Below are 44222 nucleotides of genomic sequence, written 5' to 3'. Positions count from 1 at the left end.
GGCGGCGCGGCGGCGAATGTCGCGCCGCGCCGGCAGGGTCTAGAGGTCGAGGATCAGGCGCTGCGGATCCTCGATGGATTCCTTGACCCGCACCAGGAAGGTGACGGCTTCCTTGCCGTCGACGATGCGGTGGTCGTAGGAGAGCGCCAGGTACATCATCGGCCGCACCACGACCTGGCCGCCGACGACCATCGGCCGCTCCTGGATCTTGTGCATGCCGAGGATGCCGGACTGCGGCGCGTTGAGGATCGGGGTGGACATCAGCGAGCCGTAGACGCCGCCATTGGAGATGGTGAAGGTGCCGCCCTGCATGTCCTCGATGCCGAGCTTGCCGTCTCTGGCGCGGCGGCCGAAATCGCCGATGGACTGCTCGATGCCGGCGATCGACAGCCGGTCGGCGTCGCGCACCACCGGGACCACCAGGCCCTTGTCCGTGCCGACGGCAACGCCGACGTGGTAGTAGTTCTTGTAGACCAGATCCGTGCCGTCGATCTCGCCGTTGACGGCCGGGATCTCCTTCAGGGCATGGCAGACGGCCTTCACGAAGAAACCCATGAAGCCGAGCTTGACGCCGTGCTTCTTCTCAAAGAGGTCCTTGTATTCCTTGCGGAGCGCCATCACCGGGGCCATGTCGACCTCGTTGAAGGTGGTCAGCATGGCGGCCGTGTTCTGGGCGTCCTTGAGGCGCCGGGCGATGGTCTGGCGCAGCTTGGTCATGCGCACCCGCTCCTCGCGGGCCTCGTCGTCCTCCGGCGGGGTGACGCGAAGGGAAACCGGCTGCGGCGCAGGGGCGCTGGTCTGCGGCGCCGACGATGGCGCGGACTTGGCCGGCTTGTCGGCGGCGGCAAGCACGTCTTCCTTCAGGATCTGGCCGCGCTTGCCGGAGCCTTCCACGTCGGACGCGGACAGGCCCTTTTCCTCCATCAGCTTCTTGGCGGCCGGCGACGGCGGCATGGTGCCGTCCTTGCCGCCATCCTCGCCGTCGTCCTTGGCAGGCTCGGCCTTCTTTTCCGGTTCCTTGGCCTTCGAGGCCTCGGCCTTCTTGTCGGCCGGCTTTTCCTTGGCCGCAGCGCCGTCGCCCTCGCCGATGGTGCCGAGGAGCGCGCCGACCTCGACGGTCTCGCCGTCAGTGACGAGGATCTCGCCGAGGACGCCGGCGGACGGCGCCGGCACCTCGATCGTCACCTTGTCGGTCTCAAGCTCGACCAGCGGCTCGTCGACGGAAATCGCGTCGCCGGGTTTCTTGAACCACTGGGCAATGGTCGCTTCGGTGACCGATTCGCCGAGGGTCGGTACGCGGATTTCGGTGGCCATTTTCGTCTCGTCTCTTTTCTTCGGTGAGGGTCGCGTCGGCAGAATTCAGCGGCTGCCGCGCTATTCCGCAAAAGCCTCGTCAAGGAATGCCTGGAGCTGGGCCAGATGCTTGGACATCAGGCCGGTGGCGGTCGCAGCGGATGCCGCACGGCCGACATAGCGCGGCCGCGGATGCTTGGCATCGATCTGGCTCAAAACCCATTCCACATAGGGCTGGATGAAATACCAGGAGCCCATGTTCTTGGGCTCTTCCTGGCACCAGATCACCTCGGCCTGCGGGAAGCGGGACAGCTCCTGCAACAGCGCCTTGGTCGGGAACGGATAGAGCTGCTCGATGCGCAACAGGTAGACGTCGTCGATGTCGCGGCGCTCGCGCTCCTCAAAGAGGTCGTAATAGACCTTGCCGGAGGAGAGCACGACGCGGCGGATCTTGTCGTCGGCGGCGAGCTTGACCGTCTCGCCCGGACGCAGCTCGGCGTCGTCCCAAAGCAAGCGATGGAAGGTGGAATCGTCGGCCATCTCGTCGAGCCGCGACACGCAGCGCTTGTGGCGCAGCAGCGACTTCGGCGTCATCAGCACCAGCGGCTTGCGGAAGTCGCGATTGAGCTGGCGGCGCAGGATGTGGAAGTAGTTGGCCGGCGTGGTGCAGGCGGCGACCTGCATGTTGTCTTCCGCGCAAAGCTGCAGATAGCGCTCCAGGCGGGCCGACGAATGCTCCGGACCCTGGCCCTCGTAGCCGTGCGGCAACAGCAGGGTGAGGCCCGACATGCGCAGCCATTTGCGCTCGCCCGACGACAGGAACTGGTCGATGACGACCTGGGCGCCGTTGGCGAAGTCGCCGAACTGGGCCTCCCACAGGGCGAGCGCATTCGGCTCGGCCAGCGAGTAGCCGTATTCGAAGCCGAGCACCGCCTCCTCAGAAAGCATCGAGTTGATGACCTCGTAGCGGGCGCCGCCCTCGTCGAAGGCGGACAGCGGGCTGTAGCGCTCCTCGGTCTCCTGGTCGTAGATCACCGAATGGCGTTGGGAGAAGGTGCCGCGCTCCACATCCTGGCCGGAGAGGCGCACCGGGTGGCCTTCCTTGACGAGCGAGGCAAAGGCCAGGGCCTCGGCCGTCGCCCAGTCGATGTTCTCGCCGGATTCCAGAGCCTTGCGGCGGTTGCCCAGGAACCGCTGGATGGTGCGATGGGCCTTGAAGCCCTCGGGGATGGTGGTGATCGCCTCGCCGATCTCGCGCAGCTCATCCTTGACGACGCCGGTCTTGCCGCGGCGCGGATCGTCGATCGCCTGGGCCTGCTTGATGCCGGTCCAGCGGCCGTCGAGCCAGTCGGCCTTGTTGGGCCTGTAGGAGCTGCCGGCCTCGAACTCGGCGTCAAGGTGCTCGCGCCAATGGGTGCGCATGCCCTCGACCTCTTCGGGGGTGACGAGGCCTTCGGAGACCAGCTTTTCGGCATAGATGTCCGTGGTCCGCGGATGCTCGCGGATCTTCTGGTACATGATCGGCTGGGTGAAGGACGGCTCGTCGCCCTCGTTGTGACCGTGCCGGCGATAGCAGAACACGTCGATGACGACCGGCTTCTTGAAGAGCTGGCGGAATTCCGTCGCCACCTTGGCGGCGTAGACGACCGCCTCCGGATCGTCGCCGTTGACGTGGAAGATCGGCGCCTCGACCATCTTCGCCACGTCCGAGGGATAGGGCGAGGAGCGCGAGAAGCGCGGGTTGGTGGTGAAGCCGATCTGGTTGTTGATGATGACGTGGATCGAGCCGGCGGTGCGGTGGCCCTTGAGGGCCGAGAGGCCGAGGGATTCCGGCACCACGCCCTGACCGGCGAAGGCCGCATCGCCATGGATGAGGAGCGGCATGACGCGGGCGCGCTGCTCCAGCGGCACGGTCTCGCCGCGCGGCTGGTCGGCGTACTGGTCCTGCTTGGCGCGGACCTTGCCGAGCACCACCGGATCGACGATCTCAAGGTGCGAGGGGTTGGCGGTCAGCGACAGGTGGACCCGGTTGCCGTCGAACTCGCGGTCCGAGGAGGCGCCGAGGTGGTACTTGACGTCGCCGGACCCCTCGACGTCGTCGGGATGGATCGAGCCGCCCTTGAACTCGTGGAAGATCGCCCGGTGCGGCTTGCCCATGACCTGGGCCAGCACATTGAGGCGGCCGCGGTGGGCCATGCCGAGGACGATCTCGCGCACGCCGAGATGGCCGCCGCGCTTAATGATCTGCTCCAGCGCCGGGACGACGGATTCGCCGCCGTCGAGGCCGAAGCGCTTGGTGCCGGTGTATTTGACGTCGATGAAGCGCTCGAAGCCTTCGGCCTCGATCAGCTTGTTGAGGATCGCCACCTTGCCCATGTCGGTGAAGGCGACGCCCTTGTCCGGGCCCTCGATGCGCTCCTGGATCCAGCCCTTCTGCTCCGGCACGGAGATGTGCATGAATTCGACGGCGAAGGTCGAGCAGTAGGTGCGCTTCAGGATCGCCATCATCTCGCGGACGTTGGCGAACTCCAGGCCGAGCACGTAGTCGAGGAAGATCTTACGGTCCCAGTCCTCCTCCATCAGCCCGTAGGAGCGCGGGTCGAGCTCCTCGTGGTCGGGCCGGACCTGGAGGCCGAGGGGATCGAGGTCGGCGTGGAGATGGCCGCGGATGCGGTAGGCGCGGATCATCATCAGGGCGCGGATGGAATCGCGCGTCGTCTGGTAGACGTCGGCGTCGCTCAGCTCCACGCCGCGTTTCTGCGCCGCTTCCTTGACCTTGGTCTCGATGCGTTGCTGGGCCGGCGCCCAGTCGCCATCGAGGGCCGAGACCAGCTCGCCGTTCAGCGGCACCGGCCAGTCGCCCCGTTTCCAGGAAGCGCCCTTGGCCTCCTTCAGGACGTTCTGGCGCTCGTCCTTGAGGTCTTCGAAGAAATCCTGCCAGGCATCGTCGAGCGTTGCGGGCTCTTCCTGATAGCGGGCGTAAAGATCTTCCAGATAGGCGGCGTTGCCGCCATAGAGAAACGACGTCTGTGCGAAGGCCTTGTTCGCGTCCTGGCGTGCCATGGCTGATGCGGGGAGTGCCCGCTCCGTATGCTAGATGACGCGGCCCCATGCCGCGTCTCCCTCCTTGAGTTGCCTCCTGCCCCGGACGTCCGCTCCGGACCAGATGGCGGTCCGGCAGTTTCCTGGAACAATCCTAGACATTTGGTATATGGCCGGGCTTTTCTTTTGAAAAAGCCCGGCGCGTTGTTTTTTTTAGCCTTTCAAGAGCTCGACCAGCGTCGTGCCGAGCTGGGCGGGCGACGGGGAGACGCGGATGCCGGCCGCCTCCATTGCCGCGATCTTGTCTTCCGCACCGCCCTTGCCGCCGGAAATGACGGCGCCGGCATGGCCCATGGTGCGGCCCGGGGGCGCCGTGCGGCCGGCGATGAAGCCGACCATCGGCTTCTTGCGGCCCTTCTTGGCCTCGTCGGCGATGAACTGGGCGGCGTCCTCTTCGGCCGAGCCGCCGATCTCGCCGATCATGACGATGGATTCGGTCGCCTCGTCGGCGAGGAACATCTCCAGCATGTCGATGAACTCGGTGCCCTTGACCGGGTCGCCGCCGATGCCGACGGCCGTGGTCTGGCCGAGGCCCTCATTGGTGGTCTGGAACACCGCCTCGTAGGTCAGCGTGCCGGAGCGCGAGACGATGCCGACATTGCCCTTCTTGAAGATCGAGCCCGGCATGATGCCGATCTTGCACTCTTCCGGCGTCAGGACGCCCGGGCAGTTCGGGCCGAGGAGCCGCGAGCTGGACTTGTCGAGCCGCGCCTTGACCTTGACCATGTCCATCACCGGGATGCCCTCGGTGATGCAGACGATGAGCGGGATTTCCGCCTCGATGGCCTCGATGATCGCGGCGCCGGCGCCTGCCGGCGGGACGTAGACGACCGAGGCGTTGGCGCCGGTCGCCTCCTTGCCCTCGGCAACGGAGGCGAAGATCGGCAGCTCGGCGCCGCCCTCTACGCCGCCCCAGGTCTGGCCACCCTTCTTGGGGTGGATGCCGCCGACCATCTGGGTGCCGTAATAGGCAAGCGCCTGCTCGGTGTGGAAGGTGCCGGTCTTGCCGGTCAGGCCCTGGACCAGGACCTTGGTGTTCTTGTCGACGAGAATGGACATTACGCAGTCCCCTCCACGGCTTTGACGATTTTCTTTGCCGCGTCGTCGAGGTCGTCGGCGGCGATGACGTCGAGGCCGGAGCCGTTGAGGATCTCCTTGCCCTTTTCCACGTTGGTGCCTTCCAGGCGCACAACCAGCGGCACCTTGAGGCCGACTTCCTTGACCGCCTTGATGACGCCCTCGGCGATCACGTCGCAGCGCATGATGCCGCCGAAGATGTTGACGAGGATGCCCTTCACGTTGGGATCGGCGGTGATGATCTTGAAGGCCGCGGTGACCTTTTCGGCCGAGGCGCCGCCGCCGACATCGAGGAAGTTCGCCGGCTCGGCGCCGTAGAGCTTGATGATGTCCATGGTCGCCATGGCAAGGCCGGCGCCGTTGACCATGCAGCCGATATTGCCCTCAAGGGCGACATAGGCGAGATCGTGCTTGGAGGCCTCGATCTCCTTGTCGTCCTCCTCGGTGAGGTCGCGCAGCTCCATGACGTCGTCATGGCGGAACAGCGCGTTGCCGTCGAAGGAGACCTTGGCGTCGAGCACCCGCACATGGCCGTCCTTCATGACGATCAGCGGGTTGATCTCCAGAAGGCTCATGTCCTTCTCGGTGAAGGCCTTGTAGAGGATGCCGGCAAGCTCCTTGCCCTCATCCTTGGCGACGCCCTCGAGGCCGAGTGCGTCGGCGACCTTTTCGGCATCGGCGTCGGTGACGCCGGCTTGCGGGTCGATCGGGATGGTGTGGATCTTGTCCGGGGTTTCTTCCGCGACGGTCTCGATGTCCATGCCGCCTTCCGTCGAGGCGACGAAGGCAACGCGGCCGACGGTGCGGTCGACGAGCAGCGACAGGTAGAGCTCGGTGGCGATGTCGGCGCCGTCCTCGATATAGAGGCGGTTGACGACCTTGCCGGCCGGGCCGGTCTGCTTGGTCACCAGCGTCGCGCCGAGCATCTGGCCGGCGAATTCCCTGACCTCCTCGACCGACTTGGCGAGGCGCACACCGCCCTTGTCGCCGGCGGTGGCTTCCTTGAACTTGCCCTTGCCGCGGCCGCCGGCGTGGATCTGGCTCTTCACCACCCAGAGCGGGCCGCCCAGCGTCTTGGCGGCGGCCTCCGCCTCACCGGGCGTAAAGATCGGCACGCCGCTTGCCACCGGCGCCCCAAACCCCTTCAACAGGGCCTTGGCCTGGTATTCGTGGATATTCATCCGTTCGCTCCCTCTTGCGGAAGTGTGTTCTCTTTATTTACGAAAAACCCGTCAGGCGAGCGACGGCTCGATCTGCTGGCAGGCCTCGATCAGGCCCTTCACCGCGTTGACCGACTTGTCGAAGCCTTCCTGCTCGGCGCCCTGAAGCTCGATCTCGACGATCTTTTCGACGCCGCCGGCGCCGATGACGATCGGCACGCCGACATAGACGCCGTCGACGCCGTACTGGCCGCTGCAATAGGCGGCGCAGGGCAGGACGCGCTTCTTGTCCTTAAGGTAAGCTTCGGCCATGGCGATGCCCGACGCGGCCGGGGCATAGAAGGCCGAGCCGGTCTTCAGAAGGCCGACGATCTCAGCGCCGCCGTCGCGGGTGCGCTGGACGATCTCTTCCAGCTTCTCCTCGGTGGTCCAGCCCATCTTGATGAGGTCCGGCAGCGGGATGCCGGCAACGGTGGAGTAGCGCGGCAGCGGCACCATGGTGTCGCCGTGGCCGCCGAGCACGAAGGCGGTGACGTCTTCCACCGAGACGCCGAACTCCTCGGCGAGGAAGTAGCGGAAGCGGGCAGAGTCCAGCACGCCGGCCATGCCGACGACCATGTTCTTGGGCAGGCCGGAGAACTTCTGCAGCGCCCAGACCATGGCGTCGAGCGGGTTGGTGATGCAGACGACGAAGGCGTCCGGAGCGTGCTCCTTGATGCCGGCGCCGACCGAGGCCATGACCTTGAGGTTAATTCCGAGGAGATCGTCGCGGCTCATGCCGGGCTTGCGCGGCACGCCGGCGGTGACGATGACGACGTCGGCGCCGGCGATCCCGGAATAATCCTGGGTGCCCGAAAGCGCGGCGTCGAAGCCTTCGACGGGGGAGGATTCGGCGAGGTCGAGGGCCTTGCCCTGGGGCATTCCCTCGGCGATGTCGAACAGGACGACGTCGCCCAGATCCTTGAGCCCGGCGAGGTGGGCCAGCGTTCCGCCGATCATGCCCGAACCGATGAGAGCAATCTTGTTGCGCGCCATTGTCGTTTGCTTCCCTTTACGTAAAGTAGATATAGCGAGAACTTTCACTCTTCAGGTGTCCCTACTCCGAATGGGCAGTCGGTTCAAGTGAAGACGCGGCAAAATAACGAAAGAATCATGGGCCGGCGGCGGTTCCATGTCCATTCGATGAATATTCCGTTTTTCTTATTTTTAGAACGGGCGCGGCGGCGGGCGGGCGCAGGGTCGGGAGCGCGGCCTTCCGTATCAGGAAGCGGCGTCGGCCGGCTCTTCGACGGTGCTGTGCGGCAGCGCGATATAGTCGGCCGAGCGCATCTCGATGAGGCGCGAGACGGTGCGGTCGAACTCGAAGGCTTCCGTGCCGGTGGCCGCGCGGTAGAGCTCGGTCGGCTCCGCCGCGGCGGAGACCACAAGCTTGACGCGCGCGTCGTAGAGCGCGTCGATCAGCATGATGAAGCGCTTGGCCTCGTTGCGCTTAGCCGCCGGCAGCACCGGAACGTTCTCAAGGAACAGCGTGTGGTAGGCGTGGGCGAGCCGCAGGTAGTCGGCGGCGCCGAGCGGCCGTTCGCAGAGATCGGCGAAGGGGATGCGGGCGATGCCGTGGGAGACCCGCGGCACGTCGATCCAGCGGCCCTTGATCTCCAGCCGCTCGGCCCGTTCGTGGCCGCCGCCGGACAGGCGCTGCCACATATGGTCCATGGCGGCATCCGCCTCCTCGCCGAGCGGCGTGAAGTAGATCGGCTCGCCGGACATCATCTCCAGCCGGTAGTCGGTGCGGGAATCGAGCCGGACAACGTCCACATGCTCCTTCAGGAGCGGGATGAAGGGCTCGAAGAACTGCCGGTTGAGGCCGTCCTTGTAGAGGTCGTCGGGATCGACGTTGGAGGTGGCGACGACGATGACGCCGCGCTCGAACAGCTCGGTGAAGAGCCGGCGCAGGATCATCGCGTCGGCGATGTCGGTGACGGAGAACTCGTCGAAACACAGCAGCCGCGTGTCTTCGGCAAGGGCGTCGGCGATCGGCGGGATCGGGTCGGCGTCCTTGACCGTGCCGTCCTTGACCTTCTTGCGGAAGGCATGGACGCGCTCGTGGATGTCGGCCATGAATTCGTGGAAATGGCTGCGCCGCTTGCGCTTGACCGGAGCCAGATCGAACAGCAGGTCCATGAGCATGGTCTTGCCGCGCCCGACCTTTCCCCATACGTAAACCCCGTGCACCGTGGACGCCTTCGGCGCGGTGCGGCCGAACAGCCAGCCGAGCGCGCTCTTCTTGGTGGCAAGGCGGCTCTCGGCGAGGTCCTCGCAGAGTTTGTCGAAACGGGCGACGAGGGCGGCCTGGGCCGCGTCGCGCTCGATTTCACCGGCCCGCACGAGCGCATCGTAGCGCTCGGCCACGGTCGGCATAAGCGGCAGGCCTTCACTCACCGTAACAGGCTCCGGGTATCGGCGTCATGGCGGGCACGGCGCGGCCGGGAGAGGCCGCGACGCTGCCTGCACCGATAGACCCTTTGCCGGCGCCATGCAAGACGCGCACCCGCATGGCCGCTATTCGTCGCGGCCCGACCGGCATCGAGCTTACCGCTTTTGCGACCGGCGGCGTGACGTCGCGGCCCTTTCGCTTAGGCGGCCGGATCGAGGCTGATGCGCTTCAGGTCTTCCCAGTTCTCGCCGACGGCGATCATGCAGGTGCGACCTGACGTATTGGTCATCAGCACCGTCCAGGACCCGGTCTTGGAGACGTAGATCTCCATGACGCCGGAGCGCGAGGCAAGGCCCATGGCGCGCGGCGTTTCCTGGTAGCGCTTGGCCAGCATTCCAACGACCGTTTCGCGGTCGCCGCAGGGAACGACACCTTGAGCGATGGCCGCCGAAGACAGAGATACAAACGCGGCAGCGAGCGCGCAGATGCCGAACCGGTTCGCCAGTTTGAAAAGCATGGCGGTCTCCTCGGTTCGCATGTCGCCTCGCCGTCAACCCTGGGTCGGCGATCCATCCTTGCCTGGGAGGAGGCGGGATTTTGCCGGACCCTGTGCGAGGCCGATGGACCATGTTGGCGGGCGTTCGGTTAACGAGACCTTAAAAGCGGCAAAAGAAATTCCGTGGACGTAAGGATAATGTTTATACGGACGGGGATTGCCACGCCGTCGGAAATGGCCGGAAGGCCAGCCGGCCGCACCTCTCCGGCTTACCGGGAGGAGGCGCCGGCCCGCTCGGGCGCACGGGCATAGTCGATGGTCTCGAAGCGCATGGAGCGGGCATCGAACAGGAGCAGCTTGCCGATCAGCGGCTCGCCGACGCCGGCAATCAGCTTGATGACTTCCAGCGCCTGCATCGATCCGATGACGCCGGTGAGCGCGCCGAGGACGCCGGCCTCGGCGCAGGTCGGCAGCAGGCCGTCCGGCGGCGGCGCGGGGAAGAGGTCGCGGTAACGCGGGTTCTTGCGGCCGTCAGGGCCTTCCCTGAATGGCACGAGCGTGGTGATGGAGCCGTCGAAGGTGCCGACGGCGGCCGTCACCAAGGGCTTTTCCAGCGCTTCGCAGCGGTCGGCGAGGCGGTAGCGGGTGGCGAAGTTGTCGGTGCCGTCGACGACGATGTCGTAGGCGCCGATGATCTCGTCGGCGTTGCCGTCCTCAAGGCGCACCGGATGGGCTTCGACCGCCACATTGGGATTGATGCGTCGGAGCGAGCGCTCGGCGCTTTCCACCTTTTTCATGCCGACGGCGTCGGTGTCGTGGATCACCTGGCGCTGCAGGTTGGAGAGCGAGACCACGTCGTCGTCGACCGTTCCGAGCGTGCCGATCCCGGCGGCCGCCAGATAGACCAGCACCGGGGCGCCGAGGCCGCCGGCACCGACCACCAGCACCCTGGCGGCGGCGAGCTTCTGCTGGCCCGGCCCGCCGACATCGGCCAGCACGATATGGCGCGCGTAGCGCTCCAACTCTTCCTTGGAAAAGGTCATTTGCGACGCCTACTCCACATGTACGCGGCCGTCGGCCGTTTCCAGGTGGAAGGCGGCGGCCATCAGCGTCTTGGTATAGTCGGTTTGCGGCCGGTCGAAAATCTCCTCGGCCGGGCCCGATTCCACGACTTCGCCGGCGCGCATGACGATAACGTCATTGGCGAGCGCCCGGACCACCTTCAGATCGTGGGAAATGAACAGATAGGCGAGGCTGTGGCGCTCCTGGAGCGTGCGCAACAGGTCGACGACCTGGGCCTGGACGCTCATGTCGAGTGCCGAGGTCGGCTCGTCGAGCATGACGAATTTCGGCTCCAGCACCATCGCCCTTGCGATCGAGATGCGCTGGCGCTGGCCGCCGGAGAATTCGTGCGGATAGCGGTTTCGGGTCGCCGGGTCGAGGCCGACCTCTTCCAGCACCTTGGCCACCTTGGCGTCGCGTTCGCCGGCGGAGAGGTGCGGCGCGTGGATGGCAAGGCCTTCGGCAACGATGTCGCCGACGGGCAGTCGCGGGCTGAGCGAGCCGTAGGGGTCCTGGAAGACGATCTGCATGTCGCGCCTCAAGGGCCTCATCTTCTTCCAGTTCCAGCCCTGGATGTCGCGGCCGAGGAAGACGACCCGGCCTTGCGACGAAATAAGGCGCAGCAGCGCCAGGCCGAGCGTCGTCTTGCCGGAGCCGGATTCGCCGACGACGCCGAGCGTCTGGCCCTCGCGGACGGTCAGATCGATGCCGTCGACGGCCTTGATGTGGCCGACGGTCTTGCGCATCAGGCCGCGCCGGATCGGGAACCAGACCTTGACGTCGTCGGCTTCGACGACGATCGGCGCGGCCTCATTGCGGGCCGGCGGGCGGCCCTTCGGCTCGGCGGCGAGCAGGTGTTTCGTGTAGGAGTGCTGCGGGCGCTGGAAGATTTCCTCGACCGCGTTCTCCTCGACGATCTCGCCGCCGGTCATGACGCAGACCCGGTCCGAGACCTTGCGGACGATGCCGAGGTCGTGGGTGATGAACAGCATCGCCATGCCGCGGCTTTCCTGCAGCTCCTTCAGGAGCACGAGGATCTCCGCCTGCACGGTGACGTCGAGGGCCGTCGTCGGCTCATCGGCGATCAGGAGGTCCGGCTCGTTGGCGAGCGCCATGGCGATCATGACGCGCTGGCGCTGGCCGCCGGAGAGCTGGTGCGGATAGGCACCGAGGCGGGATTCCGGGTCCTTGATGCGGACCTGGTGGAGGAGTTCCAGCACCCGCTCGCGGGCGGCCCTGTCGCTCATGCCGCGATGGACCTTCAGGATCTCGCCGACCTGGCGCTCCACCGTGTGCAGCGGGTTGAGCGAGGTCATCGGCTCCTGGAAGATCATCGCGATGTCGTCGCCGCGCACGCGCCTCAGATCCCGCTCGTCGTTGTCGAGGATGTCCTCGCCGCGAAACAGGATTTTTCCGGTCGGATGCGAGGCGGAGGGATAGGGCAAGAGCTTCAGGATGGAGAGCGCCGTCACCGACTTGCCGGAGCCGGATTCGCCGACCAGCGCCACCGTCTCGCCCTTGGCGATGTCGAAGGAGACGTGCCTGACGGCCTCGGTCACCCGGCCGGACTGGGAGAAGTTGACCGAGAGGTCCTGGATGGAAAGGAGGGGGTCTTTGGTCATGCCGTCCTCCTCAAACGAACGTCTTGCGCGGATCGAAGGCGTCGCGGACGGCTTCGCCGACGAAGATGAGGAGCGACAGCATCAAGGATATCACGAAAAAGCCCATCAGCCCGAGCCAGGGGGCCTCGATGTTGCGCTTGCCCTGGGCGAGCAGTTCGCCGAGCGAGGGCGAGCCGGGCGGCAGGCCGAAGCCGAGGAAGTCGAGCGAGGTCAGCGTGGTGATCGAGCCGTTGAGGATGAACGGCATGAAGGTCAGCGTCGCGACCATGGCATTGGGCAGCAGGTGGCGCCACATTATGGTCGCGTTGGAGACGCCCAGCGCCCGGGCCGCGTTGATGTATTCGAAATTACGGCCGCGCAGGAATTCCGCCCTGACGACGCCGACCAGCGCCACCCAGGAGAACAAGAGCAGGATCCCGAGCAGCACCCAGAAGCTCGGCACCAGCACGCTGGAGATAATCAGCAGCAGGTAAAGGGACGGGATGGACGTCCATATCTCGATGAAGCGCTGGAACAAAAGGTCGGTCCAGCCGCCGAAATAGCCCTGGACGGCGCCGGCGGCGACGCCGATCACCGAGGAGCAGATGGTCAAAACCAGGCCGAACAGAACCGAAATCCGGAAACCGTAGATAAGCCGGGCGACCACATCGCGTCCCTGGTCGTCGGTGCCGGCCCAGTTGAAGTTGCCGAAGGTGCAGTTGGGGTCCTCGACGCCCTTGGGATATTTCTGGCAAAGCTCCTTGCGGTCGAGGAAGATCGCCGGCGGCGAGGGCGCGGGCACCGGGATCTCGTTGTTCACCGTGCGGTAGGAGTAACGGATCAGCGGCCAGAGCATCCAGCCATTGGTGTTGATCTCGTCCTGGATGAACGGATCGCGGTAGTCGGTGATGGCGTAAAAGCCGCCGAACTTTTCCTCCGGATAGTCGATCAGCACCGGGCTCAGGACCTCGCCCTTGTAATAGGCAAGGAGCGGGCGGTCGTTGGCGAGGAACTCCGCGAGCAGCGTCAGGACGAAGAGGACGAGAAAGATCCAGAGCGACCAGTAGCCCCGCTTGTGGGCCTTGAAGTTGGACCAGCGCCGCGCATTCAGCGGCGAGAGCTGAAAGCGGCTCTTTTTTACCTCCGCAGCGGGGGCGGTCTCCTTGAGGCTTGTCGCGTCCATCGCGCTCAGACCTCCCGGCTTTCGAAATCGATCCTCGGATCGATGACCGTGTAGATGAGGTCGGTGAGGAGGTTCACCACCAGGCCGAGCAGGGAGAAGATGTAGAGCGTGGCAAAGACGATCGGATAGTCGCGGTTGATCACGGATTCAAAGCCGAGGAGCCCGAGGCCGTCGAGCGAAAAGATGGTCTCGATGAGGAGCGAGCCGGCAAAAAACGCGCTGATGAAGGCGCCCGGGAAGCCGGCGATGACGATCAGCATGGCGTTGCGGAACACATGGCCGTAGAGCACCTGGCGTTCCGTCAGGCCCTTGGCGCGGGCCGTCATGACGTATTGCTTGCGGATCTCGTCGAGGAAGGAGTTCTTGGTCAAAAGCGTCGTCGTTGCAAAGGCCGACAGCGCCAGAGCCGTCAGCGGCAGGACGAGGTGCCAGAAATAGTCGACGATGCGCGCCGGCCAGCTCATGTCCGACCAGTTCTCCGATGTGAGCCCGCGCAAGGGGAACCAGTCGAAGAAGGAGCCGCCGGCAAACAGCACGATCAGGAGCACGGCAAAGAGAAAGCCGGGGATGGCGTAGCCGACGATGACGACGGCGCTCGTCCAGATGTCGAACTTGGTGCCGTCACGCACCGCCTTGGCGATGCCGAGCGGTATGGAAATCGAGTAGGAGAGCAGCGTCATCCACAGCCCGAGGGAGATGGAGACGGGCATCTTTTCCAGGATCAGGTCGATGACGGAGATGTCGCGGAAATAGCTCTCACCGAAATCGAAGCGGGCGTAGTTCCAGATCATCAGGCCGAAGCGCTCATAGGCCGGCTTGTCGAAGCCGAACTGCTTTTCCAGCTCCTTGATGAATTCCGGATCGAGCCCCTGGGCGCCGCGATATTTGGACGTCACCGCCTCGCCGCCCGATTGCGAGCCGGGCTGGGCCCCGCCGAAATCGCCGCCCTCGCCGCCGCCGATGCGGGCCGTGGCGGAGACGTCGGTGCCGGTGAGCTGGGCGATGACCTTTTCCACCGGGCCACCGGGGGCAAACTGGATGACGAGGAAGCTGACCAGCATGATCCCGAGGATGGTCGGGATCATCAACAGCAGTCGGCGGAGGATATAGGCGCCCATGAAGTTGCCGTTCGTCCGTGTCCAGAGCGGTGATCTTTATTGCGAATCAAGCCTTGCGGCCTTTTCCTCGTCGTACCACCAGGTGGTCTCAACGGGAAACTCGTAGCGCGGTTTGGTTTCCGGCCAGCCATATTCGTCCCACAGCGCGATGGTGTGGACGGGCTTGTACCAGTTCGGCACCCAGTAGCGGCCGGCGCGCAAGACCCGGTCGAGGGCGCGGCCCACGACGGTCATCGCCTCGCGGTTCTTGGCGTGGATCAGCTTTTCCACCAGCGCATCGATCGCCGGCTCGCGGATGCCGGCAAGGTTGTTGGAGCCGTCGATGCCGGCCGAGCGCGACGACCAGAGCTGGCGGATGCCCTCGCCGGGCGTAGCATCGAGGGCGAAGCGCCGGCCGACCGCGTCGAAATCGAAACCGTCGAGCCGGGCCTGGTACTGGGCCGCATCGACGAGGCGGATCGAGGCCGGAACGCCGATGAGGCGCAGGTTGTCCAAATAGGGCTGCAGCACGCGCTCGAAGGTCGGCGCGTTGGTCATGAACTCGATGGTGAGCGCATTGCCGCCCTTGTCGACCAGGGCGCCGTCGCGGCGGGTCCAGCCGGCCTCGGTCAGGAGCTGAACGGCGCGGCGCAGCTGCGAGCGGTCGCGACCGGAGCCGTCGGAGACCGGCGGCGTCCACGGCTCGCCGAAGACCTCTTCCGGCAGGCTGTCGCGAAACGGCTCCAGAAGTCCCAGTTCATCGGCAGACGGGGCCCCTTCCGCCTTCATCGGCGAGTTCTCGAAGAAGGACTCGGTGCGCACATAGCTGCCATAGAAGAGATTGGTGTTGGTCCATTCGAAATCGAAGGCGAGTCCGATCGCCTCACGGGTGCGCGGATCGGCGAATTTTGCGCGCCTTGTGTTGAAGAACCAGCCCTGCGCCCCGGCGGGCCTAAAGTCCGGGAACTCCTTCTTGACGACCTTTTTCTCGTGGAAGGCCGGGAAATCGAACCCGGTCGCCCAGGTCTTGGCGACGAAGGTCTCGAAGATGCGCGTGTTGCCCTTCTTGAAGGCCTCGAAGGCGACGGTGCGGTCGCGGTAGAAGTCGACGCGGATGCGGTCGAAATTGTTGCGGCCGACCGCCGAGGGGACCTCGTTGCCCCACCAGTCCCTGACCCGCTCATATTCGATATAGCGGCCGGCCTGGAAGTTGCCGACCTTGTAGGGTCCGCAGCCGAGCGGCACCTCAAGGGTGGATGCCGAAAAATCGCGGCCGTCCCACCAGGCCTTGGAGAAGATCGGCAGATCGGCGACGATCAGCGGCAGCTTGCGGGTCTGTTTGCCGGAAAAGCGGACAAGGGCCGTGCGCTCGTCCTCGGCCTCGACGCCCGCCATCTCTTCGATGGTCTGACTGACCAGCGGATGGCCCTTCTCCTTCAGGATGGTGAGGGAAAAGGCGACGTCCTCCGCCGTGATCGGCGTGCCGTCATGGTGAACGGCAGTCGGCCGGAGATGGAAGCGGTAGAGATTGCCGTCCTCCAGGATGTCGACGATCTCGGCAAGCTCGCCATAGACCGCGTCCGGCTCGTCCCAGGCGCGCGTCATCAGCCGTGTGAAGGTCATCTCCATGCGCGGCGGCGCATCGCCTTTCAGCACGAAGGAATGCAGCGTGTTGAAGGTCTGGGGGTTCTGGTTGTAGGCCCAGTCCGGCGGGCGGAAGCTCATCCGGCCGCCCTTCGGCGCATCCGGGCGGACATAGGCGAAATGGGTGAAGTCCGGCGGATAGGAAAGATCGCCGAAGACCGAGAGGCCGTGCAGGCCGGTTGCCTCGATCCCCGCGGCGGCGCGCGCGCCGGCCGGTATGAGGGCGGCGACGGCCGAGCCCGCCGTCAGCTTCATCAGCGTGCGACGGTCGATGCCGGGCATGGCGCGGGTCGTCATGTCGCCACTCACGAGGGCTTGCCCGTCTTTTCGGCCTTTTCCTCGTCGTACCACCAGATGGTCGGAAAGCCGTGGGTGAATTCGGGAAGCTTTTCCGGCCGGCCGAAGCGGTCCCAGCGGGCGGTGCGGTCGTAGTCGACATAGAATTGCGGCGTCATGAAGTTGTTCCACAGGAGCACGCGGTCCAGCGCGTGGGTGGCGGCGATGAGATCCTTGCGATCCTTGGCGAAGATGACCCGCTCGATCATGCTGTCGACGGCCTCGTCCCTGATGCCGGCGAAGTTGCGCGAGGCCGGGTTGCCGGCCGCCTCGGAGCCCCAGAAGTCGCGCTGCTCGTTGCCGGGCGACAGGCTCTCCGGCCAGGAGAAGGTGATCATCTCGAAATCGAAGGAGCGCAGCCGGTTGATGTATTGCGAGGTGTCGACGACGCGCATCTTCAGCTCGATGCCGATCTTCTTCAGGTTCTGGGCGTAGGGCAGGACGATGCGTTCGAAATCCGGATCGATGCCCAGATATTCGATGGTGAAGGGCTCGCCGGTCGCGGCGTTGACGAGCTGGCGGCCCTTGAACTCCCAGCCGGCTTCCTTCAGGAGCCTCAGGGCCTCGCGCAGGTTCTGGCGCAGCTTGGTCGGATCGCCGGCCACCGGATTGCTGTAGGGCTCGGTGAAGAGCTCGTCCGGCACCTTGCCGCGCACCTCTTCCAGGATTTCCAGCTCGCGGCCCTCCGGCACGCCGGACGAGGCCAGCTCGGTGCCGGCGAAATAGGATTGGATGCGCTTGTACTCGTTATAGAAAAGGGTCCTGTTCGCGGTCTCGAAGTCCCAGGCCAGATTGAGGGCGCGGCGCACCCGCCAGTCGGCGAATTTTTCCAGCCTCAGATTCGGGACGAAGGCCTGCATGATGCCGCTGGCCTTGTCCGGGAATTTCTCCAGCACGACGCGGCCGTCGCGCACGGCCGGGAAATCGTAGCCGGTGGCCCAGGACTTTGCCGAATTCTCGCTGCGCCAGTCGTACTGGTCGCCCTTGAAGGCTTCCAAGAGAACGGTGCGGTCGAGGAACACCTCGTAGCGGATCTCGTCGAAATTGTTCTGGCCGATGCCGAAGGGCAGGTCCTTGCCCCAGTAGTCGTCGACGCGCTCATAGGTGATCGAGCGCCCGGCGGTGAACTTGGCGATCTTGTAGGGACCCGAGCCGAGCGGCGGCTCCAGGGTGGTGCTGCCGATATCGCGCGTGTTGCCATTGGCGTCCTTGCCCGTCCACCAGTGCTTCGGCAAAACGTTGAGCTGGCCGACGATGTGCGGCAGTTCGCGGTTGCCGGTCTGGTCGAAGGTGAAGGTCACCTCGTGTTCGCCGCTGACCTCGGCCTTTTCGATGTGGCTGTAGTAGAAGCGCTGGGTCGGGTTCAGCTCGACCGTCTTTTCAAAGCTCCAGACCACGTCCTCAGGCGTGATCGGCGTGCCGTCGTGCCAGCGCGCCTCGGGGCGCAGGCGGTATTTCACCCAGGCATAATCATCCGGATATTGCAGCGCCTCGGCGATCTGGCCGTACATGGTCGAGGTGTCGGCCTCGTCGAGGGCGGTCGCGGCAAGGGATTCGTAGATCAGCAGGATGCCGGGGGCGGCATCGCCCTTGGCGAGGATCGGATTGAAGCTGTCGAAGGAGCCGGTCGAGGAGAGCCGCACGAGGCCGCCCTTCGGCGCATCGGGATTGACGTAGTCGAACTGCTTGAAGCCTTCGGGCCGCTTCGGCTCCCCGATCAGTGCCGTTGCGTGACGCCAGGGCGGGGCCCCGTCGGCATGGGCGTCGTCGGCATGGGCGATGTCGGCAGGGGCGGTCGCCGCCCCGATCGCGAGAAACCCGACGAGAGCGGCAGTGAGAGCCCGTGACAACGTCATGAATGCACCCGGTCCTTCCAATGGCTTGAACGACCCAAAGGGTCGGAATCTGAAAGCTAAGATAGAAACCGGTTCCGCCAAAGGACACCGGGAAATCGCAAAATGACGAAAAATTAAGGCGAAACGGGCGCCTTCAGCCCATCGCGGCGGCGTCCGCACGCCGATTCGGGCCGGCAAATGCGAAAGGCCGGGCACAAGGCCCGGCCTTCGATCGATCTTTTGAAAGGGCGCCCGGCTTATTCGGTCTTTTCTTGCGCAGCCGGGGCATCGCCGTCCCCGGACGTCTCTCCGGAGTTATCCGGGGAGCTTTCTGCGGGCGCAGCCTCCTCCGCCGGCGCATTGCCGGAGCTTTCCTCGGCCGCTGGCTGCTCAGCCGGAGCGTCGGAACTCTCTGCGGCGGCCGGCTCTTCTGCCGGGGTCCCGGACGCGCCCTCGCTGCTCGCGGCATCCTCGGCAGCGGGCTCTTCGGCCGGGGTTTCTTCCGCCGAAGCCGCCTCAGGCAGCGGCGCCGGCGTCGCCGCCAGCGTGCGCAGATAGGCGAGGATATCCGCCCGGTCCTCCGGCTTTTTCAGGCCGGCAAAGGACATCTTGTTGCCGGGCACGGCTTCCTTCGGATTGTGCAGATAGGCATTGAGGTTGGCATAGGTCCAGTCGTGCTCCGCGCCGAAATCGTGGACGGCGTTGGAATACGAAAAGCCCTCATGGGAGCCGGGCTTGCGCCCGACGATGCCGTAGAGGTTCGGACCGACCTTGTTGTCGCCGCCCTCATCGAAGGTGTGGCAGGCCGCGCATTTCTTTGCGACCTTCTCGCCGGCGGCCGGATCGGCGTCGGCGATCATCGCCAGCACATCCGCCTTCGGCGCTTCCTCGGCCGGCGCGGCAGGCGTATCGCTCGGCTCCGGCACCGCGATGGCGTAGCCGGGCGTTTCCGGCGCCGGCTCGTGGAAGATAAACTCGGCGATGAACGACAGTCCGAACAGCACGAACAGCGTCGCCAGCAGGCTGCCGATGACCTTGTTGATTGTGAATGAGTCCATGAATTCTTCGCTCCAGTCGGCGGCCGTTGAGGTCGACCGCTACTGTTTCCCCTAGCGTCACTTATTTGTTTTACGCGGCCTTCGGTCAGGCGATGGCGTGGCGGTACGCGTTTTTGCGCAGCCGGAAACTACAGGCTTTGCCCGAAGCTTGTCCATAGTATAAACGGCGGGACTGTCACGCAAAAACAACATATTCGGATTATTTAATGTCTGCATCCGCGCTCGTCCTCGTTCCGGCCCGCATGAGTTCCACGCGGCTGCCGGGCAAACCGCTTGCCGAGATCGCCGGCCAGCCGATGATCGTCCAGGTCTGGCGCCGGGCGATGGAGGCGGAGATCGGCCCGGTGGTCGTTGCCTGCGACGACGCCCGCATTGCCGAGGCGGTCGCGGCAGCCGGCGGCGAGGCGGTGCTGACCGATCCCGCCCACCAGTCCGGCTCCGACCGCATCTTCGAGGCGATCGGCAAGGTCGATCCGGACGGCCGGCATTCCGTTATCGTCAACGTCCAGGGCGACCTTCCGACCATCGAGCCGGAGGCGATCCGGGCCTGCTTCCAGCCGCTGGAAACGCCTGAGGTCGATATCGCGACGCTGGCCACCGAAATCACCGTGGCCGAGGAGCGCACCAATCCGAACGTCGTCAAGATGGTCGGCACGGAAGTCGCGCCCGGGCGCATGCGGGCGCTCTACTTCACGCGCGCCACCGCGCCCCACGGCAACGGTCCGCTCTACCACCATATCGGCCTCTACACCTACCGGCGGGCGGCGCTGGAGCGGTTCGTCTCGCTGCCGCAGAGCACGCTGGAAAAGCGCGAGAAGCTGGAACAGCTCCGGGCGCTGGAAGACGGCATGCGGATCGACGTTGCCCTTGTCGATACGGTGCCGCTCGGCGTAGATACTCCGGCCGACCTGGAGCGCGCCCGCGCCGCGCTCGCCTGACGGCCCCTCTCCCGCAACGAAAGCCTCGACATGACCAACGACGCCATCCTCGACAGTAACGATTGCATCGCCTTCCAGGGCGAACTCGGCGCCTTTTCCAACCAGGCGTGCGAGGAGGTGTTTCCGGGCATGCAGGTGTTGCCCTGCGCCACGTTCGAGGATGCGTTCCAGGCGGTCAAGCAGGGCACCGCGAAGCGGGCGATGATCCCGGTCGACAACTCGCTCTACGGCCGGGTCGCCGACGTCCACCATCTCCTGCCGGAATCGGGCCTCTACATCATCGGCGAGCACTTCCTGCGCATCCGGCTGCAACTGATGGCGCCGAAGGGCGCAACGCTGGAAGGCCTGAAGGCCGTGCACAGCCACACCGTGGCGCTCGGCCAGTGCCGCAAGTTCATCAAGCAGCACGGGCTGAAGGCGATGATCCATGCCGACACGGCGGGCTCGGCGGCGCTGATCGCGGAACAGGGCGATCCCACCGAAGGCGCCATCGGCTCGGAACTGGCGGCAGCGGAATACGGGCTCGACATCGTTGCCCGCAACATCGAGGACGCCGAGCACAACACCACGCGCTTCCTCGTGCTGTCGCGCCAGAAGATCGAAGCCGATTCGCTCAACGGGCCGGCCATCACCACCTTCTTCTTCCGGGTCCGCAACGTGCCGGCCGCGCTCTACAAGGCGATGGGCGGCTTTGCCACCAACGGCGTCAACATGGTCAAGCTGGAAAGCTACATGGTCGGCGGCACCTTCAACGCGACACAATTTTATGCCGACATCGAGGGCCACCCCGACGAGCGCAGCGTCGCCCTGGCGCTGGAGGAGGCGCAGTTCTTCTCAAGCCACCTGAAGATCCTCGGCGTCTACCCGGCGCACCCGTTCCGGCGGATGGAGCGGGAATAGGGGTTTTCGCGGCAGTTTTTGGCGCTCACGGCCGAGCGCTCGCTTACGCTCGCTGGCCTCCGCGAGGGCGGCGCATAGGCGCCGGCGGCCGGTCGGCCTTGCGAGCCCGTTGGGCTCGATTGTCCCAGCATCACACTCAGCCGTCATCCCGGTGCGAGTCGAGGGTCACAGTCTGGATTGCCGCGTCGGCCTTGCGGCCTCCTCGCAATGACGTTGTAAACGTTGAGAAAATCGTCATTGCGAGCGCAGCGAAGCAATCCAGTACGGCGGACGCTCAGATCGCCATGCTCTCGTGTCGCTATAACCAAAAGCAAAAAGGGCGGCCCTGAGGACCGCCCTTTCCAAATCCGTCGGAGAGGCCGCGCGCCTTACGCGTCGGCGGATTCCTCGGAGATTTCCTTGCCGGTTTCCTGGTCGACGATCTTCATCGACAGGCGGACCTTGCCGCGGTCGTCGAAGCCGAGCAGCTTGACCCAGACCTTGTCGCCTTCCTTGACGATGTCGGTGGTCTTGCCGACCCGCTGCGGGGCGAGCTGGGAAATGTGCACCAGGCCGTCGCGGGCGCCGAAGAAGTTGACGAAGGCGCCGAAGTCGACCGTCTTGACGACCGTGCCCTCGTAGATCTCGCCGACTTCCGGCTCGGCCGTGATCGACTTGATCCAGTTGAGCGCGGCGGTGATCGCCTTGCCGTCGGAGGAGGCGACCTTGACGGTGCCGTCGTCCTCGACGTTGATCTTGGCGCCGGTCTTCTCGACGATCTCGCGGATCACCTTGCCGCCGGTGCCGATGACGTCGCGGATCTTGTCGGTCGGGATCTGGATGACCTCGATGCGCGGGGCGTATTCGCCGAGCTCCGGACGGGCCTCGCCGATCGCCTCGGCCATCTTGCCGAGGATGTGAACCCGGGCGTCCTTGGCCTGGTCGAGGGCGATCTTCATAATCTCCTCGGTGATGCCGGTGATCTTGATGTCCATCTGCAGCGAGGTGATGCCTTCCGAGGTGCCGGCGACCTTGAAATCCATGTCGCCGAGATGGTCCTCGTCGCCGAGGATGTCGGACAGCACCGCGAAGCGGTCGTCTTCCTTGATCAGGCCCATGGCGATGCCGGCGACCGGGCGGCGCAGCGGCACGCCCGCATCCATCAGCGCCAGCGACGAGCCGCAGACGGTGGCCATCGACGAGGAGCCGTTGGACTCGGTGATCTCCGAGACGAGGCGGATGGTGTAGGGGAACTCATGGTGCGGCGGCAGCGCCGGGCGCAGCGCCCGCCAGGCCAGCTTGCCGTGGCCGATCTCGCGCCGTCCCGGCGAGCCGATGCGGCCGGTCTCGCCGACCGAGAACGGCGGGAAGTTGTAATGCAGCATGAAGTTTTCCTTGTAGGTCCCTTCAAGCGCATCGATGAACTGCTCGTCCTCGCCGGTGCCCAGCGTGGCGACCACAAGGGCCTGGGTCTCGCCGCGAGTGAACAGCGCCGAGCCGTGGGTGCGCGGCAGCATGCCGACTTCCGACACGATCTGGCGCACGGTCTTCAGGTCGCGGCCGTCGATGCGGTCGCCGCTGTCGAGGATACGTCCGCGGACGATCTCCTTCTCCAGCTTCTTGAACATCTCCTTGACCAGTTCCGGCGCAGGTGCGCTGTCCGGATCGGCGAAGAGGGTCTCGCCGGCCTTGTCCTTGGCGGCGGAAATGGCGGCGTGGCGCTCGGTCTTCTCGCGGATCTGGTAGGCGGCGGCAATCGCTTCGCCGGCCAGGCCCTTGACCTTGGCGTAAAGCTCGGAGTTGTCCGGCAGGTCGAGGGCGCGCGGCTCCTTGGCGGCCTTCTCGGCCAGCTTGATGATGCCGTCGATGACCGGCTGGAAGCCCTTGTGGCCGAACATGACGGCCTTCAGCATGGTCTCTTCGTCGAGCTCATGGGCCTCGGACTCGACCATCAGCACGGCATCGCCGGTACCGGCGACGATGAGGTCGAGCTTGGTCTCCGGCATCTCGTCGAGCTGCGGGTTGAGGACGTACTCGCCGTTGATGAGGCCGACGCGGGCGCCGCCGATCGGACCCATGAAGGGCACGCCGGAAAGGGTCAGCGCCGCGGAGGCGGCGACCATGGCGACGATGTCGGGATCGTTCTCAAGGTCGTGCGACAGAACGGTGGCGATGACCTGGGTCTCGCACTTGAAGCCGGGGGCAAAGAGCGGGCGGATCGGACGGTCGATGAGGCGGGAGGTCAGCACCTCCTTCTCGGTCGGCCGGCCTTCGCGCTTGAAGAAGCCGCCCGGGATCTTGCCGGCGGCAAAGGTCTTTTCCTGGTAGTGGACGGTGAGCGGGAAGAAATCGATGCCGGCGCGCGGCTGGTCCTCGGAGACGACGGTGGCCATCACCGTGGTCTCGCCGTAGGTGGCGACGACGGAGCCGTGGGCCTGGCGGGCGACGCGGCCCGTCTCCAGGGTCAGCGGGCGTCCGCCCCAATCGATCTCTACGCGTTGAATGTCAAACATGGTTGTCCTTTCGTGCATACATGCGTGCGGTCACGGGGCACGACGCACCACGGGCAAGACGGCGAGGCGCTCTCCCGGTCCGGCCGCTGCCGGATCGTCGGAAAAGCGTCTGGCTATCCTGCCCCATGGCTTGCCTTGCGTTCCGTGCAAGATTCCATGGCGGGCCCATCCCGCCACGGGACTTTTGTATCGGCGCGCGGGCGGCGATCCCGAAGGACCCGGCCGGATGCGGCGCGCCGATACGATTTGCGCCAAAGCTATACTAGCGGCGCAGTCCGAGACGCTCGATCAGCGCCCGGTAGCGGGCGTTGTCCTTCTTCTTCAGATAGTCGAGAAGACGGCGCCGCTGGCTGACCAGCTTCAGGAGGCCGCGGCGGGAATGGTTGTCCTTGCCGTGGACCTTGAAATGGCCGGTCAGGTTGACAATGCGCTCGGTCAGGATGGCGACCTGGACTTCCGGGGAACCGGTGTCTCCGTCCTTGGTCGCGAATTCGGTAACAAGCTCCTGCTTGCGCTCGGCAGTAATCGACATCGGGTACCTCCAAATCGGTCTTGAGCTACATGAACGCCCGCACAAACGCCTTTCCCGGCGCATTGCGGGCCGCGCCATCCGAGGCTTCCCAAAAACGATACCGAAAACGGCGGCGGCAAGCGGCGCCGGAGGGATCGTCAATGGATCGGATGGGCATTGACCCCAGGGTCGTCGGGCCAGGCCGGGATGTCGTCCAGCGTGGTCAGGTCGACCGGGATCGTTCGGCGGCGCCGTTCGATATCAACCGCAACGGTGCCGCAGCGACTGCCTAACGGAAAACACCGACAAAGGCCAGCGTTTTCTTTGCCGCGCGACCGGCCGCAAGGTCAGGGTTAAGGCCGGGTTGCGGGCAATCGGGAGAGCGCCGACGGCGGTTGCCGGGCCGTCCGCATCTGTTCTTAGAGGTTGAACACCCGGATCGGCCGCAACTCGCCGCGCTCGACCTGGCCAAGGGCGACGAGCTGGCCGCGGCAAGTGGCAAAGACCTCGCAGCCGGCGACCGGCGCGTCGCGGCCGCGCAGGATGACGCCCTGGCCGCGGCGCAGGCGCGCCGCCGCATTGGTGTCGACGGCGAGCTCGGGCAGGTCGGCGAGCGCCGTTTCCACCGGCAGCATCACCTCCTCGAACACGTCCGGGTCGAGCGGCGCAGGCCGTTTCGGCGCCTCGCCGTCCGCTTCTTCATCAGCCACTTCGATGGCATCGCCGGCTTCGGCGGCCAACTCCTCGCGGGCTTCGGCGGCGATCTCCTCAAGCTCGTCGAGGGTCACCATGTCCTCCTCGTCGAACGGGCCGACGAGGACCCGGCGCAACGCGCAGACATGGCCGTGGGTGCCGAGGCGCCGGCCGATATCGCGGGCGAGCGCCCTGACATAGGTGCCCTTGCCGCATTCGGCCTCGAAGACGGTGGTCTCGGCATCCGGCATCTCGACCAGGTCGAGGCGGTGGATCTCGATCGGACGGGCCTCAAGCTCGACCTCCTCGCCGGCTCTGGCGAGATCGTAGGCGCGGGCGCCGTCGACCTTGATGGCGGAGAATTTCGGCGGGGTCTGCAGGATCTCACCGGTAAATTCCGGCAGCACGGCGCGGATATCGTCCGCATCGGGCAAAACGTCGGAGGTGGCGATCACCGCGCCTTCGGTGTCGTCGGTGTCGGTCTCCACGCCCCAGCGCACGGTGAAGCGATAGACCTTCCGCCCGTCCATGACATAGGGCACCGTCTTCGTCGCCTCGCCGAAGGCAAGCGGCAGCAGGCCGCTGGCGAGCGGGTCGAGGGTGCCGGCGTGGCCGGCCTTTTGCGGATTGAGGAACCATTTCACCCGGCCGAGCGCCTGGGTGGACGAGAGGCCCACCGGCTTGTCGAGGATCAGCCAGCCGTCGACCTTGTTGCGTTTCTTCTTGCCCCGTGCCATGCGGCGATCCCGTCAGTTCTCGTCGTCGCCGGGCTCAAGGTCGTGGGCGACCTTCGGCGCCCTCAGCAAGCTGTCCACCCGGCTGTCGTCGTCGAAGCGGGTGTCGAGCTGGAAATGCAGCTCCGGGCTGAAGCGCAACTCGACCTGGCGATTGAGCTGGCCGCGCATGAACTTGCGATGCTTTTCCAGCGCCTTGACGACGGCGTCTTCGTCGGCGCCGCCGAGCGGCTCGACGAAGCAGGTGGCATGCTTGAGGTCCGGCGACATGCGCACCTCGGTGACCGTGATGATGTGGGTCTCCAGCACCGGGTCGATGACCTCGCCGCGCGTCAGGAGATCGGCGAGCGCGCGGCGAACGATTTCGCCGACGCGCAACTGACGCTGGCTCGGCATGCCGGCGGACGAGCTGCTGTGGTGTCTCATGGAAAACGTCTCTTGATCGTCCGGGGGCGGGGCGGGATGGAACCGCCACCGCCTCTTCCAATGTCTAAAAGGACTACGCCGCGGGCCGTCGGCCCGCCCGTCTCGGGAAAATCACGCGGCGGAACGCTCTAGAGCGTCCGCGCCACTTCCTCGACCCGGTAGCACTCGATGACGTCGCCGGCCCGCATGTCCTGGTAGTTCTCGAAGGCCATGCCGCATTCCTGGCCGGCCACGACGCTCTTCACCTCGTCCTTGAAGCGCTTCAGCGTCGACAGCTTGCCTTCGTGGACGACGACGTCGTCGCGGATCAGGCGCACGCCCGCGCCGCGCTCCACATTGCCGTCGGTAACCCGGCAGCCGGCGACCTTGCCGACCTTGGAGATGTTGAAGACCTCCAGGATCTCGGCATTGCCGAGCATGGTCTCGCGGCGCTCCGGCGACAGCATGCCGGACATCGCCGCCTTCACGTCATCCACCAGGTCGTAGATGATGTTGTAGTAGCGGATCTCCACGCCCTCGCGCTCCGCCGCCTCGCGGGCCTGGCGGTTGGCGCGGACGTTGAAGCCGATGATCGGGGCATGGGACGCCGCGGCCAGCGTGACGTCGGATTCGGTGATGCCGCCGACGGCGCCATGGATGACGCGGGCGCCGACTTCGTCGTTGCCGAGTTTGTCCAGCGCGCCGGAAATCGCTTCGACCGAGCCCTGGACATCGCCCTTGATGAGCAGGACGAAGTCCTTGCGGCCGTCCTCCTGGAGGCGGGTCATCATCTGCTGCAGCGAGCCGCGGGCGGTCATCGCCTGGCTCTTCTCGCGGCGCTGGCGCTGGCGGTATTCCACGACCTCGCGGGCGCGGGCCTCGTTTTCCACGACGGCGAAGCGATCGCCGGCCTCCGGCGTTCCCTGGAAGCCGAGCACCTCTACCGGCAATGACGGGCCGGCCTCGCCGACCTGTTCGCCGTGGTCGTCGATGAGGGCACGAACGCGGCCCCACTCGGCGCCGGCAACGAGGATGTTGCCGACCTCCAGTGTGCCGCGCTGGACGAGCACGGTGGCGACCGGGCCGCGGCCCTTGTCGAGCTTGGCCTCGATGACGATGCCTTCGGCCTCGCGATCCGGATTGGCCTTCAGCTCCATCAGCTCGGTCTGCAGCAGGATCGCTTCCAGGATGCCTTCCAGATTGGTCTTCTTCAGCGCCGAGACCTCGACCTCGAGGGTGTCGCCGCCCATGGATTCCACGACGATCTCGTGCTGCAGCAGCTCGGTGCGGACCCGGTTGGGATCGGCACCCGGCTTGTCGATCTTGTTGATGGCGACGATGATCGGCACTTCCGCGGCCTTGGCGTGATTAATCGCCTCGATCGTCTGCGGCATGACGCCGTCGTCGGCCGCGACCACCAGGATAACGACGTCGGTGACCTGGGCGCCGCGGGCGCGCATCGCCGTGAAGGCGGCGTGGCCCGGGGTGTCGATGAAGGTGATCTTCTGGCCGTTCTGCTCGACCTGGTAGGCGCCGATATGCTGGGTGATGCCGCCGGCCTCGCCGGAGACCACGTTGGCATGGCGGATGGCATCGAGCAGCGACGTCTTGCCGTGGTCGACGTGGCCCATGATGGTCACGACCGGCGGGCGCTGCTCCATGTCCTCCGTGGCGTCATCTTCGCTGAACAGGCCTTCTTCCACGTCGGCTTCGGACACGCGCTTGACGCCGTGTCCGAGTTCCTCGGCGATGAGCTGGGCAGTATCGGCGTCGATGATGTCGTTGATCTTCAGCATCTGGCCCTGCTTCATCAGCATCTTGATGACGTCGACGGCGCGCTCGGCCATGCGGTTGGCCAGTTCCTGGATGGTGATTGTCTCCGGGATGACGACCTCGCGGATCACCTTTTCGCGCGGCCCGCCCGCCTGGGCGGCACGGGCCTTTTCGCGTTCGCGGCGGCGGCGCATGGCGGCAAGGCTGCGGCCGCGCTCGGCCTCGTCCTCGAAGGCGCTGGTGATGGTCAGCTTGGTGCGCCGGCGCTCGTCGCCGCGGCGGGCGGTCTTGGTCTCGGCCGCACGCGGACGCTTCACCGGCTTCAGGGCGTCGCCCTCGCCCTCTTCCTTCTCGGTCTTTTCGGCCTTGTGGGCCTTTTCCGGCTTGGCGGCGGCGGCAGCAACCTCTTCCGGCGCCGGGCTCGGAACATCCTCGACGGTGCGGCGGGCCTCTGCCTCGGCGGCCTGTCGCGCGACTTCCTCTTCCTCGGCCTTGCGGCGGGCCTCTTCCTCTTCGGCCTTCTTGCGCGCCTCTTCTTCCTCGACCTTGCGGCGCGCTTCTTCCTCGGCGAAGCGCTTGGCCTCTTCCTCGGCGCGCTGGCGCTCCTCGGCCTCGCGGACACGGGCATCGGCCAGCGCCTGGGCGCGGGCGTCGACCTCGTCGGAGGTCAGGCTGCGAAGGACCACGCCCTTCTTGCCGCTGCCGCCGCTGTCCGCTGCCGGCTTCTTTTCGGCAACGGCCGGCTTTGCGGCCGGCTTCGGCGGCGCTTCGGCGGTAGCCGTCTCGGCCTCGCCCTGGTTCGGCATCACAAGACGGCGCTTCTTCTTTTCGACCACGACCGCCTTGGAGCGGCCATGGGAGAAGCTCTGCCGGACCGTACCTTGTTCGGTACGCTTCAACGACAGTGTCTTCTTCCGCTCGACGTGGATGGTCTTGTCGCCGGAGTTGTTCGAATCGCTCATACTATCTTCAGTCCTGTGGAGCCGCTTGGGGGCTTCCAATCTCGTCTTCCGTTCGATCAGCACCGTCGCGGTAGCGCGTCAGATCCCGGACGCGCCGGACCACTGCCTCGCTCGCCCGAGCCTCGAGCAGTGCTGCATGTATCACATTTGCCCGGCCCAATGCCAAACCCAATTGGTCCGAGCCGAAAACGCGGATAACCGGCGGTGTGCCGGTGTCCCCGAAACGGCGGCGCAGGGCCGCCATCATCTTGCGTGCGCCATCGTCCGCGGCATCGGCCGCAATGACGAGGGCGGTAAGGGCTTCCTTGCCGATCGCCGCCTCAACCTTGGCGAAACCGGTAACGATACTGCCGGCCTTGCGGGCCATGGACAGGCTCGACAGGGCGGCCGTCTCGATCAGCCGTTCGACGCGGTCGGCAAGGCCCGGCTCGACGTGAGCCTCGGCCTTGAAGGCACGGCCGAACAGCCGCTTCTTTTCCGCCTCGGCAACGCTCGCCCTGTCGGCGGTAACCCAGACGCCCCGGCCCGGCAGCCGTGCCTTAAGATCCGGGACGACCGAGCCGTCCGGCGCCAGCGCAAAGCGCAGCAGGTCCTCGGTGATCCGGGTCCGGCGTGTCACGATGCAGCGGCGCTCCTTCGGTTCGTTCTTTGGCGGCATGGCGGAAAGGCCAGATCCTCAACGGGGTCATCGGTCAGACGCGTTCCGCGTCGCCTTCGGCGGCCTCAGCCCCCTCGGTCTCGCCTTCCTCGCCGTCCTCCTCCTCGCCCGCAAGGTCCTCAGGCGTGATCCAGCCGGCCTTGATGCGGGCGTCCATGATCATCGCCTCGGCCTCGGCGCGCGACAGGTCGAAATCGCTGAGGGCGCCCGGATAGCGCTTGACCTCACCGTCGACCTTCTCGGTCCAGCCGACCAGATCGTCGGTGGCGCAGCCGGCGAAATCCTCGACCGACTTGATGTCCTCCTTGCCGAGGGCAACCATCATCGCGGTGGTAACGCCGTCGATCTCGCGGACCTCGTCGAGGACGCCGAGGGTCTGCCGCTCCTCGTCCTGGGCGCGCTCGATCTCTTCCAGGTGCTCGCGGGCGCGCTCCTGGATCTCCACCGCGGTATCCTCGTCGAAGCCCTCGACCGAGGCGACCTCGTCGGTCTCCACGAAGGCCACTTCCTCGACGGAGGAAAAGCCTTCGGAGGCCAGCAGCTGGCCGACGACCTCGTCGACGTTGAGGGCGTCCATGAAGAGCTGGGTGCGGTCGGCGAATTCCTTCTGGCGCCGCTCCGACTCTTCCTGTTCGGTCATGATGTCGATGTCCCAGCCGGTGAGCTGGGAGGCGAGCCGGACGTTCTGGCCGCGCCGGCCGATGGCCAGCGAGAGCTGCTCGTCGGGCACCACGACCTCGATCCTCTCGGCATCCTCGTCAAGCACGACCTTGGCGACCTCGGCCGGCTGCAGGGCGTTGACGATGAAGGTGGCGTTGTCCAGCGACCAGGGAATGATGTCGATCTTCTCGCCCTGCAACTCGCCGACGACGGCCTGGACGCGGCTGCCGCGCATGCCGACGCAGGCGCCGACGGGATCGATCGAGGAATCGTGCGACAGCACGGCGATCTTGGCGCGGCTGCCCGGATCGCGGGCCACCGACTTCACCTCGATGATGCCGTCGTAGATTTCCGGCACTTCCTGGGTGAACAGCTTGGCCATGAACTGGGGATGGGTGCGCGACAGGAAGATCTGCGGCCCGCGCTGCTCGCGGCGGACGTCGTAGATATAGGCGCGGACGCGGTCGCCGTTGCGGAACGCCTCGCGCGGGATCAGCTCGTCGCGGCGGATGATGCCCTCGCCGCGGCCGAGGTCGACGATGACGTTGCCGTATTCGGTCCGCTTGACGACGCCGTTGACGATCTCGCCGATGCGGTCCTTGAATTCCTCGAACTGGCGGTCGCGTTCGGCGTCGCGGACGCGCTGGACGATGACCTGCTTGGCCGACTGCGCGGCGATGCGGCCGAAATCGAGCGGCGGCAGCGGCTCGGCGATGAAGTCGCCGACGCGGGCGGCCGGGTTGCGCTCCTGGGCATCGGCCAGCGAGATCTCGGTGGAGGTGTTTTCCACCTCGTCGACCACGACCAGCAGGCGCTGCAGGCGCAATTCGCCGGTCTTGGGGTTGATCTCGGCGCGGACTTCCGTCTCAGACCCGAACCGCGAGCGGGCCGCCTTCTGGATGGCGTCCTCCATCGCCGCGATCACGATTTCGCGGTCGATGGTCTTCTCGCGCGCGACCGCATCGGCGATCTGCAAGAGTTCCAGTCTGTTCGCACTAATGGCCATGTCGTTGTCTCTCCTCGCGGGGGCGTTCGGGCGGTCGGCCGCCTCAAACCTCCGTGTCGCCGGCGTCACGTGCGCCGGTATCGTCGTCGGCTTCGCCCTGGCGCTTCTTTTCCGCCTTCAGCGTCGCTGCGATCAGTTCGTCGGTCAAAACCAGTCTCGCCTCGCCGAGATCCTCCAGGCGAAGCCACACCTTGTCGGTACCGTCCGGCGCCGGATCGGCCAGCGCCAATCCGAAGGTGCCGTCGTCGCGGGTCCCCAGGATCGTGCCGCGGAACCGCTTGCGGCCGTCCGCCGGCACTTCCATCTCGATCTTGCCGATATGCCCGGACCAGCGGTCGAAATCCGTGGCGCGGACCAGCGGCCTGTCGATGCCCGGCGACGAGATCTCCAGATGATACTCCCGATCGATCGGATCATCCACATCCAGAACCGGCGAAAGCTCCCGGCTGATCGCCTCGCAGTCCTCGACGGTCATCGAGCCGTCCGGCCGTTCGGCCATGATCTGCACCGTGCAGCCGTTGTGGCCGGAGATACGGACCCGAACCAGCCGGTAGCCGAGATCCTCGATCACCGGCTCCGCAATCGTGGCGACGCGGGCATCGAGCCCGGTCTCCGTAACGATCCTCGGTTCTTGTGCGGTCACGTCCAGATCCGACCCTTCTCTTGCTGTCTTTCCCGCGCCGCCGCCAGAGGGTGCGCCTAAACGAAAAAGAGCGGGTCCCCGGGGGGCCCACTCTCAACTGCTTACCGATGAAGCTGATTGAGAAATTGAACTCGGCGCAAATATACGCACTTTCGCCGCCGTTGCAACATCGGCGTCGACACCCGGCTGCGGATTCCGGCAAAGGGGGCCGGCGTCAGCCCGTCTCCGGGGCCGCGTCGGTGCGCCGGAAGTGCAGATATGTGGGGACGCGGCCCTCGCGGATCGCCTTGGCCTCGTAGCGGGTACCCGGCCAGTCGGCGAAGGGCCGGCGCCAGTCGTCGGCGCGGCGCGCGGTCCAGGCGAACGAGGGGTGGTCGCGGACATAGGCCAGCGTCCAGGCGACGTAACTCTCGATATCGCTGGCGACCAGAAGCTCGCCGCCAGGGCGCAGCACCCGGGCGAGCCGGTCGAGATTCCCGCGGCAGACGAAACGCCGCTTCCAGTGGCGCCGCTTCGGCCAAGGGTCCGGATAGAGCAGCAACACCTTCTGCAGCGCCGCGTCCGGCAGCCAGTCGAGCACCTCGCGGGCATCGCCGTGATGCAGGCGGATATTGGCAAGGCCGGTCGCGTCGATGGCGCTGACGGCCTTGGCCATGCCGTTGACGAAGGGCTCGCAGCCGATGAGGCCGATATCGGGGTTCGACCCGGCGCATGCGACGAGATGCTCGCCGCCGCCGATGCCGATCTCAAGCCAGAGGGCGCGGACGGCGGCGCCCGGAAAGAGGGACGCCGGTCGTTCGGGTGCAGGTGTTTCCAGGTCGAGGGCGAGGCGCGGCAACAGGTCGGCCATCAGGCCGGCCTGGCGCGGCCGCAGCTTCTTGCCCTTGCGACGGCCGTGCAGCGCGCCGCCGTGGCGGTCCTCGTCCATCGGACCGTCGCGGGACTCATCGCAAAGCTTCGCTGCCCGGGGCATGGCCTTTCTCCGGCCCGCGCCGGCCGCTGCCGGCGCCCGTTGGCGTTAGAGCATGCTGCATGTTTTCCGAACCATGCAACATGCTTTGGTTGGTTGTTTTAACGCGATTTCCTATCCAAAAAGTCTGCCAACTTTTTGGGAAAGCGCTTTAGACCTTGAGCGCGGTGCGCAGATCGTCGACGAGGTCGGTCTTTTCCCAGGAAAAACCGCCGTCGCCTTCCGGAATGCGGCCGAAATGGCCGTAGGCGGCGGTGCGCTCGAAGATCGGCCGGTTGAGCTGCAGATGGACGCGGATGCCGCGCGGGCGCAGGTCCATGATCTCAGCCAGAGCCTTTTCCAGCGCCTCCTCGGAGACCTGGCCGGTGCCGTGGGTATCGACATAGAGCGCCAGCGGCTCGGAGACGCCGATGGCGTAGGCGAGCTGGATGGTGCAGCGCTCGGCCAGTTCGGCGGCGACCACGTTCTTGGCGAGGTAGCGCGCGGCATAGGCGGCCGAGCGGTCGACCTTGGTCGGGTCCTTGCCGGAGAAGGCGCCGCCGCCATGGGGCGCGGCACCGCCATAGGTGTCGACGATGATCTTGCGGCCGGTGAGGCCGGCGTCGCCGTCCGGGCCGCCGATGACGAACTTGCCCGTCGGGTTGACGTGCCAGACCGTCTCGTCGGAAATCCAGCCCTCCGGCAGCGCCTCGTCGATATAGGGCTCGACCAGCTTGCGCACGTCGTAGGAGGACAGGTCCGGATCCACATGCTGGGTCGACAGCACCACGGAGGTGACGGCAACCGGCTTGTCGTTCTCGTAGCGGACGGTGACCTGGGACTTGGCGTCCGGGCCGAGCTTCGGCTCCTTGCCGGAGTGGCGCGCTTCGGCGAGCAGGCGCAGGATCTTGTGGGCGTAGTGGATCGGCGCCGGCATCAGCTCCGGGGTGTCGCGGCAGGCGAAGCCGAACATGATGCCCTGGTCGCCGGCGCCCTCGTCCTTGTTGCCGGAGGCATCGACGCCCTGGGCGATGTCGGACGACTGCTCATGCACGTAGCATTCGAAGGCGGAATTCTTCCAATGGAAGCCGTCCTGCTCGTAGCCGATGTCGCGCACGACCCGGCGGGCGATTTCTTCCATGGTGTCGGCGTTGATGGAGGCCGGACCCCGGACCTCGCCGGCAAGCACGATCCGGTTGGTGGTGACCAGGGTCTCAACGGCGACGCGCGAGACCGGATCGGCCTCCATGAACGCGTCGACAACGCCATCGGAAATGCGGTCGCAAACCTTGTCGGGATGGCCTTCCGAGACGGACTCGCTGGTGAAGAGATAATTGCTGCGGGACATCGGCGGGACTGCTTCTGGCTGGTTGTCACAAAATTATGGTGGGAGACCTCATGGGGCTCCCACCATTATCGCGGCTGTTTTGACAACCTTTCTTTGCCGGGTCAAGCAGCCGGCCGTCAGCTCACGGGTTCGTCGTCCGCCAGGGATTTCACGAGATCGACGATCCGCTTGCGCACCTTCGCATCCTTGATCTGGACGAAGGCCTTGTTGAGGGCGAGGCCCTCGGACGAAGACAGGAAGTCGACGACGTAGGTTGCCGGTTTTCCTTCCTCGAATCCTTTTGCTGCTTCCTCCGGCGTCCCGGGGGCATCCTCGAAGAAGAATGCGACCGGAACCTTGAGAACCGTGGCGATATGCTGCAGGCGGCTGGCGCCGATCCTGTTGGTTCCCTTCTCGTATTTCTGGATTTGCTGGAACGTGATACCCAAATGCTCGCCAAGTTTTTCCTGGCTCATTCCAAGCATCATACGCCGAAGCCGGACCCGGCTCCCGACGTGGATATCGATCGGGTTGGGAGATTTCTTACTGGGCATGTGGCCACCGTGTTTGTTTATCTTTTTTGCGGAGTCGCAGTTTTTTTTATGCCGATACGTCTCTCATTCGGGCTCGGTGACCGTACCCCCAAAACCGCATCGACATTGCATGCTGCGTCGCCTGCACGTGTAAGAACAGGCGCGCGCGATATTGAAACCATTGTTAGGAAAGAGTCAAACCATTCGGCGCATCCAACTACTGGAAGCGGCGGCGTTTTGAAAACATCGTTAAAATTGCAAGGATCGCACAAAGGCCGAAAATACTGATATCCCCCAGTCGCGAATAGGTCGTGTGCAAGTTAGCTGACGGTAAGGTGTTATCGATAACCCCGCCTAGATTTAAAGGTTGTTTCGCAATAATTCTCCCGTAGGGGTCGATTATCGCCGAGATGCCGGTATTCGCTGCACGCACAACCGGTACGCCGGCCTCCACGGCCCTCAGCCGCGCCTGCTGCAGATGCTGGTAGGGGCCGGGCGAATCACCGAACCAGGCATCGTTGGTGACGTTCAGGATCCAGGCCGCCGGCTGGTCCTCGGTATGCTCCGCGCCGGGAAAAATAATCTCGTAGCAGATCGACGGGGCGGCGGGCGGCGCGCCCGGGATCGTCAGCGTATGACGGGCGACGCCGGCGCTGAAGCCGCCCTTCAGGCGGGTCAACTGCTCCAGGCCGATGGCTTCCAGGAAATCCTGGGCCGGCAGATATTCGCCGAACGGCACCAGCCGCACCTTGTCATAGGCGTCGACGATGGTGCCCTCGTGGTTGATCACGTAGATGGAGTTGAAGTAGCGCCGGTTGGGGCCGACCGAGGCGGGCTCCGCCCGGACCGCGCCGGTGATCAAGACCGTTCCGGGCGGCAACAGATTGGCGATCGCGGCAAGGGCGTCCGGGTTCTCCGTCAACAGGAACGGGAACGCCGATTCCGGCCAGATCAGGTGGGTGACGCCCAAAAGACCGATCCGGTCGGGCGACGTCGCCCGGGCGCTGAGCTCCAGATAGCTTTTGAAAATCCGCTTGCGATTTTCCGGTTTCCACTTGTCGGCCTGGGGAATCGCCGGCTGGACGATGCGCAACCGGACGTCCTCACGGCGCTCATCGGTCGCACCCTGAAGGCGAACAGCACCGTAGCCGAGGACGCCGCCATAAAGGATCGCGGCAAGGGCGAGCACGAACAGGCGCTGGCCGCGGCCGGCCCGGTCCGGCGTACCGAGCAATGCCGGCGCGGCGAAGATGACGACGGCGAGCACGGCCATCGCCTCGACGCCGACGAGGGCGGCCGCCTGCATCTGCACGCCATTGGCGGCGAGCGTGTAGCCGAGGCCGTTCCACGGAAAACCGGTGAAGAGATGGCCGCGCAGCCATTCGGCAAGGCCGAAGGCGATGGCGAGAACGAAAATGCGGCCGGGCGATTCGGACCAGAACAGGCGCGCGGCAGCGGCGGCAAGCGCCCAGAACAGCGCCAGCCCGGCCGGCAGGGCGATCACGGCAAGCGGCAGCAGCCAGCCGAAGACCTCCGCCTCGACCAGGAAGGCGAAGCCGATCCACCACAGGCCGGCGAGAAAATAGCCGAAGCCGAAGCACCAGCCGAGGATGGCCGCGGGACGCAGGCGGGCGAGCCGGCCGGAGCGCGTGCGGTCGACGGCGCCGTCCATCAGCCAGACGAAGACCGGAAAGGTCAGCCACAGGACCGGAAAGAAATTGACCGGCGCCAGCGCCAGCGCCGATAGCGCGCCGGCGAGGAAGGCATAGAGCGCGCGGCGCCAGCCCCAGGCAAGGACGAAATGGTTGGCGATGGACTGGAACATGCCGCGGGACCCGAATCAGCGATCAGGGCCGAGCATTCAAAGAGGACAGGCGCCGGGTCAAGCGTCCTCTTGCCCGGCCGCCTCGGTGCGGCGCGTGCGGCGGCGGACCTCGCCGGTGCGCCGGCGATAGATGCGCAGCCGGCTGATGCGGCGCGGGTCGGCGTCCAAGACCTCGAACTCGAAGCCCGGAAGGGCGTCGGAGGCGATCAGTTCGCCGCGCACCGGAATGCGGCCGATCAGCGTGAAGACGAGACCGCCAAGGGTGTCGACGTCCTCGGCCAGGTCCTCCACGGCGAAGTCGGCGCCGATGGTCTCGATGGCATCGTCGAGATAGAGCCGGGCGTCGGCCACCCAGATGCCCTCGCCGGCGACCTCGATCTCGGCCTCGTCGTCCTCGTCGTGCTCGTCGGAGATTTCGCCGACGACCTCCTCGACGAGGTCTTCCAGCGAGACCAGGCCGTCGGTGCCGCCATATTCGTCGATGACCAGGGCCATCTGCATGCGGCTCGCCTGCATCTTCGCCATCAGGTCGAGCGCTCCCATGGAAGGAGGCACGAACAGCACGGAGCGAACCAGGCCGGTGCCGGACAGCGGCGTTCCGAGGTCGAGGCTGGCAAGGTCGAAGCCGGTCTTCAGATTGTCGCCGTTCTCCGCATCGCCGGCGTCGGTCGCCTCGGTGATGTAGGCCATCAGGTCCTTGATGTGGATGATGCCGCGCGGATCGTCCAGCGTCTCGAAATAGACCGGCATGCGGGAATGGCCGGATTCGCGGAACAGGCGCAAGAGGCTGCCGAGCGGCGTCTGCTGGTCGACGGCGTCGATGTCGGCGCGCGGCACCATGACGTCCTCGATGCGGATCTCGCGCAGGCGCAGGATGTTGCGCAGAAGCAGGCGCTCGACCGGAGAGAACTGGCCCTCGGCCGCCTCGTCGCGGGTCAGCGCGTCCTCAATGCTGTCGCGCAGGGTGCCGTTGTGCCTGAGGCCGATCATGCCGAGAAGACGCGTGACGATACCGTCGTCGAGCACGATTCCGTGCTCGGGTGCGAGGTCCTTGTCGCCGTTGCTTTCGGGTTGGCTGTCGGGCTCGGTGTCGCTCTCACGCGACGGCATAGGGAGCGGGTCGGGATCGTTCATTGGTCCATTGCAAAAGTGGCCGACGCATAGGGGTCTGCAATGCCCAGCGTTGCCAGAATCCGCGTTTCGAGCGGCTCCATCACGGCCGCATCTTCGTCGAAAATATGATCATAGCCGAAAAGATGCAGCAAACCGTGAACAATCAAATGGGTAAGGTGGTCGTCGAACGGAATACCCAGTTCCGACGATTCCCGGCGAATCGTTTCGAATGCAAGCGCGATATCGCCGATCAGCGGACCGACCGGCCGCACCGATCCGTCTTCCGGCGGCTCGTCGCCGGGAAAGGACAGCACGTTGGTCGCCTTGTCCTTGCCGCGAAAGCGGTTGTTGAGGTCGCGGATCGTCGCATCGTCGCAAAACAGCATGCTGACCTCGGAGCCCGGCACCGTCGCCATCTCCACGATCGAGGCCGCCGCCGATGCGGCGCGGCTGGCCAGCGCGTCCAGGTCCGGCATGCCGGCGCCGGTCCAGCCGCCGGTCTCGACCTGGATCTCGATCCCGAAGGGAAGCGCGCCTTCGGGGGCCGGGGCGGTCATTGCGCTCACCGGGCACCTTTCTGCGTTCCGGCGGCCTCGACGTCGCGGCGGCCGACGCCGTCATAGGCGCGCACGATGCGGGCGACCAGTTCGTGGCGGACGACGTCGACGTCGGTGAAGCGCACCTCGACGATGCCGGGCACGTCGCGCAGCACCTTCAGGGCATCGATCAGGCCCGAAGTGGTGCCCGGCGGCAGGTCGATCTGGCTCGGATCGCCGGTGACGATCATCTTGGAGTTCTCGCCGAGCCGGGTCAGGAACATCTTCATCTGCATGGCGGAGGTGTTCTGGGCCTCGTCAAGGATGACGACCGCGTTGGACAGCGTGCGGCCGCGCATGAAGGCGAGCGGCGCGACCTCGATCATGCCGGTCTGCAGGCCTCGGTCGACCCGCTCGGCCGGCATCATCTCGTAGAGCGCGTCGTAGAGCGGACGCAGATAGGGATCGACCTTTTCCTTCATGTCGCCAGGCAGGAAGCCGAGCCGTTCGCCGGCCTCCACCGCCGGGCGCGACAGGATCAGCCGGTTGGCATCGCCGCGCTCCAGGAGGGCGGCGGCATAGGCAACGGCAAGGAACGTCTTGCCGGTGCCGGCCGGGCCCGTGCCGAAGACGAGGTCGGAGCGGTCCATGGCCCTCAGATATGCATCCTGTGCCGGCGAGCGGGCGATCACCGTGCGCCGGCGCGTCGCCACCTGGGCAAAGCTGAGGCGGGCCTTCGGCTCCAGGGTCGGCAGCGGCAACTGCTTTTCGGCGGCGATCGCCAGGCGGATGGCGCCGTCGACGTCGCCCGGATGAACCTCGTGGCCTTCCTGCAGGCGCTGATAGAGCGCGACGAGCACGTGCCGTGCCTGCTCGCAGCCCTCGTGGTGGCCCTTGATGGTCACCTGGTTGCCGCGGGCAATGATGTCGACGCCGAGATGCTGCTCGATGAGGGCCAGATTCTGGTCGAACTGGCCGAAGAGATCGCTGACCAGCCGGTTGTCCTCAAAGGCGAGCACCACATGGCTCATGTCGGAGGCCGAAGCGGCCATGGCGACGTCGCCGGCGACCGTGGTCGGAATATCGGTGGTCAAGCAACGCTCTCCGCTGGGAGGGGGGCGGCATGGGGGATGCCGGAAACCGAGGCCCGCGGCTCCACAAGAGAGGCGAACAGGCTGTTGGAACCGATGGCGTCGACCCGGGCGGCGACGATCTCGCCGATGAGCTCTGCGGGCGCGTCGATCTGCACCGGCTGCAGCCAGGGCGAGCGGCCGGCGAGCTGGCCGGGTTTTCTGCCCGGGCGTTCCAGGAGGACGTCGATGGTGCGGCCTTGGCAGCCGGCGTTGAAGGCCTTCTGCTGTTCGGTGAGGAGCGCCTGCAGGCGGGCGAGCCGTTCGGCCTTTACCGCCTCGTCGACCTGGGTTTCCAGATCGGCTGCGGGCGTTCCCGGACGCGGGCTGTATTTGAATGAAAAGGCCTGGGCGTAGCCGACCGTTTCGATCAGCCGCATGGTGTCGTCGAAATCGGCATCGGTCTCGCCCGGAAAGCCGACGATGAAATCGCCGGAAAGGGCGATGTCCGGGCGTACTTCCTTGATGCGCTCGACGAGGCGCAGGTAATCGGCCGCCTTGTGGCGCCGGTTCATGGCCTTCAGGATCCGGTCGGAACCGGACTGCACCGGCAGATGCAGATAGGGCATCAACGCCGGCAGGTCGCGGTGGGCGGCGATCAGCTCCTCGTCCATGTCGCGCGGGTGGCTGGTGGTGTAGCGCAGCCGGTCGAGGCCGGGGATGTCGGCAAGGCGATAGAGCAGCCGGCCGAGGCCCCACGGCTTGCCGTCGGGTCCCGCGCCATGGAAGGCGTTGACGTTCTGGCCGAGGAGCGTCACCTCGCGCACGCCCGCATCCGCCAGCCGCTCGGCCTCGGCGACGATCTCGTCAACGGAGCGCGACAGCTCCGCGCCGCGGGTATAGGGCACGACGCAGAAGGTGCAGAACTTGTCGCAGCCCTCCTGCACGGTCAGAAACGCAGTGACGCCGCGGGCGCGCAGGCGCGACTCGCGCCCGGCCGGCAGGCCCTTGAACTTTTCTTCGGCGAAGAACTCGGTCTCCACCGGCTTGGCGCCGGCGCGGGCACTGTCCAGCAGGTCGCCGAGCCGGTGATAGCTCTGCGGGCCGACGACGAGGTCGACGACGGGCGCCCGGCGGACGATCTCCGCGCCCTCGGCCTGGGCGACGCAGCCGGCAACGGCGACCAGCGTCTTCTTGCCGTCGCGCTCGCGGGCTTCCTTGACGGTGCGCACGCGGCCGAGCTCGGAATAGACCTTCTCTGCGGCCTTTTCGCGGATATGGCAGGTGTTGAGGACGACGAGATCCGCCGCCGCCATGTCGTCGGTCTCCTCAAAGCCGGCCGGCGCCAGGGCGTCCGACATCCGCTCGGAGTCGTAGACGTTCATCTGGCAGCCATAGGTCTTGATGAAAACTTTCGCCGGTTTTGTCATTCGTATCGCTGTCGGCCGTGTCGCTGGATGCGGTCTTGTCGGTGTCGGAGGTTCCGGCCCGCGGCCGCCGCGGCGGCGTTCCGGTGCCACAAAAGGCACGGAGGTTTTGCGGGTCCTTGAGCCCTCCTCTACCCTTTTTTGTCGCCGTTGAGAATAGGGGGCGAGTTTGGCCCTCGCGTGACGGCCGGCTCAGGAGGCTTCTTTCATCATCGGCACGTCTTTCGGCGGCGCCTTGACGGCGGCCTCGCCCTGGCGGCCGGTGAGCGCCGCGGTCGTCATCTCCCGCACGGCCTTTTCGGCGGTGCGGGCGATCGCCTTGCGGTCGGAGTCGACGTCGTAGCCGATCGGCTCGCCCCAGGTGATCTCCACGTCGAGCGGGCCCGCCTTCAGCACCGCCAGAAAATGGGGCGCCATGTCCATGCCGCCGTACCAGGCAACGAGCGGGCGGTAGCGGCGGCCGAGCGGCACGCCGTGCAGCCGCGTATAGGCGATCGACAGCGGCTGGATCCAGACCGTCGTCCCACCCTCCTCGTCGATGGCGTGGCGCGCCGCGCCGATCAGCGCGGTGCGGAAGGGGAGCACCTCGTTGCCGTTGTTGGAGGTGCCCTCGGGAAACAGCACCATGGCATCTCCGTCCTTCAGCCGGCCGGCGATTTCCGTCGCGACGACGCCGGTCTGGGCGCGGCGGGTGCGGTCGACGAAGACGGTCCTCTGCAGCTTGGCGAACAGGCCGAACACCGGCCAGCCGGCGACCTCGGCCTTGGCAATGAAGGAGATCGGCATCAGGCCGGACAGCACGGTGATGTCGAGCCAGGAGGCGTGGTTGGCGGTGATCAAGAGCGGGCGCTCGTCGCTCGGCCGGCCGGTGACGCGAACGCGGATGCCGAGGAGCGTGCGCACGAAGCGGTGCCAGGCGACGGGGATGCGGCGGGCCAGCGACGAGCCGGTGCGCACGGCGAGCCACTGCACGGGAATCGCCAGCAGCGTCACCGGCGTCAGCACAGACAGGATAAAGACGGCGCGAAGGGTGCCCATCACCGTTTCCCGCCGGCGCCCGGCCGCATCGCGCGGGCGCTGCCCGGGAGATCAGTCGTCATCGAGGGGCAGGGCGTAGAGTTCGAGCCGATGGTCGACGACCTTGTAGCCGAGGCGCTTGGCGATCAGCTCCTGCAGGCGCTCGATCTCCTCGTCGTGGAATTCCACCACTTCGCCGGTGCGCAGATTGATCAGGTGATCGTGATGATCCTCGCTGACCGTCTCGTAGCGGGCGCGGCCGTCGCGGAAATCGTGGCGCTCGATGATGCCGGCGTCCTCGAACAGCTTGACCGTGCGGTAGACCGTGGAGATGGAAATGTTGGGATCGACGGCGACGGATCGTCGGTAGAGTTCCTCGACATCCGGGTGGTCTTCGGAGGATTCCAGCACCCGGGCGATGACGCGACGCTGGTCGGTCATCCGCATGCCCTTGGCGACGCACTGCTCCTCGATCCGCTGTTTCATCCCGCTGTCGTCCACGTCGACTCGACCTCGCATCTCTCGGTTCCGCAATTCCCCCGGCCGGTCTTCCCGGGCCGCACCCGACCCGGCCTTCCTATTCAAGGGGGCGAAATTGTTAATCTAACGCAGTTCCCGTTTCATGACGAGTGCGGTACTCCGTTCGCCATCTGCGTTTCCATAATAGCCGATCCGCTCACCGACTTCCCGGAATCCCAGACTCCGGTATAGACCGACTGCGGCGATATTGCCGACATCCACCTCAAGATACAACTCGGCGATCCGGTCGGCATAGAGCTTGCGCAATACCGCCTCGACGAGTTGCCGGCCGATGCCACGGCGCCTGCATGACGGCGAGACGGCGATGGTGAGGATCTCCGCCTCGTCGGCAGCGGTGCGCACCATGACGAAACCGACCGGCCGGACGGCGGCAAAGAGGCTGGACCGCCGCGCGGCAAGCCCTATCACGTTTTCCTGCCGCAAAAGTGCGGCAATCTCTTCCTCGCTCCAGGTGTGCTCGAAAGCCTCGGTGTGGATCTCGCTCAGCGCCGCGACGTCGTCCTCGGTCGCCGCGTCGACCAGGGTCGGGATCTGCAGCAGCCACCACATGGGGATCAGACCCGCGCAAGGCGGGCATCCGCCTGGGGTTTGGCGTCGGGCGCGCGCAGGTAAAGCGGCGCCGGCGGCGCGCCCGGAGGAGGCGCGGCGGCGCCGAGGCGGGCGACCGCGGCAATCGGCGGCGCGGCGCGGGCGGAAACGACCGTGACCGCCGTGCCGCAGGCATCGGCGGCGCGCGCCACCTCCTCGGCCGCCGAGCCGACGAGGCGGGTCCCGCTCGGGAGGTCTTTGGCAAAGTCGGCGGCGGAACAGACGCGCGGGCCGGCAGAGGGCGCTCCGGCCCCGTTGAGCTCGGCATAGATCTCGCCGCGCCGTGCATCGATGACGGCGGCAACGGGTGTCGCGTCGCCGCCGTCGCCGCGCCCGCTTTCGGCGAGTGCGGCGAGGGTGGTGACGCCGACAACGGGCTTTTTCAGGACAAGGCCGAGGCCGCGGGCGGTGGCAAGGCCGACGCGCACGCCGGTAAAGCTGCCGGGCCCGACCGTGGCGACGATGCGGTCGAGGTCGTTGAAGCTCAATTCGGCGTCGGCGAGCACCTCGCCGATCATGCCGATGAGCCGCTCGGCGTGGCCGCGCTCCATTGCCTCCGACGCCGTTTCCAGGCGACCGGCGTCGCCATCGTCGAGGACGGCCACGGAACAGGCATTGAGCGCGGTATCGATCGCCAACAAACGCATGATAACCGCCTTACCCGCACGGTAGATCGAAGTCGAGTCGGGCTTTCGACCAAGAGGTCGCGGACCCGGCAGCGCCCGGCGCCCGCCCGGGCACGCTCTGCGGCCTAGAGGATCCGGCAGAAATCCTCGAATTCGAGCCGCGGCAGGCGGTCGAACAGGGCCTCAGGATCGCCGTAGCCGAGATTGCAGATGAAGTTGGCGCGCACCTTGGTGCCGGCGAAGAAAGCGGCGTTGACGCCCTCCTCGTCGAAGCCGGACATCGGGCCCGCATCGAGGCCGAGGGCGCGGGCGGCAAGGATCATATAGGCGCCCTGGAGGCTGCCGTTGCGGAACGCGGTGCTCTCGATCGCGGAGTCGTTGCCGGCGAACCAGGAGCGGGCGTCCGCATGGGGGAAGAGCTTCGGCAGGTGCTCGTAGAATTCCAGGTCGAAGCCGACGATCGCGGTGACCGGCGCGGCGCGGGTCTTTTTCTTGTTGTTGTCCGACATCAGCGGGATGAGCTTGTCCTTGGCGTCGTCGGATTTGACGAAGACGATCCGTGCGGGCAGGCAGTTGGCCGCGGTCGGACCCCATTTCATCAGCTCGGCAAGGGCGCGCAGCGTGGTGTCGTCGACGTCGCGATCCTGCCAGCCATTGTGGGTGCGCGCCTGGCGGAAGAGCTGGTCGAGGGCGGCATCGGCAAGCGGCTCGTGGAACGCCTGATGGTCAGTCGTGGGCATGGCATTTTCCGTTAGATCGGGAGGTCCGGGAGGAGAGCACAGGAAAGCGGAAGCCGACGGGCGATGCAAGCACCCGTCGGTAAGTCTTGGGGATTCGGTGTGGCGCCCTGGCCGTAGCGCAGCTTGAAATCGAGCAGGCCGATGACCTGGGCCTCGCGCTCCACCGTGTCGGCGATGA

Annotated in this window: 36 protein-coding genes and 1 pseudogene; 2 read left to right on the top strand and 35 right to left on the bottom strand. The window is 66.0% G+C overall.

The genetic code is table 11. The annotated features are described in order from the left end of the window. Positions 1 to 39: 39 nt before the first annotated feature. The 14 genes and pseudogenes from odhB to CH339_RS15160 form a co-directional block, all read right to left on the bottom strand. Positions 40 to 1314, bottom strand: a complete 1275-nt coding sequence (odhB, locus tag CH339_RS15225) for a 2-oxoglutarate dehydrogenase complex dihydrolipoyllysine-residue succinyltransferase (protein WP_111435220.1) — start codon at positions 1312 to 1314, stop codon at positions 40 to 42. 60 nt (positions 1315 to 1374) lie between these two features. Then, positions 1375 to 4356: a 2-oxoglutarate dehydrogenase E1 component gene (locus CH339_RS15220; RefSeq protein ID WP_111435219.1), complete on the bottom strand. Its 2982-nt coding sequence runs from the start codon at positions 4354 to 4356 to the stop codon at positions 1375 to 1377. Between the two features lie 192 nt (positions 4357 to 4548). After that, positions 4549 to 5454 carry a succinate--CoA ligase subunit alpha gene (gene sucD, locus CH339_RS15215; protein WP_111435218.1) on the bottom strand — a complete coding sequence of 302 codons (906 nt, stop codon included), beginning with the start codon at positions 5452 to 5454 and terminating at the stop codon, positions 4549 to 4551. Continuing rightward, a pseudogene (gene sucC, locus CH339_RS15210) lies at positions 5454 to 6659 on the bottom strand (ADP-forming succinate--CoA ligase subunit beta); the annotation flags it as partial. The pseudogene sucC and the gene sucD, both read right to left, overlap by 1 nt. A 45-nt stretch (positions 6660 to 6704) precedes the next feature. After that, positions 6705 to 7667 carry a malate dehydrogenase gene (gene mdh, locus CH339_RS15205; RefSeq protein WP_111435216.1) on the bottom strand — a complete coding sequence of 321 codons (963 nt, stop codon included), beginning with the start codon at positions 7665 to 7667 and terminating at the stop codon, positions 6705 to 6707. A gap of 225 nt (positions 7668 to 7892) precedes the next feature. Beyond that, on the bottom strand, positions 7893 to 9050 hold the full coding sequence (gene zapE / locus CH339_RS15200) for a cell division protein ZapE (protein WP_111435215.1): 1158 nt from the start codon (positions 9048 to 9050) through the stop codon (positions 7893 to 7895). 215 nt (positions 9051 to 9265) lie between these two features. After that, on the bottom strand, positions 9266 to 9583 hold the full coding sequence (locus tag CH339_RS15195) for a hypothetical protein (protein ID WP_146610194.1): 318 nt from the start codon (positions 9581 to 9583) through the stop codon (positions 9266 to 9268). Positions 9584 to 9831: 248 nt separating this feature from the next. Further along, positions 9832 to 10605, bottom strand: a complete 774-nt coding sequence (locus CH339_RS15190) for a molybdopterin-synthase adenylyltransferase MoeB (RefSeq protein ID WP_111435213.1) — start codon at positions 10603 to 10605, stop codon at positions 9832 to 9834. 9 nt (positions 10606 to 10614) lie between these two features. Further along, entirely contained in the window at positions 10615 to 12246 is a 1632-nt protein-coding gene (locus CH339_RS15185) for an ABC transporter ATP-binding protein (RefSeq protein WP_111435212.1), read from the bottom strand. 10 nt (positions 12247 to 12256) lie between these two features. Continuing rightward, a complete protein-coding gene (locus tag CH339_RS15180; RefSeq protein ID WP_111435211.1) occupies positions 12257 to 13408 on the bottom strand; it encodes an ABC transporter permease in 1152 nt (383 codons plus the stop codon). Between the two features lie 5 nt (positions 13409 to 13413). Continuing rightward, on the bottom strand, positions 13414 to 14526 hold the full coding sequence (locus tag CH339_RS15175; RefSeq protein WP_111435210.1) for a microcin C ABC transporter permease YejB: 1113 nt from the start codon (positions 14524 to 14526) through the stop codon (positions 13414 to 13416). 36 nt (positions 14527 to 14562) lie between these two features. Further along, on the bottom strand, positions 14563 to 16446 hold the full coding sequence (locus tag CH339_RS15170) for an extracellular solute-binding protein (RefSeq protein WP_111435209.1): 1884 nt from the start codon (positions 16444 to 16446) through the stop codon (positions 14563 to 14565). An 8-nt stretch (positions 16447 to 16454) separates the two neighbouring features. Then, positions 16455 to 18341 (bottom strand): extracellular solute-binding protein, encoded by a 1887-nt coding sequence (locus CH339_RS15165; RefSeq protein WP_111435208.1) that lies wholly within the window; start codon positions 18339 to 18341, stop codon positions 16455 to 16457. A 236-nt stretch (positions 18342 to 18577) separates the two neighbouring features. Beyond that, positions 18578 to 19378 (bottom strand): c-type cytochrome, encoded by an 801-nt coding sequence (locus CH339_RS15160; RefSeq protein ID WP_111435207.1) that lies wholly within the window; start codon positions 19376 to 19378, stop codon positions 18578 to 18580. 206 nt (positions 19379 to 19584) lie between these two features. Between CH339_RS15160 and CH339_RS15155 the strand changes: the two genes are divergently transcribed. Further along, positions 19585 to 20316, top strand: coding sequence for a 3-deoxy-manno-octulosonate cytidylyltransferase (locus CH339_RS15155; protein ID WP_111435206.1), 732 nt, complete (start codon positions 19585 to 19587; stop codon positions 20314 to 20316). A gap of 30 nt (positions 20317 to 20346) precedes the next feature. Continuing rightward, positions 20347 to 21216 (top strand): prephenate dehydratase, encoded by an 870-nt coding sequence (locus CH339_RS15150; RefSeq protein WP_111435205.1) that lies wholly within the window; start codon positions 20347 to 20349, stop codon positions 21214 to 21216. A 368-nt stretch (positions 21217 to 21584) separates the two neighbouring features. Here the strand turns inward: CH339_RS15150 and pnp are convergent, their stop codons facing one another. The 21 genes from pnp to CH339_RS15045 form a co-directional block, all read right to left on the bottom strand. Beyond that, entirely contained in the window at positions 21585 to 23708 is a 2124-nt protein-coding gene (gene pnp / locus CH339_RS15145; RefSeq protein WP_111435204.1) for a polyribonucleotide nucleotidyltransferase, read from the bottom strand. A 262-nt stretch (positions 23709 to 23970) separates the two neighbouring features. After that, positions 23971 to 24240, bottom strand: coding sequence for a 30S ribosomal protein S15 (gene rpsO, locus CH339_RS15140; RefSeq protein WP_111435203.1), 270 nt, complete (start codon positions 24238 to 24240; stop codon positions 23971 to 23973). Positions 24241 to 24638: 398 nt separating this feature from the next. Then, positions 24639 to 25649: a tRNA pseudouridine(55) synthase TruB gene (gene truB / locus CH339_RS15135; RefSeq protein ID WP_111435202.1), complete on the bottom strand. Its 1011-nt coding sequence runs from the start codon at positions 25647 to 25649 to the stop codon at positions 24639 to 24641. Positions 25650 to 25661: 12 nt separating this feature from the next. Then, on the bottom strand, positions 25662 to 26072 hold the full coding sequence (gene rbfA / locus CH339_RS15130) for a 30S ribosome-binding factor RbfA (RefSeq protein WP_111435201.1): 411 nt from the start codon (positions 26070 to 26072) through the stop codon (positions 25662 to 25664). 128 nt (positions 26073 to 26200) lie between these two features. Next, complete coding sequence (infB, locus tag CH339_RS15125) at positions 26201 to 28786, bottom strand: translation initiation factor IF-2 (RefSeq protein ID WP_111435200.1); 2586 nt, start codon at positions 28784 to 28786, stop codon at positions 26201 to 26203. A gap of 7 nt (positions 28787 to 28793) precedes the next feature. Next, positions 28794 to 29444 (bottom strand): RNA-binding protein, encoded by a 651-nt coding sequence (locus tag CH339_RS15120; RefSeq protein WP_111435199.1) that lies wholly within the window; start codon positions 29442 to 29444, stop codon positions 28794 to 28796. 34 nt (positions 29445 to 29478) lie between these two features. After that, on the bottom strand, positions 29479 to 31110 hold the full coding sequence (gene nusA, locus CH339_RS15115) for a transcription termination factor NusA (protein ID WP_111435198.1): 1632 nt from the start codon (positions 31108 to 31110) through the stop codon (positions 29479 to 29481). A gap of 43 nt (positions 31111 to 31153) precedes the next feature. After that, positions 31154 to 31753: a ribosome maturation factor RimP gene (gene rimP, locus CH339_RS15110; protein ID WP_184443394.1), complete on the bottom strand. Its 600-nt coding sequence runs from the start codon at positions 31751 to 31753 to the stop codon at positions 31154 to 31156. A 214-nt stretch (positions 31754 to 31967) separates the two neighbouring features. Further along, the gene (gene trmB, locus CH339_RS15105) at positions 31968 to 32726 is read right to left on the bottom strand and encodes a tRNA (guanine(46)-N(7))-methyltransferase TrmB (protein WP_420825917.1); all 759 of its coding nucleotides are present in this window, start codon (positions 32724 to 32726) and stop codon (positions 31968 to 31970) included. Positions 32727 to 32874: 148 nt separating this feature from the next. Then, positions 32875 to 34050, bottom strand: a complete 1176-nt coding sequence (metK, locus tag CH339_RS15100; protein WP_111435195.1) for a methionine adenosyltransferase — start codon at positions 34048 to 34050, stop codon at positions 32875 to 32877. Positions 34051 to 34166: 116 nt separating this feature from the next. Next, positions 34167 to 34583, bottom strand: coding sequence for a helix-turn-helix domain-containing protein (locus CH339_RS15095; RefSeq protein WP_111435194.1), 417 nt, complete (start codon positions 34581 to 34583; stop codon positions 34167 to 34169). Positions 34584 to 34779: 196 nt separating this feature from the next. Then, complete coding sequence (gene lnt / locus CH339_RS15090; protein WP_111435193.1) at positions 34780 to 36387, bottom strand: apolipoprotein N-acyltransferase; 1608 nt, start codon at positions 36385 to 36387, stop codon at positions 34780 to 34782. Between the two features lie 57 nt (positions 36388 to 36444). Continuing rightward, positions 36445 to 37521, bottom strand: coding sequence for a transporter associated domain-containing protein (locus tag CH339_RS15085; RefSeq protein ID WP_244668905.1), 1077 nt, complete (start codon positions 37519 to 37521; stop codon positions 36445 to 36447). Further along, a complete protein-coding gene (gene ybeY, locus CH339_RS15080) occupies positions 37518 to 38057 on the bottom strand; it encodes an rRNA maturation RNase YbeY (RefSeq protein ID WP_111435191.1) in 540 nt (179 codons plus the stop codon). The genes CH339_RS15085 and ybeY overlap by 4 nt, the downstream gene beginning before the upstream one ends. A 5-nt stretch (positions 38058 to 38062) precedes the next feature. Next, entirely contained in the window at positions 38063 to 39088 is a 1026-nt protein-coding gene (locus tag CH339_RS15075) for a PhoH family protein (RefSeq protein WP_306461182.1), read from the bottom strand. Positions 39089 to 39126: 38 nt separating this feature from the next. Then, positions 39127 to 40536 carry a tRNA (N6-isopentenyl adenosine(37)-C2)-methylthiotransferase MiaB gene (gene miaB, locus CH339_RS15070; protein ID WP_111435190.1) on the bottom strand — a complete coding sequence of 470 codons (1410 nt, stop codon included), beginning with the start codon at positions 40534 to 40536 and terminating at the stop codon, positions 39127 to 39129. Between the two features lie 189 nt (positions 40537 to 40725). After that, positions 40726 to 41571 carry a lyso-ornithine lipid O-acyltransferase gene (gene olsA, locus CH339_RS15065; protein WP_111435189.1) on the bottom strand — a complete coding sequence of 282 codons (846 nt, stop codon included), beginning with the start codon at positions 41569 to 41571 and terminating at the stop codon, positions 40726 to 40728. Between the two features lie 51 nt (positions 41572 to 41622). Next, entirely contained in the window at positions 41623 to 42036 is a 414-nt protein-coding gene (locus CH339_RS15060; protein ID WP_111435233.1) for a Fur family transcriptional regulator, read from the bottom strand. 117 nt (positions 42037 to 42153) lie between these two features. After that, a complete protein-coding gene (gene rimI / locus CH339_RS15055) occupies positions 42154 to 42639 on the bottom strand; it encodes a ribosomal protein S18-alanine N-acetyltransferase (RefSeq protein WP_111435188.1) in 486 nt (161 codons plus the stop codon). A 5-nt stretch (positions 42640 to 42644) separates the two neighbouring features. Next, positions 42645 to 43325, bottom strand: coding sequence for a tRNA (adenosine(37)-N6)-threonylcarbamoyltransferase complex dimerization subunit type 1 TsaB (gene tsaB, locus CH339_RS15050; protein ID WP_111435187.1), 681 nt, complete (start codon positions 43323 to 43325; stop codon positions 42645 to 42647). Between the two features lie 104 nt (positions 43326 to 43429). After that, a complete protein-coding gene (locus tag CH339_RS15045) occupies positions 43430 to 44044 on the bottom strand; it encodes a malonic semialdehyde reductase (RefSeq protein ID WP_111435186.1) in 615 nt (204 codons plus the stop codon). Positions 44045 to 44222 lie beyond the last annotated feature (178 nt).

Source organism: Rhodobium orientis, assembly GCF_003258835.1.
Classification (GTDB): domain Bacteria; phylum Pseudomonadota; class Alphaproteobacteria; order Rhizobiales; family Rhodobiaceae; genus Rhodobium; species Rhodobium orientis.
This window is presented reverse-complemented; position numbering and strand designations above follow the sequence as displayed.

Bases quoted from the DNA above. Each gene is read 5' to 3' on its own strand.
- odhB (WP_111435220.1), bottom strand. From the start codon at position 1,314: ATGGCCACCGAAATCCGCGTACCGACCCTCGGCGAATCGGTCACCGAA.
- CH339_RS15220 (WP_111435219.1), bottom strand. From the start codon at position 4,356: ATGGCACGCCAGGACGCGAACAAGGCCTTCGCACAGACGTCGTTTCTC.
- sucD (WP_111435218.1), bottom strand. From the start codon at position 5,454: ATGTCCATTCTCGTCGACAAGAACACCAAGGTCCTGGTCCAGGGCCTG.
- mdh (WP_111435216.1), bottom strand. From the start codon at position 7,667: ATGGCGCGCAACAAGATTGCTCTCATCGGTTCGGGCATGATCGGCGGA.
- zapE (WP_111435215.1), bottom strand. From the start codon at position 9,050: ATGCCGACCGTGGCCGAGCGCTACGATGCGCTCGTGCGGGCCGGTGAA.
- CH339_RS15195 (WP_146610194.1), bottom strand. From the start codon at position 9,583: ATGCTTTTCAAACTGGCGAACCGGTTCGGCATCTGCGCGCTCGCTGCC.
- CH339_RS15190 (WP_111435213.1), bottom strand. From the start codon at position 10,605: ATGACCTTTTCCAAGGAAGAGTTGGAGCGCTACGCGCGCCATATCGTG.
- CH339_RS15185 (WP_111435212.1), bottom strand. From the start codon at position 12,246: ATGACCAAAGACCCCCTCCTTTCCATCCAGGACCTCTCGGTCAACTTC.
- CH339_RS15180 (WP_111435211.1), bottom strand. From the start codon at position 13,408: ATGGACGCGACAAGCCTCAAGGAGACCGCCCCCGCTGCGGAGGTAAAA.
- CH339_RS15175 (WP_111435210.1), bottom strand. From the start codon at position 14,526: ATGGGCGCCTATATCCTCCGCCGACTGCTGTTGATGATCCCGACCATC.
- CH339_RS15170 (WP_111435209.1), bottom strand. From the start codon at position 16,446: ATGACGACCCGCGCCATGCCCGGCATCGACCGTCGCACGCTGATGAAG.
- CH339_RS15165 (WP_111435208.1), bottom strand. From the start codon at position 18,341: ATGACGTTGTCACGGGCTCTCACTGCCGCTCTCGTCGGGTTTCTCGCG.
- CH339_RS15160 (WP_111435207.1), bottom strand. From the start codon at position 19,378: ATGGACTCATTCACAATCAACAAGGTCATCGGCAGCCTGCTGGCGACG.
- CH339_RS15155 (WP_111435206.1), top strand. From the start codon at position 19,585: ATGTCTGCATCCGCGCTCGTCCTCGTTCCGGCCCGCATGAGTTCCACG.
- CH339_RS15150 (WP_111435205.1), top strand. From the start codon at position 20,347: ATGACCAACGACGCCATCCTCGACAGTAACGATTGCATCGCCTTCCAG.
- pnp (WP_111435204.1), bottom strand. From the start codon at position 23,708: ATGTTTGACATTCAACGCGTAGAGATCGATTGGGGCGGACGCCCGCTG.
- rpsO (WP_111435203.1), bottom strand. From the start codon at position 24,240: ATGTCGATTACTGCCGAGCGCAAGCAGGAGCTTGTTACCGAATTCGCG.
- truB (WP_111435202.1), bottom strand. From the start codon at position 25,649: ATGGCACGGGGCAAGAAGAAACGCAACAAGGTCGACGGCTGGCTGATC.
- rbfA (WP_111435201.1), bottom strand. From the start codon at position 26,072: ATGAGACACCACAGCAGCTCGTCCGCCGGCATGCCGAGCCAGCGTCAG.
- infB (WP_111435200.1), bottom strand. From the start codon at position 28,786: ATGAGCGATTCGAACAACTCCGGCGACAAGACCATCCACGTCGAGCGG.
- CH339_RS15120 (WP_111435199.1), bottom strand. From the start codon at position 29,444: ATGCCGCCAAAGAACGAACCGAAGGAGCGCCGCTGCATCGTGACACGC.
- nusA (WP_111435198.1), bottom strand. From the start codon at position 31,110: ATGGCCATTAGTGCGAACAGACTGGAACTCTTGCAGATCGCCGATGCG.
- trmB (WP_420825917.1), bottom strand. From the start codon at position 32,726: ATGCCCCGGGCAGCGAAGCTTTGCGATGAGTCCCGCGACGGTCCGATG.
- metK (WP_111435195.1), bottom strand. From the start codon at position 34,050: ATGTCCCGCAGCAATTATCTCTTCACCAGCGAGTCCGTCTCGGAAGGC.
- CH339_RS15095 (WP_111435194.1), bottom strand. From the start codon at position 34,583: ATGCCCAGTAAGAAATCTCCCAACCCGATCGATATCCACGTCGGGAGC.
- lnt (WP_111435193.1), bottom strand. From the start codon at position 36,387: ATGTTCCAGTCCATCGCCAACCATTTCGTCCTTGCCTGGGGCTGGCGC.
- CH339_RS15085 (WP_244668905.1), bottom strand. From the start codon at position 37,521: ATGAACGATCCCGACCCGCTCCCTATGCCGTCGCGTGAGAGCGACACC.
- ybeY (WP_111435191.1), bottom strand. From the start codon at position 38,057: ATGACCGCCCCGGCCCCCGAAGGCGCGCTTCCCTTCGGGATCGAGATC.
- CH339_RS15075 (WP_306461182.1), bottom strand. From the start codon at position 39,088: ATGGCCGCTTCGGCCTCCGACATGAGCCATGTGGTGCTCGCCTTTGAG.
- miaB (WP_111435190.1), bottom strand. From the start codon at position 40,536: ATGACAAAACCGGCGAAAGTTTTCATCAAGACCTATGGCTGCCAGATG.
- olsA (WP_111435189.1), bottom strand. From the start codon at position 41,571: ATGGGCACCCTTCGCGCCGTCTTTATCCTGTCTGTGCTGACGCCGGTG.
- CH339_RS15060 (WP_111435233.1), bottom strand. From the start codon at position 42,036: ATGAAACAGCGGATCGAGGAGCAGTGCGTCGCCAAGGGCATGCGGATG.
- rimI (WP_111435188.1), bottom strand. From the start codon at position 42,639: ATGTGGTGGCTGCTGCAGATCCCGACCCTGGTCGACGCGGCGACCGAG.
- tsaB (WP_111435187.1), bottom strand. From the start codon at position 43,325: ATGCGTTTGTTGGCGATCGATACCGCGCTCAATGCCTGTTCCGTGGCC.
- CH339_RS15045 (WP_111435186.1), bottom strand. From the start codon at position 44,044: ATGCCCACGACTGACCATCAGGCGTTCCACGAGCCGCTTGCCGATGCC.